At 73.0% G+C, this 40,464-nt stretch carries 37 protein-coding genes and 2 pseudogenes; 24 read left to right on the top strand and 15 right to left on the bottom strand.

Annotation, left to right across the window (positions count from 1 at the left end):
• The 3 genes from ABD54_RS09280 to ABD54_RS09270 form a co-directional block, all read left to right on the top strand.
• On the top strand, nt 1–2,985 hold a 2,985-nt coding region (locus ABD54_RS09280), incomplete at its 5' end, for a DEAD/DEAH box helicase (protein WP_047869029.1).
• On the top strand, nt 2,982–3,716 hold the full coding sequence (locus ABD54_RS09275) for a hypothetical protein (RefSeq protein ID WP_047869028.1): 735 nt from the start codon (nt 2,982–2,984) through the stop codon (nt 3,714–3,716). The genes ABD54_RS09280 and ABD54_RS09275, both read left to right, overlap by 4 nt.
• Before the next feature lie 122 nt (nt 3,717–3,838).
• Nucleotides 3,839–4,675 carry an SAM-dependent methyltransferase gene (locus ABD54_RS09270; protein WP_047869027.1) on the top strand — a complete coding sequence of 279 codons (837 nt, stop codon included), beginning with the start codon at nt 3,839–3,841 and terminating at the stop codon, nt 4,673–4,675.
• 117 nt (nt 4,676–4,792) lie between these two features.
• Here ABD54_RS09270 and ABD54_RS27855 read toward each other — a convergent pair whose 3' ends face one another.
• The 3 genes from ABD54_RS27855 to ABD54_RS09255 all read right to left on the bottom strand — a co-directional run bounded on the left by ABD54_RS27855 (nt 4,793) and on the right by ABD54_RS09255 (nt 6,784).
• Nucleotides 4,793–4,936 (bottom strand): carboxymuconolactone decarboxylase family protein, encoded by a 144-nt coding sequence (locus tag ABD54_RS27855; protein ID WP_152692025.1) that lies wholly within the window; start codon nt 4,934–4,936, stop codon nt 4,793–4,795.
• Nucleotides 4,933–5,718 (bottom strand): 3-oxoadipate enol-lactonase, encoded by a 786-nt coding sequence (gene pcaD / locus ABD54_RS09260; protein WP_047869026.1) that lies wholly within the window; start codon nt 5,716–5,718, stop codon nt 4,933–4,935. The genes ABD54_RS27855 and pcaD overlap by 4 nt, the downstream gene beginning before the upstream one ends.
• A gap of 397 nt (nt 5,719–6,115) precedes the next feature.
• Entirely contained in the window at nt 6,116–6,784 is a 669-nt protein-coding gene (locus tag ABD54_RS09255; protein ID WP_047869025.1) for a sulfotransferase family protein, read from the bottom strand.
• A 223-nt stretch (nt 6,785–7,007) separates the two neighbouring features.
• Between ABD54_RS09255 and ABD54_RS27140 the strand changes: the two are divergent.
• Nucleotides 7,008–7,802: pseudogene (locus ABD54_RS27140) on the top strand (IclR family transcriptional regulator C-terminal domain-containing protein); the annotation flags it as partial.
• A gap of 61 nt (nt 7,803–7,863) precedes the next feature.
• Here ABD54_RS27140 and ABD54_RS09245 read toward each other — a convergent pair.
• Nucleotides 7,864–8,388: a CGNR zinc finger domain-containing protein gene (locus ABD54_RS09245; RefSeq protein WP_047869023.1), complete on the bottom strand. Its 525-nt coding sequence runs from the start codon at nt 8,386–8,388 to the stop codon at nt 7,864–7,866.
• Nucleotides 8,389–8,413: 25 nt separating this feature from the next.
• Here ABD54_RS09245 and ABD54_RS28510 point away from each other — a divergent pair, with 25 nt between their 5' ends.
• Nucleotides 8,414–8,581, top strand: a complete 168-nt coding sequence (locus tag ABD54_RS28510; RefSeq protein WP_200904072.1) for a hypothetical protein — start codon at nt 8,414–8,416, stop codon at nt 8,579–8,581.
• A gap of 20 nt (nt 8,582–8,601) precedes the next feature.
• Here the strand turns inward: ABD54_RS28510 and ABD54_RS09240 are convergent, their stop codons facing one another.
• Nucleotides 8,602–9,003, bottom strand: coding sequence for an ACT domain-containing protein (locus tag ABD54_RS09240; protein WP_047869022.1), 402 nt, complete (start codon nt 9,001–9,003; stop codon nt 8,602–8,604).
• Between the two features lie 171 nt (nt 9,004–9,174).
• On the opposite strand from ABD54_RS09240, the gene ABD54_RS09235 reads away from it, so the two are divergent.
• A complete protein-coding gene (locus ABD54_RS09235) occupies nt 9,175–10,056 on the top strand; it encodes an aldo/keto reductase (RefSeq protein WP_047869021.1) in 882 nt (293 codons plus the stop codon).
• A gap of 263 nt (nt 10,057–10,319) precedes the next feature.
• Nucleotides 10,320–11,201, top strand: a complete 882-nt coding sequence (locus ABD54_RS09230) for an aldo/keto reductase (RefSeq protein WP_047869020.1) — start codon at nt 10,320–10,322, stop codon at nt 11,199–11,201.
• A gap of 100 nt (nt 11,202–11,301) precedes the next feature.
• On the opposite strand, the gene ABD54_RS09225 is transcribed toward ABD54_RS09230, so the two are convergent.
• Nucleotides 11,302–11,823 (bottom strand): GNAT family N-acetyltransferase, encoded by a 522-nt coding sequence (locus ABD54_RS09225; RefSeq protein WP_047869019.1) that lies wholly within the window; start codon nt 11,821–11,823, stop codon nt 11,302–11,304.
• Between the two features lie 439 nt (nt 11,824–12,262).
• On the opposite strand from ABD54_RS09225, the gene ABD54_RS09220 reads away from it, so the two are divergent.
• Nucleotides 12,263–14,098 (top strand): glycoside hydrolase family 13 protein, encoded by a 1,836-nt coding sequence (locus ABD54_RS09220; protein WP_047869018.1) that lies wholly within the window; start codon nt 12,263–12,265, stop codon nt 14,096–14,098.
• 274 nt (nt 14,099–14,372) lie between these two features.
• Here ABD54_RS09220 and ABD54_RS09215 read toward each other — a convergent pair whose 3' ends face one another.
• Nucleotides 14,373–15,125: a thioesterase II family protein gene (locus tag ABD54_RS09215; protein ID WP_047869017.1), complete on the bottom strand. Its 753-nt coding sequence runs from the start codon at nt 15,123–15,125 to the stop codon at nt 14,373–14,375.
• A 265-nt stretch (nt 15,126–15,390) separates the two neighbouring features.
• Here ABD54_RS09215 and ABD54_RS09210 point away from each other — a divergent pair, with 265 nt between their 5' ends.
• The gene (locus ABD54_RS09210) at nt 15,391–16,608 is read left to right on the top strand and encodes an MFS transporter (RefSeq protein WP_047869016.1); all 1,218 of its coding nucleotides are present in this window, start codon (nt 15,391–15,393) and stop codon (nt 16,606–16,608) included.
• An 86-nt stretch (nt 16,609–16,694) separates the two neighbouring features.
• Here ABD54_RS09210 and ABD54_RS09205 read toward each other — a convergent pair whose 3' ends face one another.
• Complete coding sequence (locus ABD54_RS09205; RefSeq protein ID WP_047869015.1) at nt 16,695–16,979, bottom strand: hypothetical protein; 285 nt, start codon at nt 16,977–16,979, stop codon at nt 16,695–16,697.
• A 58-nt stretch (nt 16,980–17,037) separates the two neighbouring features.
• On the opposite strand from ABD54_RS09205, the gene ABD54_RS09200 reads away from it, so the two are divergent.
• Nucleotides 17,038–17,673, top strand: coding sequence for a hypothetical protein (locus ABD54_RS09200; protein WP_047869014.1), 636 nt, complete (start codon nt 17,038–17,040; stop codon nt 17,671–17,673).
• Nucleotides 17,674–17,718: 45 nt separating this feature from the next.
• On the opposite strand, the gene ABD54_RS09195 is transcribed toward ABD54_RS09200, so the two are convergent.
• The 5 genes from ABD54_RS09195 to ABD54_RS09175 form a co-directional block, all read right to left on the bottom strand.
• The gene (locus ABD54_RS09195) at nt 17,719–18,036 is read right to left on the bottom strand and encodes an L-rhamnose mutarotase (RefSeq protein WP_047869013.1); all 318 of its coding nucleotides are present in this window, start codon (nt 18,034–18,036) and stop codon (nt 17,719–17,721) included.
• 190 nt (nt 18,037–18,226) lie between these two features.
• The gene (rhaS, locus tag ABD54_RS09190) at nt 18,227–19,294 is read right to left on the bottom strand and encodes a rhamnose ABC transporter substrate-binding protein (RefSeq protein ID WP_047869012.1); all 1,068 of its coding nucleotides are present in this window, start codon (nt 19,292–19,294) and stop codon (nt 18,227–18,229) included.
• Nucleotides 19,291–20,412, bottom strand: a complete 1,122-nt coding sequence (locus ABD54_RS09185) for an ABC transporter permease (RefSeq protein WP_082166753.1) — start codon at nt 20,410–20,412, stop codon at nt 19,291–19,293. The genes rhaS and ABD54_RS09185 overlap by 4 nt, the downstream gene beginning before the upstream one ends.
• Nucleotides 20,396–21,418, bottom strand: coding sequence for an ABC transporter permease (locus ABD54_RS09180; RefSeq protein ID WP_047869011.1), 1,023 nt, complete (start codon nt 21,416–21,418; stop codon nt 20,396–20,398). Before ABD54_RS09180 ends, ABD54_RS09185 begins: the two co-directional genes overlap by 17 nt.
• Entirely contained in the window at nt 21,415–22,932 is a 1,518-nt protein-coding gene (locus ABD54_RS09175; RefSeq protein WP_047869010.1) for a sugar ABC transporter ATP-binding protein, read from the bottom strand. Before ABD54_RS09175 ends, ABD54_RS09180 begins: the two co-directional genes overlap by 4 nt.
• Nucleotides 22,933–23,205: 273 nt before the next feature.
• Between ABD54_RS09175 and ABD54_RS09170 the strand changes: the two genes are divergently transcribed.
• The 3 genes from ABD54_RS09170 (at nt 23,206) to ABD54_RS09160 (ending at nt 25,377) form a co-directional block, all read left to right on the top strand.
• A complete protein-coding gene (locus ABD54_RS09170; RefSeq protein WP_047869009.1) occupies nt 23,206–24,255 on the top strand; it encodes a LacI family DNA-binding transcriptional regulator in 1,050 nt (349 codons plus the stop codon).
• A gap of 92 nt (nt 24,256–24,347) precedes the next feature.
• Nucleotides 24,348–24,965 (top strand): hypothetical protein, encoded by a 618-nt coding sequence (locus tag ABD54_RS09165; RefSeq protein ID WP_047869008.1) that lies wholly within the window; start codon nt 24,348–24,350, stop codon nt 24,963–24,965.
• 82 nt (nt 24,966–25,047) lie between these two features.
• Nucleotides 25,048–25,377 (top strand): DUF3140 domain-containing protein, encoded by a 330-nt coding sequence (locus ABD54_RS09160; RefSeq protein ID WP_047869007.1) that lies wholly within the window; start codon nt 25,048–25,050, stop codon nt 25,375–25,377.
• 98 nt (nt 25,378–25,475) lie between these two features.
• Here ABD54_RS09160 and ABD54_RS27130 read toward each other — a convergent pair whose 3' ends face one another.
• Nucleotides 25,476–25,652, bottom strand: coding sequence for a DUF397 domain-containing protein (locus ABD54_RS27130; protein WP_082166752.1), 177 nt, complete (start codon nt 25,650–25,652; stop codon nt 25,476–25,478).
• Nucleotides 25,649–26,419 (bottom strand): helix-turn-helix transcriptional regulator, encoded by a 771-nt coding sequence (locus ABD54_RS09155; RefSeq protein ID WP_047869032.1) that lies wholly within the window; start codon nt 26,417–26,419, stop codon nt 25,649–25,651. The genes ABD54_RS27130 and ABD54_RS09155 overlap by 4 nt, the downstream gene beginning before the upstream one ends.
• 98 nt (nt 26,420–26,517) lie before the next feature.
• Here ABD54_RS09155 and ABD54_RS09150 point away from each other — a divergent pair, with 98 nt between their 5' ends.
• From ABD54_RS09150 to ABD54_RS09100, 11 genes and pseudogenes are all read left to right on the top strand, one after another.
• On the top strand, nt 26,518–26,859 hold the full coding sequence (locus tag ABD54_RS09150) for a hypothetical protein (RefSeq protein ID WP_047869006.1): 342 nt from the start codon (nt 26,518–26,520) through the stop codon (nt 26,857–26,859).
• A gap of 437 nt (nt 26,860–27,296) precedes the next feature.
• A pseudogene (locus ABD54_RS29355) lies at nt 27,297–27,368 on the top strand (zinc ribbon domain-containing protein); the annotation flags it as partial.
• A gap of 36 nt (nt 27,369–27,404) precedes the next feature.
• Entirely contained in the window at nt 27,405–28,244 is an 840-nt protein-coding gene (locus ABD54_RS09145) for an AraC family transcriptional regulator (RefSeq protein ID WP_047869005.1), read from the top strand.
• A gap of 371 nt (nt 28,245–28,615) precedes the next feature.
• A complete protein-coding gene (locus ABD54_RS09140; protein ID WP_047869004.1) occupies nt 28,616–29,653 on the top strand; it encodes an iron-siderophore ABC transporter substrate-binding protein in 1,038 nt (345 codons plus the stop codon).
• Nucleotides 29,653–30,696 carry an iron ABC transporter permease gene (locus ABD54_RS09135; protein ID WP_047869003.1) on the top strand — a complete coding sequence of 348 codons (1,044 nt, stop codon included), beginning with the start codon at nt 29,653–29,655 and terminating at the stop codon, nt 30,694–30,696. The genes ABD54_RS09140 and ABD54_RS09135 overlap by 1 nt, the downstream gene beginning before the upstream one ends.
• Nucleotides 30,693–31,727 carry an iron chelate uptake ABC transporter family permease subunit gene (locus ABD54_RS09130; RefSeq protein ID WP_047869002.1) on the top strand — a complete coding sequence of 345 codons (1,035 nt, stop codon included), beginning with the start codon at nt 30,693–30,695 and terminating at the stop codon, nt 31,725–31,727. The genes ABD54_RS09135 and ABD54_RS09130 overlap by 4 nt, the downstream gene beginning before the upstream one ends.
• Nucleotides 31,724–32,557: an ABC transporter ATP-binding protein gene (locus tag ABD54_RS09125; protein WP_047869001.1), complete on the top strand. Its 834-nt coding sequence runs from the start codon at nt 31,724–31,726 to the stop codon at nt 32,555–32,557. Before ABD54_RS09130 ends, ABD54_RS09125 begins: the two co-directional genes overlap by 4 nt.
• Before the next feature lie 833 nt (nt 32,558–33,390).
• The gene (locus ABD54_RS09115; RefSeq protein ID WP_047868999.1) at nt 33,391–37,725 is read left to right on the top strand and encodes a ThuA domain-containing protein; all 4,335 of its coding nucleotides are present in this window, start codon (nt 33,391–33,393) and stop codon (nt 37,723–37,725) included.
• Between the two features lie 180 nt (nt 37,726–37,905).
• Nucleotides 37,906–38,625: a hypothetical protein gene (locus ABD54_RS09110; protein ID WP_082166750.1), complete on the top strand. Its 720-nt coding sequence runs from the start codon at nt 37,906–37,908 to the stop codon at nt 38,623–38,625.
• A gap of 46 nt (nt 38,626–38,671) precedes the next feature.
• Entirely contained in the window at nt 38,672–39,829 is a 1,158-nt protein-coding gene (locus tag ABD54_RS09105; RefSeq protein ID WP_082166749.1) for an inositol-3-phosphate synthase, read from the top strand.
• A partial coding sequence (locus tag ABD54_RS09100; RefSeq protein WP_047869030.1) for an SCO3242 family prenyltransferase occupies nt 39,826–40,464 on the top strand: 639 nt, incomplete at its 3' end. The genes ABD54_RS09105 and ABD54_RS09100, both read left to right, overlap by 4 nt.

The following is a 40,464-nucleotide window of genomic DNA, read 5'->3' as shown; positions in this document are numbered from 1 at the left end:
GACGAGACCGCCGCCTCCGCCCCACCCCCGGCAGAGCGCGCCCACGGCCGTGCGCGCCCGCACCCGTTCGCACTGGAGGCCCACGAACTGCGCGCGCTCCTGTCGGACGCGGGCAACAGGGCGGGCACGGGGACCCGAGCATGCGCGGTCACGCACGAAACCCTGGACCTGTCCCTGCCCGGGGACACCTCCGCCCCCTTCTCCTCCACCCGCGCACCCGGCACCGCCCCGGCCGCCTTCCACGCCTGGCGGGTGCCCGCCCTACGGCTGGACGCCGCCTCCGCCGAGACCCTCCTGGCAGCACCCGCGATCGACTTGCCCGACACCGCTTCCGGCCCCTCGCTGGCCCACCTGCGCGCGGTCCGCGACTTCGCCGAACTCCTGGTCGCGTCCGGGTGCGTGCTGCCCGACCTGGTGGGCGATCCCGCCCGGGCCCGCTGGCGGCCCGCGCCGCTGGACTGGGCGGAGGAGCACCTGTCCGCGCTCACCGGCGCCCTGCCGCCCTCCGCCCGTGCCCATCTTCCCGGGGAGCCGCCCGACGCTGTCGCCCGGGCCTGCGTGCTCGCACCCCTGGAACTGCTCACCGACGCGGCGGCACGCCGCCTGGCGCGTCCCCGCCGCGCGCACCGGGCCCGGACCGGCCCGGAACAGTCCTCCGGCGACGGGGCGGCCCCCGGCCAGCGGCTGGCCGCCGCGCTCACCGGCGACCCGGGCGGGATCGACACCGAGACCGCCGCCCGGCTGCGCGGGCCCCTGCGCGAGTGGCGTTCGCGGGTGCGCGGCGCGGGGCGGGCGGCGCTGCTGTTCCTGCTGCGCGAACCCGACCGCGCAGGGCCTTGGGCGCTGGAGTTCTGGGTGCGCTCGGTCAGCGACCCCGGCCTTCGCCTGCCACTGGAACAGGTGTGGCGGGGCGAGGGCGCCGCCTGGCTGCCCGCCGACGTGGGCGCCACCGCCCTGTCCGACCTGCGCCGGGCCGCGCGCCACCACCCGCCGCTGCGCCGCGCGCTGCGCGACCTGGCCCCGGCCCGGCTGCTGATGGGCACCGGGGACGCCGAGCGGTTCGTGGCCGAGGGCGCCGCCCGGCTGAGCGGTGCCGGGTTCGGAGTGGTCCTGCCCGAGTGGCGCGGCAGGCCCGCGCTGGGTCTGCGGGTGGCGGTCGAGGAGGCGCCCCGCAGACGCAGGGGCGGCGGGCTGGGCCCCTCCGAGCTGGTCAACGTGTCCTTCGAGGCGCTGCTCCAGGGGCGCGACGGCGAGGAGTCCGTACCGCTCGGCGAGGACGAGTTGGCCGAACTCGCCGAACTGGCCCGCCTCAAGCGTTCGCTGGTGCGCGTGCGCGGCCGTTGGCTGGAGGTGGACCCAGAGCGGATCAGCGCCACCCTGGACCTGGTCAAACGGCGCGGCGGCCACTGGATGCGCACCGATGAGGCGCTGCGCACGGCCATCGGGGTGGAGGGCGCCGCCCCCCTGCCGGTGACCGACGCGGTCGCCTCCGGTCCGCTGGGCGCGTTGCTGGACGGGGGCGCCAAGGCCCAGCCGCGCCCGATGGGCACGCCGTCCGGCTTCCAGGGCTCGCTGCGCCCCTACCAGGACCGGGGCGCGTCGTGGCTGCGCTTCCTGGGCGAGCTGGGGCTGGGCGCGGTCCTGGCCGACGACATGGGACTGGGCAAGACCGTGCAGCTGCTGGCCCTGCTCACCGACGAGCGGCTGCGCGGACCCGCGCCGGGGCCGACCCTGCTGGTGTGCCCGGTCTCGCTCGTGGGCAACTGGCGCCGCGAGGCCGAGCGGTTCGCGCCCTCGCTGCGGGTGCACGTCCAGCACGGCCCGGACCGGCCCTCGGGCAACGCCCTGGCCCGTCTGGTGGGCTCGTGCGACCTGGTCGTCACCACCTACGGCGTGGTCACCCGTGACAGCGAGGAGTTGGCGGGCATGCCCTGGCACCGGGTGGTGTGCGACGAGGCGCAGGCGCTGAAGAACCACGGCACCCGGCAGGCCCGGGCGGTGCGGTCGCTGCCCGCCTCCACGCGTATCGCGCTCACCGGGACACCGGTGGAGAACAACCTGGGCGAGCTGTGGTCGGTGATGGAGTTCGCCAACCCGGGGCTGCTGGGCACGGCGGCGGCCTTCGAGCGGGCGGTCGAGTGCGGGGAGGGGCCCGACACCGCGCTGGTGCGCCGCATGACCGGGCCGTTCGTGCTTCGCCGCCTCAAGACCGACCGGTCGATCATCTCCGACCTGCCCGAGAAGCTGGAGATGCGCACCTGGTGCACGCTCACTGCGGAGCAGGCCTCGCTGTACAAGGCGGTGGTGGACGAGATGGGTGAGAGGCTGGCCGAGGCGACCGAGAAGGAGCGCAAGGGGCTGGTGCTGGCGACGATGTCGCGGCTCAAGCAGATCTGCAACCACCCGGCGCAGTTCCTGGGGGACGGTTCGGCGCTGTCGGGGCGCTCGGGCAAGCTGGAGCGGGTGGAGGCGATCCTGGCCTCGGCCGCGGCAGAGGGCGACAAGGCCCTGTGCTTCACCCAGTACGCGCGCTTCGGCGAGCGCCTGGCCCCATACCTGCGCTCGCGTCTGGGGGTGCCGGTGCTGTGGCTGCACGGGGGCACGACGCGGGCGGAGCGGGAGGAGATGACGCAGCGCTTCCAGGAGATGGAGGGCCCCGCGGTGTTCCTGCTCTCGCTCAAGGCCGCCGGGACGGGGCTGAACCTGACAGCGGCCAACCACGTGGTGCACGTGGACCGGTGGTGGAATCCGGCGGTGGAGAACCAGGCCACCGACCGGGCGTTCCGGATCGGCCAGCGGCGGGACGTGCAGGTGCGCAAGATGGTGTGCGTGGGCACGGTCGAGGAGCGGGTTGACGAGATGATCGAGCGCAAGAGCGCGCTGGCCGACGGCGCCGTGGCCACCGGTGAGGCGTGGCTGACCGGGTTGTCGGTGCGGGACCTGCGCGAGGTCGTGCGGCTTTCCCCGGAGGCGGTGGCCGAGTGAGCGCGTGGTCGCCGCTGTTCGCGCGGGCCCTGGGGGAGCCGGGCCCGGCCGCCGCGAGCGCGCGGGTGGAGCGGCTGTCGGTGCGTCCGGGCGAGGTCGCGGGGCGGGTGCGCGGCCCGGGCGCGCACGAGGTGAGCCTGATCCGCACGGTGCCGCCGGAGGCCGAGTGGGAGCGCCTGTGCGCCGCGCTGGCCTCCCAGCCGGTGTTCCGCGCCCGGGTCCTGGCCGGTGAGCTGCCGGTGGCGGCGGCCCGGGTGTTCTCACTGCTGGGGTGGGACCTGGTGCCGAGCGGGTGGGACGCGCTGGTGGCGACCTGCTCCTGTGACCGGTGGGACTCCAGGTGCGCGCACCTGGTGGCGGCGGTGGCGGAACTGGGTGCCGAGTCCGACCGCGACCCGTTCGTGCTCACCCGGTGGCTGGGCCGGGAGCGGCGCGCGCTCGTGGCGCAGGTCAAAGCGTTTTCCACGTCCACCGCAAAAGGATTTTCGGGCGAAGAGACGACAATCGGGGAAAATGACGGAGAAGCGGCATCGGATACCGCCGCCGGACCGACTCCCCCGGCGCCCCCGGTAGACCCCGGCTCGGCCGCCGCGTTCTGGTCCGCGCCCGCGCTTCCCGCCCGGCCGAGCCCTCCGGAGGGCTCCGGCGAGCGCGTCAGGGCCGCGGCCCCCGGGATCGTGGCCGATGATCTGCCCGGTTTCGGACAACCGCGAACAGGGACCGGAACGTGAGCTTATAGGACACCGAATACGTACTTCGAACTTTGTTGCGGAAAACTCCACAAGGTCGTGGGATCACGGTTACCATTCGGCCAGAGAACTCGCCTCGTCACTTCTTCGGATTGGTATCCTTCATGGCCGATCACTTCCCCCCCGACATCGACATGGAAACCCCCAGCATCGCACGCATGTACGACTACCTGCTGGGGGGAAAGGACAACTTCGAGGCCGACCGCAAGGCCTGTGAAGCGCTCGCGGACGGCATCCCCGAACTGGTCGCCTTCGCCAACGACAACCGCGCCTACCTCTCGCGCGCGGTGGAGCACGTGGCGGCCCAGGGGGTGGAGCAGTTCCTCGATCTGGGAGCAGGGCTGCCCACCGCCAACAACACGCACCACGCGGCCCAGCAGGCCAACCCTCGGGCCCGGGTGGTCTACGTCGACCACGACCCCATCGTGCTCGCGCACGGCCGGGCGCTGATCAGCGACAGCGGGCAGACCTCGTTCCTGCTGGCCGACATCCGCGAGACCGACGAGATCCTGAACTCCCCGGAGACCACCAGGCTCATCGACACCGACCTGCCCGTGTGCGTGATGCTGGTCTCGCTGCTGCACTGCATCCCCGACGCCAGCGACCCCTTCGGCATGGTGCGCGCCCTCATGGACCGCCTGGCCCCGGGTTCGTGCCTGATCTCCTCCCACATCGTCTCCGACGACCCGGCCTCCGCCGCGTGGATGACCGACAAGATCCTGTCCTTCGGCACCCCCTGGGGCCGGGTGCGCAGCCCCGAGGAGGCCTCGGCGGTCTTCGGCGGCCTGGAACTGGCCAGCCCCTGGATCGACGGACGGGACGGAGGCCCCCGGGCGGTGGACTGCGCCACCTGGCGCCACCCGGACACCGACCCCGTCCACCGCCCCGCCGACCCCAAGGTCAAGCTGTGGGAACTGGCGGGCGTGGCCTTCAAGCGCTGACCCGGCGGCCGGGCCCGTGCCCGACCGGGTCAGTCCGGGAGGAGGACCCCGGTGGGCGTCGGGCCGGGTGCGCGGGGGCGCTGGTCAGCGCACGACCCTGACCAGCGCTCCTCACCGCTACCCGTCCTGTTCGGCGAAGTCCTCCCGGGCGATACCGAATGCCCGGTCCACGGCGGGCGCTCCGCGGTAGACGGCGGCCTGGAGGAGCGCCTCGCCGATCTCGTCTGGCTTGAGCCCGCTGCGCGGCGCACCCGGGTTCACGCTCCGTGGCGCCCGTCGGACCCGAAGTGCTGGGTGAGCAGGTTGTTGACCTCGGCGCTACGCTGCCAGGACAGCAGGTGCGCGGCCTCCTCCAGTACCACCAGGCGGGCGCCGGGGACGCGTTCGGCGATCAGCTCGGCGTTGCCGACGGGCGGCGTGGAGGGGTCGTCGGCCCCGGCGACGACCAGCGTGGGCGCGCTGATCCGGTGCAGGTCCTCGCGCACGTCGTGGGTCTCGATGGCCTCGCAGCAGCCCGCGTACCCCTCCGGCGCGGTGGCGGCGACCTGCTCCCGCAGCACGGCGACCTCGGCCGGGCGGTCCCCGGCGAAGGCCGGGGTGAACCAGCGCTCCACCACCGAGTCCGCAACGGCCCCGGTGCCCTCGGCGCGCACCAGCGCGGCGCGGTCCCGCCAGTTGCGGGCCGGGCCCATGTGGGGGGAGGTGGCCAGCAGGGCCAGGCGGTCGATGCGTTCGGGGTGGTGGACGGCCAGCCACTGGCCGACCATGCCGCCGATGGACAGCCCCGCGTAGTGGGCGCGTTCGAGGCCGAGCCGGTCCATCAGCGCGATGACGTCGCCGCCCAGGTCGGCCATGCTGTAGGGACCCCGGGGGACGGGTGAGTCACCGTGCCCGCGGTGGTCGAAGCGGATCACCCGGAATACGGTCGAGAGGGCCTCGACCTGCGGGTCCCACATCCGCGTGGTGGTGCCCAGGGAGCCGCCGAGCAGCAGGGGCGGCGCGTCGGCCGGTCCGCTCTCGGTGTGGTGCAGGTCAACGCTCATCGAATCCTCGTGCTCCTTCGTCTTCGTCGGTGGTTCCCGTGCGGCCGGTGCCGACCGCCCCGCAGGACCGCCCGGGGCCCCGGCCAGTTCGGCGATCCGGCCGCCCTCGGTGCGCCGGGGGGCGCACCCTCGGGTCGGCGTCCTCGTCGGGGGCACGATCGTGGAGCACCCCCGTTCGACCAGCGAATGGATGTTCTCAGAGCGAACATCATCGCTACGAGGGTAAAGCCGTTCCCGAACGCGGCCAAGACAAGCATGAGGACCGCAGGGTGCCTGCGGTGGAGGGGTTGCGCGAGAGGTCGACCGCCCGCCGACGCGCCACGAGGGCCCGGGGCCAGGACTGGGTGGAGCGGCGAGGGAACCAGGCGGCGCGGAGCCCGGGCAGAGGTGGGTCCGGTCAGTTCACCGGTTCGCCTCGCCGCCAGCTCTCGTGCTTCGCGCGCATCTCCTCGGTGTCGTTGAGGCGGGGGAAGGGCTCGTCGGGGACGTCGGCGCCCAGGAAGGCGCACAAGGGCTCCCACCCCTCCCCGGCCCGGTACACCAGCAGCCGGTCGGCCGGTACCTCCGCGACCACGCGGGCCGTGTGCCGCTCGAAGGCCTCCACCGCGGTCGCCTCATCGGGGATCTCACCGGGCGGCACACCGAAGTGCGCGAGCCACATGCGCTGGAGCAGGAGCCCGATCTTGTCCATCTGGGGCGGTACCCCCGCCACGCGGGGGTCGGTCCCGATTTCGCGCACCATCTCGAAGATGGTCGCGCGCATGCTCTCGTACCACCGGTGCGGGTCGCGGACGGTGAGCAGAACCCTCGCGTGCGGAAAGACCTCGACGAGCTCGCGCCAGAAGAAGGACAGCGGCCAGTCCACGCCCGAGCGCCAGCCCTCCAGCAGTCGGGGCCAGTCCACCTCCCCGGCCGGTGTGTCCGTGATCGCGGCCCAGCGGCCCGCGAGTTCGGTGGAGGACATCACCTCGGACATGTGGTGGCAGGGGCCGAAGCCGAGTCGTTCCAGCGACGCCTTCACCGACGTCGTTCCAGTGCGCGGGAAGCCCGCTCCGATCACGTCCACCTTCGTCCCCCTCGGTCTTCCCAGGGTTCGGCGCCCAGAGCAGGACCGCCCCTGATCACTCTCCGTTCTAGCACGAACACACTGGACATGAGGGGCCGTCTCCGGCATCCGGACGGCGGCGGCCCGGCGATGCCCGTGAACGGGCCCCGCGGCTCCGCCCGACGGGTGTGAGAACCTTCGGGGCCGCGGCCAGCCGCCCCCGCAACCGGACCGGGAAGAGCAGATGCCGACCGAAGAAGAGGTCCGCGGAGCCCACTTCGCGCAGTCCCTGGAGCGCGGCCTGGCGGTCATCCGCGCCTTCTCCGCCGAGCGGCGCTCCATGACGCTCAGCGAGGTCGTGCGCGAGACCGGCCTGACCCGCGCCGCCGCACGCCGTTTCCTGCTCACGCTGGTGGACCCGGGATACGTGCGCACCGACGACAGGCTGTTCTCGCTCACACCCAGCGTGCTGGAGCTGGGTTACGCCTACGCGGCCTCCGCCGGGCTGCCCGACGTGCCCCGACCCCACCTGGAGGACCCGTCCGGCCGGGTGCGCGGGTCCGCCTCGGTCTCGGTGCTGGAGGGAGACGACGTGCTCTACGCGGCGCGTGCGGCGACCTCGCGGATCATGGCGGTGGCCATCCGGGCGGGCACCCGCTTCCCGGCCTCGGCCACCTCGATGGGCCGGGTGCTGCTGGCCGGGCACGACGACCGGAACCTGGACGCCTGCCTCGCGAGGCTGGAGCCGGCCCCGCTGACCCGGTTCACCATCACCGACCCGGCCGGGCTGCGCGCCGAGCTTGAGCGGGTGCGCGGGCAGGGGTACCCCATCGTCGACCAGGAACTCGAGGAGGGCCTGCGCTCGCTGTCCGCACCCGTCCGCGACGGGTCGGGCCGGGTGATCGCGGCCGCCAACGTGTCCGTCCACGCCGACCGGGCCTCGGTCGAGGACGTGCGCCGCGACCTCCTGCCCGCGCTGCTGGAGACCACCGCGCGCATCGGGGCCGACCTGGCCTCGGTGGCGCGCCGCGACGCGGGCTCCGGCTTCGCCGGGGCAGGGGCGGCGGGCCGGTCCGCCTCCCCCTGCCCCGGGCCGCGTGTCAGGGCCGGGCCGCTCGGGCGCGGTGGCGCCGGACGGCGTCGCGGTTGCCGCAGGCGGACGAGCAGTAGCGCTGGCGTCCGCCGCGCGAGAAGTCGGCGTAGACGCGGTCGCAGCCGTGCGCCGCGCACCGGCCGAGCCGGTCCATGCCCCGGCCGGTCAGGTGCAGGGCGGTGCCGACGGAGACCAGCGCGGCCACCTGACGGTGGGCGGGCAGCAGGTCGGGGCGGTAGTGCAGGTGCCATCCGGTACCCGCGTGGTCGGTCAGGCGCGGTGCGGCGGAGAACTCGATGAGCAGCGGATTGAGCCGTTCCGCGCGGGCGGGCGCGTCGGTGGCGTCGACCACTCGCGTCCAGCGCTTCAGGAACTCGCCGACGGCGGCCACGTCGTCCTCCCCCACGGGGCGTTCGAGGAGGAAGCCCACCTCCGCGCAGCGGCGCTCCAGGTCCACCACGCCGATCAGCGGCCGGTTGACCAGGTCCACTGCCAGGGTCACCGGATCCCGGCCGTAAGGGTTGAGATGCATAATGCCATTACACCAGACTGGCCCGATGCACACACGGCACGAACACCGCTGGACCACCGAATCGGACCACACCACCAGCGAGGGCGTCGTCGCCTACCAGCGCTGCGCGTGCGGGGGGCGCAGGGTGGTCCTGACCCGGGCCTTCGGGCTGCTCCAGGACGACCTGGCCTCGATCGGCCCCGGGCGGGGATGAGTCGGCGCGGTGGTGTGGGCTCAGTCCTCCTCGGAGCCGAGCAGGGCCCGCAGCACCGCCACCGCCCGTTCCTCGGCCTCCTCGGGGACGAACACGTGGTCGTGGTGGAAGCCGGAGACCACGTCGCACGGCAGACCGGCTCCGGTCAGCGCGGCGGCCACCGCCGCCACCAGCGCCGCCTCGCGCGCTCCGGCGGGGGCCTCCAGCGTGATCCAGGCGGCCGCGCCGTCGTAGGGCAGCCCGGCCGCGTCGGCCTCCTGGCGCGGGCACACCACGGTCAGGGCCTCGTCCTCGACCACCGTGGCCACAGGACGCACCCCCTCCGGCAGGGAAGCGCGGTCCGGCACGGTGGTGAAGACGTAAACGCCCGACCGCGTTCGGACCCGCGTTCCCGCCAGCAACCGCTCCAGCTCCCCGGCCACCCGCTTCCCCCTCCCTCCGCGCGCCCGCGGCGCCTTGCGGGCGTGTACCGCCTCCTGAGATCCTGCCCGCAACACCGCCGGGGACGCCAACCCGCGCACACGGGGACCCTGCGGCGGCCCCCAGCCTGGAATTCTGAGCACACGGCCCGAGCGCCGTCCGGAAGGGACAACGTGACCGACCTACACGCCACACCACACATCGCCAGGGAGTCGGGAACCTTCGCCATCGGCGACGACCTGCCGGTGCACCGCCTGGGCTTCGGAGCGATGCGCATCGTCGGCGAGGGGGTGTGGGGGCCGCCGCGCGACCGCGACGAGGCGCTGTCGGTGCTGCGGCGCGCGGTCGAACTGGGCGTGAACTTCATCGACACCGCGGACTCCTACGGTCCCCAGATCAGCGAGCAGCTGATCCGCGAGGCGCTCTACCCCTACAGCGACGACCTGGTCATCGGCACCAAGGCGGGTTTCGCGCGCACCGGCCCTGCGCAGTGGCACAGACTGGGCCGCCCCGAGTACCTCAAGCAGCAGGTGGAGCTGAGCCTGCGCAACCTGGGGCTGGAACGGATCGACCTGCTCCAGTTGCACCGGATCGACCCGGAGGTACCGCTGGCCGACCAACTGGGAGCCCTGGTGGAGCTGCGCGAACAGGGCAAGGTCCGCCACATCGGATTGAGCGAGGTGACCGTGGACGAGCTGTCGGCCGCCCGCGCGATCACCCCGGTGGCGTCGGTGCAGAACCAGTACGCGCCGTCCTTCCGCCAGTCCGAGGACGTACTGGAACAGTGCGAGAAGGACGGAACGGCCTTCCTTCCCTGGGCACCGGTAGGGCGCGGCGAGCTGGCGGGGCCGGGTTCCCCGCTGGGCGCGATGGCGGCGGAACACGGGGTGACCCCGGTACAGCTGTCCCTGGCCTGGCTACTGCACCGCTCGCCGGTCATGCTGCCGATCCCGGGCACGTCGCGGGTGGCTCACCTGGAGGAGAACACGGCCGCCGCCGCGGTGCGGCTGACCGATGCCGAGACCGAGCGCATCAGCCAGTACCTGGGCACCTGATCCGGGCGGCGCCGGGGCCGTGCCGCGGACCCCGGGTGCGCGGCGGCGGGCACCGGACGAAAGCACCGTTGACGGACTTCCTCCCCCACGGGTGCGGCGCGGAGTCGGGATCGGGCTCCGACGCGCCCCGTGGTTGCTTGCAACGGTCCCCACCCGCTGAGATCGTTCCCGGGACATCGCCGGTGGCCCGGTCTCGCTCGTCGCCGTATCGGTCCCGCCCCGGCTCCGCATGTTCGGCCCAGCGCCGTCCGGAAGGAACCCTCGTGACCGACGTAGACACCACACCGCACAACGCCCGGGAGTCGGGAACCCTCGTGATCGGCGGCGACCTGCCGGTGCACCGCCTGGGCTACGGCGCGATGCAGCTCGTCGGCCCGGGGGCGTGGGGCCCGCCCCGCGACCGCGACGAGGCCCTGGCCGTGCTGCGGCGCGCGGTCGAACTGGGCGTGAACTTCATCGACACCGCCGACTGCTACGGCCCCCAGATCAGCGAGCAGCTGATCCGCGAGGCGCTGCACCCCTACACCGACGACCTGGTCATCACCACCAAGGTGGGCTTCGCCCTCACCGGGCCGGGTGAGTGGCACCCGCTGGGCCGCCCCGAGTACCTCAAGCAGCAGGCGGAGCTGAGCCTGCGCAACCTCGGCGTGGAGAGGATCGACCTGCTCCAGCTGCACCGGATCGACACCCGGGTACCGCTGGCCGACCAGCTCGGCGCCCTGGTGGAGCTGCGCGAACAGGGCAAGGTCCGCCACATCGGGATGACGGGGGTGACCCTGGAGCAGCTCTCGGCGGCCCGCGCGATCACGCCTGTGGCGTCGGTGCAGAACTGGTACGGCCCGATCGCGCGCAAGTGCGAGGACGTGCTGGAACAGTGCGAGAGGGACGGAACGGCCTTCCTGCCCTGGGCGCCGCTGGGGCGCGGCGAGCTGGCGGGGCCGGACTCGCCGCTGGCCCCGCTGGCCGCGGAGCACGGGGTAGCCCCGGCGCAACTGGCGCTGGCCTGGCTGCTGCACCACTCGCCGGTCATGCTGCCGATCCCGGGCACGTCGCGGGTGGCTCACCTGGAGGAGAACACGGCCGCCGCCGCGATCAGGCTGTCGGAGTCCGAGACCGAGCGCATCGCCAAGTTCCTGGACGGCTGAGCCCGTGGACGCGCGCGGCCCCGCCGGTCTCCCGGCGGGGCCGCGCGTGTCCGGGGCGTCCGCTGCCGCACGGGGGCCGACGGCGGACCGTTCGTCCCGTTCAGCTCGGACGCATGCGGAACACCTGGAGGCGCATGCCGTAGTACTTCTCGGTCTCGCCGACCCACTCCATGCCCAGTCTGCGCGCCACGGCGATCGCCCGCTCGTTGTTGGGGCGCGCGACCGCGAAGACCTCCTCGATGCCCTGTTTGAACGCCCACGAGATGATGGCCTGGCTGGCCTCGGTGGCGTACCCCTGGCCCCACACGTCGGGGCGCAGCGCCCAGGACAGTTCGAAGTCCTCCTCGAAGGGAGGCAGGAGCCTGAGTGAGAGCCCTCCCACGAGCTGGCCGTCCTCCTCGCGGACGATGGCCCAGCGTCCCGCGGGCGGAATCAGGTTGGGCCCCGCCTCGACCCAGGCGTGCAGCACCAGGCGCATCGCGTCGGTGTCGTGCACCGGATGCCATTCCGGCGTCAGCCAGTGCGCGACCTCGTCGGCCCCGTAGATGCGCAGGGCCTCCTCGGCGTCGTCAAGCTGCCACTCCCGGATGAGGAGTCGTTCGGTCGACAACTCAAGGCTCATGCCACCACCGTAACCCGCGACAAACCACCACGACAGGGGGGAAGGGCAACAGACTCGGCATCCGGCCGGAGGGGTGGGCCCGCCACCCCGGCCGCGGGCCCCGGACACCGGTCCCCGCGAACAGGACGTGAACCGGTCCGTCACGAACCCTTTACACCCCGTATCGCGGCCGTTAGGGTGTCCAGCACGCCTGGGAGCGCTCCCAGACATGCGGTCCCCTCAAGAGCCCGTCGGCCCGCCCGCGGAGCCGCCCCGCCCCCTCGGACCGAAAGCGCGGCACACCGCCGGCGAACAAGGCGCTACAAAAGACCCGGACTGGCGCAGAAGGATTCGCGACGCCCGACTCCCGTTGCGATACTGACCAGTCCGGACCGGACCCCGCCGCCCGCGCGGCGGGGTCCGCTCACGTGTCAGCACCCCGCAGCCCAGGAGCCGCCCCATGAAGTTCGTCCGCGACCCCCACCACGACGGATCTCCCGACCACGTCAGCGTCGGGGAGGGCCGGGCGAGGCTGCGCGTGCGCGTGCCCGGGGACGCGGACGCGGTCTACGCCCGCGTGGTGGAGGACGGAGAGGCCGTCACCTTCCGTGCCGAGAGGACGCACGCGTCTGACGGAGCCGTCTGGTTCGAGGCGGACGTACCGCTGCGTCCGGTGGTGACCAACTACCGGTTCGCGATCGTGCGCGGCACCGAGTACACCTGGCTCAACCAGGAGGGCGTCCACGGGCACGAGGTGACCGACGCGGCGGACTTCCGGCTGATCGACGGTCCCCCGCCGCCCGCGTGGGTTCCGGGCACGAGCGTCTACCAGATCTTCCCCGACCGCTTCGCCCGCGACGACGACTCCGTCGAACCCCCGGCCGAGCACCCCGACTGGGCGCTGCCCCGCTCCTGGGACGACGAGCCCTCCGCCTTCGGGCTGACCGCGACCCGCGAGTACTTCGGCGGCACGCTCGACGGGGTCCGCCGCCGCCTGGACCACCTGGCCGCGCTGGGCGTGGAGGTGGTCTACCTGACCCCCGTCTTCCCTGCGCGCTCCACGCACCGCTACGACGCGGCCGCCTTCTCCGAGGTGGATCCGCTGCTGGGCGGCGACCGGGCCCTGCGGGAGCTGGCACGTGCCGCGCACGAACGCGGCATGCGGGTGATGGGCGACCTGACCACCAACCACACCGGGGACGCCCACGAGTGGTTCCTGGCGGCGCGGGCCGACGCGGACTCCGCCGAGGCGGGGTTCTACCACTTCACCGACCACCCGGACGGCTACGTGGGCTGGCTGGGTGTGCCCAGCCTGCCCAAGCTGGACTACTCCTCGGCCGAACTGCGGCGCCGGGTCTACGGCGCCGACGACTCGGTGCTCGTGGGCTGGCTGACCGGGCCGGACGCGCTGGACGGATGGCGCGTCGACGTGGCCAACATGACCGGGCGCAACGGCGCGCAGGACCTCAACCGCGAGGTCTCCGGGGAGATCGCGGCACGGATGCGCGAGGTGGACGAGCGGCGGGGCGGCGACGGTTCGTGGCTGCTGGCCGAGCACTTCCACGACGCGGGCCCCGACACCCACCACGACGGGTGGCACGGGGTGATGAACTACGCCGGGTTCACCCGGCCGGTGTGGACCTGGCTGAACACCGCGCCCGAGCACGTGCGCTACCTGCGCACGGACTCGCCGCTGCCGCGCGGCGGCGCCGAACAGGCGGTGCGGGCGATGCGCGCGACCAACGCCGGGCTGCCGTGGCGGGTGCTGACGCACAGCGTGAACGCGCTGAGCACGCACGACTCGACGCGCTTTCGGACCGTGGTGGGCGGCGACGCCGATCGGCACGAGGTCGGGGTGGCGGCGCAGGTGACCCTGCCCGGCGTGCCGTTCGTGTTCGCGGGCGACGAGATCGGCATGGAGGGCGTGGACGGGGAGAACGCCCGCAGGCCCATGCCCTGGCACCGGCCCGAGACGTGGGATACGGGGACGATGGAGGCGCACACCCGGCTGCTGGCCCTGCGCCGGGAGCTGCCCGCGCTCCAGACCGGCGGCCTGCGCTGGTTGGACGCGGGGCCGCACCACATGACGTTCCTGCGCTCGCTCGAAGGCCGGACGGTACTGGTGCACCTGGCCGACGGACCGCACGGGGGGCTGTCCGCGGCCCTGGCCGACCTGGAAGTCTCGGGCCTGGAGGTGCTCGCCCGGGGCGGCGGGGCCCGGGCGGTCCTGGAGGGTTCGGAGCGGGTGGAGTTGGCGGCGGACGGGCCCGGCTACGTCATCGCGGCCGGGAGCTGACGCACCGGACCGGGGCTGCGTGACGGGTTCCGCGCCGCCCCGGCAGGAGCCGGGGAGAGGGGTGGAACGGGTGGCGGGGCGGCCGGGCTCGGGAACGGGCGGCGATGACGGCCGTGCGTGGGAGGCGCGGTCGGATGAGGCTGACGACGAACGGTCCGGTAGCACGTCTCGCGGCCCCGCTTCGCCTTGTCCGGGCACGGAGGGACACCGGGAGAGCCAGTGCCCGCCGCGCCTTCCGACTCCCCGACCGCCACAGGGCGGGTAACCCCCGGGCTCACTGGGGCAGGGCGGCCTGGACGTCCTTGACGATCCTGGCGACCACGTCGCCGGTCCGGCCGACGAAGTAGAAGTGCTCGCCGGGCAGGATGTGGCGCTCCACCGGCCCCGAGGCGCGGCCCTCCCAGGCGGCGAGGCGCTCGGGCGTGACGCCGTGGTCGTCCCGGCCGCCGAAGACCGACAGCGGCGTCCGCAGCGGCGGGGCGTCCGGATCCGGGCGCCAGGTGTCGACGAGTTCGAGGTCGGCGCGGATCAGCGGCTCCACGAGCTTCCACTGCTCGGGGTCGTCCAGGGAACCGACGGCGGTCCCGCCCATGCGGGCGATGCTCCGACGCAGCCGCTCGGAGGACAGCAGGTGCCGGGGATCGTCGTGCTCGGGCCCCGGAGCCGGGCTCCAGGCCGACACCCCGAGCCAAGCGGGGTCGGCGGGGCCGTCGGCGGCCAGCAGGGCGGTCAGTTCGTGCGCCAGGAGCGCGCCCATGCTGTGGCCGAAGAACCCGAAGGGGCGGTCCAGTTCGGGGGCCAGGTGCGCGCGCAGGTGGCGGGCGAGTTCTCCGGCGTCGCGGAAGGGTTCCTCCGCCGCCGTCCGGCCGCGCCCGGGCGCCTCCACCAGGCACACCTCCCAGTCGGCCGGGAAGTGGCGCACCCAGGGCCGGTAGCCCAGGGAGGATCCGCCCGCGTGGTGCAGCAGGAAGATCCGGAAGCCTGCCCGGGGAACGGGTCGGGGCCGGATGAGGACGCCCTCGTGCACTGCCTGTTTCCTCGCTGTCCGTGTCCGGGTGCGGCCGTACGGCCACCGCAACAGAGCAAAACTACCAGTCGGTAGTACCAGCCGGTAACAACAGTCGCATTGCAGGTGAACGCGCCCCGCGCTGGAACACGACCCGCTACCCGTGGAACGCACCGGAACACCTGGCCCCGCCGGGGAACCGCTTCCGCCCCGCGGAGGCCGGAAAAACCACTCGCCGGGCCTCGGGGGCCACCGGCACACTGGGGGCTTTCCCGAGGAGGCCCCGATGAGTGCGCGTGCGCTGCCCCCGACCCTGCGCCACCGGGGGTTCCGCCTCCTCCTCGCGGGCAGGGGCGCCGACGAACTCGGCTCGGCGATGCTGCCCGTGGCCGTGGTCGGCCTGGTGCTGGCCGGACACGGACCGCTGCTCCTGGGCCTGGTCCTGGGCGCGCGCGGTGTGGCGGGATCCCTGTGCACCCTGTTGTCGGGCGCCCTGGTGAGCCGGGTCCGCAAGTCCACAGCCCTGGCCGCGGGCGACCTGGCCCAGTGCGCGGTCATGCTCGGCTTCGCCCTGGGCCCCGACTCCGCCGCCTGGTTCGTGTGCCTGGCCGCGGCCAGCGGCGCGGCCGGTTCGGTGAGCAAACCCGCCGCCGGGTCGATCGTGCCGCTGCTGGTCCCCGGCGACCGGCTGCGGGAGGCCAACGCCCTGCGCAACGTCGTGGGACGCGGCATGGGCGTGACCGGCCCCGCCGTGGCCGGAGTGCTGCTCGCCGCCCTGGAGGCGCGGGCGGTGTTCGCGCTGGTCGCCGCCGCCTTCGCGGTGGGCGGCGCCGTCCTGCTGCTGGTGCGCGAGGCGGCGCCGTCCGCCGAGCGCTCCGGGGCCACGATGGGCGCGAACTTCCGGGCGGGGCTGCGCGAGGTGGTGCGGCGGCCCTGGGTGGTGGCTATCATCGCGGTCGCCACCGTGCAGGCGCCGACCACCCTCGCACCCGGGTTCGCCCTGCTGCCGATCGTGGTCGCCGACTCCTACGCCGAGCCCGTCTACGGGCTGGCGCTGTCGTGCCTGTCGGCGGGCCAGCTCCTGGGCGGGGCCGTCGCCGCACGCTGGAACCCGGCGCGCCCCGGCCTGGTCTCCCTGGCGGGCGTACTCGTCTACCCGCTGGTTCTGCTGTGCCTGGCCGCGACCGTGCCCGCCTGGCTGCTGCTGACCGGCTACGCCGCCACCGGCACGGGCTTCATGCTCCTGGGCGTGTACTGGTACACCGCCCTGCAACGGGCGATCCCCCAGGACCTGCTCAGCGTGGTGATCAGCATCGACGAGGTGGGCAGCTTCGCGCTGGAACCGGTCGGGTACGCGCTGGCCGGGGCCCTGGCCGAAACCGTGGGGCCGCGCCCCGTGCTGGTCGGCGCGGCCGTGGCCGGGCTGGTGACCACGCTCGTACCGCTGGCCGTTCCCGGCGTCTCCCTCCTGGCCGACCCGGACCGACCGGCCGCCGCGCTCTGACGGCACACGGGACACACCGGCCGCACGCTTTTCCAGCCCGCCGCGGGGGGGGGAGGCTTGACGCCGGTCCTCCCCGCCGGGCCGCCTCAGACCGAACGGTCGACGCGGCCCCTCACCAGCCCCAGGGCCGCCGCCGCGGAACGCCGCACCCCGGCGGCCAGCCCGGACAGCCGACGGCGCCACACGGGCACCCCGAGGTCCTCCCCCGGTTCCACGGCCGTTCCGACCGCCTCGTCCGTCCCGGCGGACTCGGCTTGGGCGGCGCGCTCGCGCAACCGGTCCCTGACCTGTTCGGGGGTGTAGGCACGGCGCTGCCGCTGGTCCCGCGCGATCACCGCGCCGGTCGCCGCGACGCCCACGAAAGCGGCCACTCCAAGGGCCTTCCACCAACGCATGTTCCCTAGGCTAGTGGGTGTGGCAGACACGAGCATGTCCCTGAACGAGGCGCTGGAGCTCACCCGGACCGGTGACGTCTGGGTCTTCCGCGGCACGAGCGCGGCCGACCGCGCCATCCAGATCACCACCAACAGCCCGGTCAACCACGTCGGCATGTCCATCGTCGTCGAGGACCTGCCGCCGCTGATGTGGCACGCCGAACTCGGCCGGTCCCTGCCCGACGCGTGGACCGGCAGGCACCAGCGCGGCGTACAACTGCACGACCTGCGCGACGCCGTCCTGGTGTGGGGCCGAAAGTACGGCCAGCGCGGCTGGCTGCGCCAGCTCGACCCCCTGGCGGACGACGCGATGGAGGACGCCGCCCTGCGCACGGTCGCCCGGCTCAACGGCACCCCCTTCCCCTCCACCACCCAGATGGCCGCCCGCTGGGCGCGCGGACGCCTGCCGCTGCGCAAGCTTCCCTTCGGGCGGGGCGCGCGCGAGCGCGCGCTGGAGACGGCCTACTGCGCCGAGGTGATCGCCCTGACCTACGAGGCCATGGGCCTGCTGCCCTCTGGGAGACTGCCCGGGTACTACGACCCGGGGCGGTTCTGGAGCGGCGACGACCTGGAACTGCAGGGCGGCGCGGCGCTCGGCGGGGAGATCCGCGTGGACCTGCCCGCCGAGTGACCCCGAACGCCCGGCTGGGCGGACCGGCGCCGGTCCGCCCACCCGTCAGGGGAGGTGGAAGACCTCGGTCAGCGGCACCATGCCCTCGTCGGGACGGCCGGGCAGCCCTTCGAAGAACGGCGCCATCTCGGCCTGCCAGCGGGCGTTGACCTCGGTCCGTGCCATGGCGGCGCGGGCGGCCTCGAAGTCCTCGGTCTCCAGGTAGCCGACGACCGTGCCCTCCTCGGTACAGAACAACGAGTAGTTGTGCCAGCCGGCGGCGCTGAGGGCCTCGCGCATCTGCGGCCACACCTCGGCGTGCCGTTCCCGGTACTCGGCGAGGCGGTCCCTGCGGACCTTGAGGATGAAGCAGACGCGCTGCACGGACGTCCTTCCTGTGGGACGGATACGGATGAGGCGCGACAGAACGTGACTGGCCCGCCCGAAGCTGTACGTATTGCGGCACGTCGGGCCGGGCGGAGTCGCCCGGGCCCGGTTTCCGTGCGCCGGGCGCCCCCGAAGCGGCTCCGCCGCCGCGGGAACGTCTCCGGGGGCCCGGCCCCCGGAGACGGGCTCAGAAGTCGAAGTCGTCCACGTTCTCGGCGTCGAAGACCTGCGGCGGGCCGAGCACGATCTCCCCCTCGGTCTCGAACGTGAACTCGCCCAGGCGTCCGGCCGTGAAGGTCTCGCCCTCGGCGCCGGTGATCTGCCCGGCCTTGAGGGCGGCGCCGGTGTACCCGGCCAGGTAGCCCAGGTCTAGCGGGTTCCACAGGGCGAACTGGCTCACCGTTCCGTCGTCCACGAACTCGCGCATCTGGTTGGGCGTGCCCAGGCCGGTGACGGCCACCTCCCCGCGGTACTCGGAGTCGCTGACGTAGCGGGCCGCCGCGGCGATGCCCACCGTGGTCGGCGAGACCACGCCGCCCAGGTCGGGGTGGGACTGCATGAGGCCCTGCATCTCCTGGAAGGAGTCCAGGTCGTCGTCGTTGCCGTAGACGGTCGCGACCAGCTCCAGGTCGGCGTACTCCTCCTCGGTGAGCACCTCCTCCATCTCCGCGATCCAGGCGTTCTGGTTGGTGGCGTTGGGGGTGGCCGAGAGGACGGCGAAGGTGCCCTCTCCGCCCAGGTCCTCGGCGATCATCTCGACCAGGGTGCGGCCGATGAGCTCGGTGGAGGACTGGTTGACGAACACGTCGGTGCAGTTGGCGTTCGAGTCGTAGCCCACGATGGCCGCGCCGTTGTCGCGGGCCTCGTTGAGCGCGGGGCAGACCGCGTCGGGGTCGTTGGCGGCGATCACGATGACGTCGCTGCCCGCCTGGCTGGCCGCGTTGACGTACTCCACCTGGGAGTCGGCCGTGGCCTCGGTGCCCCCGCGCTCGGTGGCCGTTCCGCCGACCTCCTCGACGGCCTCGGTGCCGCCCTGGTCGACGATCTCGAAGAAGGGGTTGTTGAGCTGCTTGGGCAGGAAGTCGATCTTCAGGCCCTCGGGTATCTGCGCGTCGGGGTCGGCGGTGCCGGTCGGCCCGGCCCGGTTCTCCTCCTGGGCGTCCTCGATGGTGGTGCCCCCGCCGCAGGCGGCGGTCGTCAGCACCGCGAACGCGGACGCGGCCAGGATCAGGTGGCGTGGGCGGCCCTGGGTCATGAGTGTTCTCCCTTGGTGGGGGCGGACGCGGCGGACGGTGCCGCGGCCGGGGGTGAGGAGGGTCTGGGGCCGGGCACGCGTCTGGCGCGCAGCCGGGCCACGAGGTTGGGGGTGACGACGGAGGCGATGAGGATGAGGCCGGTGACGACCTGGAGGACCTCGCTGCTGATACCGAAGAGCTGGAGGGCGTTGCGGATGGCGCCCAGCAGCACGACGCCGCTCAGCACGCCCAGGATCGAGCCGACCCCGCCGAAGATGGACACCCCGCCGAGCAGGACCGCGGCCACGACCTGGAGTTCGAGGCCGAGGGCGGTGTCGGCGCGGGATGTGCCGTACTGCAGGGTCCAGAAGATCCCGGCCCCGGAGGCCACCGCGCCGCTGAGCGTGAACAGCCAGAACTTGGTCCAGCGCACCGGCACCCCGGTGAAGCGGGCGGCCTCGTCGTTGTTGCCGATGTCGAACAGCGAGCGGCCGACGGCGGTGGCGTGCAGCAGCACCCCGAACAGCACGGCCAGGACCAGGACCGCCACGGCGATCCACGGCAGGCCCTCCACGCCCAGGAAGGGCGCCCGGACGCCGCCGACCCAGCTCTGGGGGTAGCTGGCCACGGCGCGGTCGCCGAGCAGCACGTACGCCAGCCCCCGGTACAGGGCCATGGTGCCGATGGTCACGGCCAGGGACGGCAGCCCGCACACCGTGACCAGGAACCCGTTGAGGGCGCCCAGCAGCGCGCCCGCGGCCAGACAGATCCACAGGGCCGTCTCGATGGCGATCCCGGCCTCCCACAGCACGCCCAGGGTGGCGCTGGTCAGCGCCAGGGTGCTGGCCACCGACAGGTCGATCTCGCCGGTGATGACGATGAGCGTCATCGGCAGGGCCATCAGGGCGATGGCGGCCACGCTCAGCACCAGGAAGTCGATGTTGCGCGCGGTGGCGAACATGTCCACGAACAGCCCGGCGGCCAGCAGGGTGACCACGAGCGCGCCCACCACGGGCGCCTCGCGGGACGAGAGCAGCGACCGGATCCGGCCGGGGCCGCCGGGGCCGCGGCCCGGGGCGCCCTCGGGCACACGGTCGGGGGCGGGGGCGGTGACGGTGCGTTCAGGCGCCACGGGCACCTCCTCCTCGAAGCCTGCGCGCGGTACGCACCGCGAGCAGCCGGTCCAGGCCGATGGCGGCCAGGATGAGCGCGCCCACCACCGCCTGGTGCCAGAACTGGTCGACCTGCCAGATGGGCAGGGCGGCGGTGATGGTGGTGAGCAGGACGGCGCCGAGCGCGGCCCCGTAGACGGTGCCCACGCCGCCCGCGATGGCCACGCCGCCGACCACGGCCGCGGCGACGACCTGGAGTTCCATGCCGGTGCCGACGGTGGAGTCGACGGTGCCGTAGCGGGCGGCGAAGAGTACCCCGGCCAGCCCGGCCAGGGCCCCGTTGGCGGCGAAGGCCCAGGTGACGCGGCGCGAGGCGGGGATGCCGGAGAGCCGGGCGGCGTCGGCGTCGGAGCCGATGGCGTACAGCTCGCGGCCCGAGCGGTAGCTGGCGAGGTAGAAGCCCACGACGGCGACGACGACGATGGCGACCGCGGCCGGCAGGGGCACGCCCAGGACGCTGAAGCGGCCCAGGAGCAGGAAGGAGTCGGGCATGTCGTGGGCGTTGACCTGCTCGCCCCCTGCCCACCAGTGGTTGAGGCCGCGGTAGGCGTACAAAGTGCCCAGGGTGACGACCAGGGCGGGCACCCGCACAGTGGTGACCAGCAGGCCGTTGAGCAGACCCGCGACCAGGCCGACGCCGACCCCGGCGAGCATCGCGACGGGCACGGGCAGGCCGGGGAAGGTCACGAACAGCAGGCCGGTGCCGAAGGCCGACAGGCCCATGACCGAGCCGACCGACAGGTCGACGTTCCTGGTGATCAGGACCAGGGCCTGGCCGACGGCGAGGACGGACAGGACGGTGGCGCCCAGGAACAGGTCGCGCACGCCCTGGCTGGACAGGAAACCGGGGTTGTACAGCCAGGTGGCGGCCACGAGGATCACCACGGCCAGGAGCACGCCGAGTTCGCGGAACTGGAGCCCGCGGCGCGCGGCGGGAGCGGGGGTGGGGGCGGTGCTGACCGTGTTCGTCATGCGGCCTCGCCCGGTCGCTGTCCGGTGGCCGCGTACATGACCGACTCCTCGTCGGCCTGCGCGCGGTCCAGGTGGGCGGTGATCCGGCCCTCGTGCATGACCAGGACCCGGTCGGCCATGCCCAGGACCTCGGGGAGTTCGCTGGAGACCATGACGATGGCCAGCCCCCGGCCCGCGAGGGCGGACAGCAAACGGTGGACCTCGGCCTTGGTGCCCACGTCGATGCCGCGTGTGGGCTCGTCCACGAACAGCACGCGGGGATCGGTGGACAGCCACTTGGCCAGGACGACTTTTTGCTGGTTGCCGCCGGAGAGGGTGGAGACGGGGTCGGTGAGGCGGCCGAACCTCAGGTTCAGGCGCTCGCCCCACTCGCGGGCGGAGTCGCGTTCGGCTCGGGGGCGCAGCAGGCCCAGGCGGCTGAGCGCTCGGCGGCGGGTGGCGGTGGCGTTGCGCTCGATGGAGGACTCCATGACCAGGCCCTGCTGGCGGCGGTCCTCGGGGACCAGGGCCAGCCCGGCGGCCATGGCGGCCCGGGGCCGCCCCGGCGCCAGCGGACCGCCCTCCACCCGCACGGTGCCCGCGTCGTAGCGGTCCACTCCGAACACGGCGCGGACGACCTCGCTGCGTCCGGCGCCGACCAGTCCGGCCAGGGCGACGATCTCCCCGGCGCGCACCGAGAAGGAGACGTCGGCGAACACGCCGTGGCGGGTCAGGCCGTCGACCTCCAGCAGGACCTCTCCGCGCTCGGCCTCCTCCTTGGGGTAGAGGCTGCTGACCTCGCGGCCGACCATGCGGCGCACGACGGTGTCCACGTCCAGGTCGCCGGTGGGGTCGCAGGAGACGAACGCGCCGTCGCGGACCACGGTGACGCGGTCGCACAGGGCGAAGACCTCGTCGAAGCGGTGGGAGATGAACAGCAGTGCCGCGCCGGAGTCGCGCAGGTTGCGGGCGACGGTGAACAGGCGTTCGGCCTCCACGCCGGACAGGGCGGCGGTGGGCTCGTCCATGACCAGGACCCGTGCCCGGCGGGTGAGGGCCTTGGCGATCTCCACGAGCTGCTGGTCGGCGATGGACAGCCCCCGGGCGGGGCGGTCGGGGCCCATGTCCACGCCCAGGCGCGTGAAGACCTCCCGGGTGTCGCGGCGCATGCGGCCGCGGTCGATGGTGCCCAGGCGGGTGCGGGGCTGGCGGCCGACGAAGATGTTCTCGGCCACCGACAGGTCGGGGAACAGCGTGGGTTCCTGGTAGATGACCGCGACCCCGGCGCGCTGGGCGTCCACGGGCGCGGCGAACTCCGCGGGGCGGCCGTCCACGAGCACCTGTCCGCCGTCCGGCCGGTGCACCCCCGCGATGGTCTTGACCAGGGTGGACTTGCCCGCCCCGTTCTCGCCCACCAGTGCGTGGATCTCTCCGGAGCGCAGTTCCAGGGACAGCCCCCGCAGGGCCCGGACGCTTCCGAAGGACTTGGTGACGTCGACCAGGGCGAGGGGTGGGGGGACCTCTGCTGGGTCCACGTGCGCCCTCCTTCTCTTTGCCATACCTCTTTGCCGTGACTGGCAAAAACGTTTTAATATGAAGTGGATGCTAAGTGCCGCACGTCACACCGTCAAGAGGATCGTCCGAGAATTCGCAGGTCTCACAGCGATAACGGCCTTCCTGCTGGTAAGCCCTTTCCAGCAGACGCGAGGCCGGAGACACTTGACCGCGGGCGGTGGATTGACACGTTTCAATCGGGGTGTGAGTACGATGCATCGCATCGCCCTCCGCACACGCACGGGAGAAGCCCCTTGTCCACCAGGTCCCCCAACGCACGCCGCGGCGTGGGTATCACCGAGGTCGCCCGGCGCGCCGGGGTCTCTCCCGGAACCGTGTCCAACGTGCTCAACCGCCCCGAGCGGGTCGCCGAGGCCACCCGCCTGCGGGTCGAGGCGGCCATCACCGAACTCGACTACGTGCGCAACTCCTCCGGCAGCAGCCTGCGCTCGGGCCGCAGCGAGTCAGTGGGGCTGCTCGTGCTGGACGTGACCAACCCGTTCTTCACCGAGGTCGCCCGGGGCGTGGAGGACGAGGCGGCCGGGTCCGGGCTCGCCGTGGTGCTGCTCAACTCCGCCGAGAAGCGCGAGCGCCAGCAGCGCAACGTGCGCCTGCTGGCCGAGCAGCGCGCGGCCGGGGCCGTGGTGATGCCGGTGGACGACGACCTGTCGGACCTGCTGTGGCTGAGCCGCCAGGGGACCTCCTGGGTGGCCCTGGACCGGGGCGACGTCGCCGAGGACGTGGGGTGCAGCGTCAGCGTGGACAACCACGCGGGCGGGATGGCGGCCGGGAGGCACCTCATCGGGCTGGGGCACGAGACGGTGACCTTCCTGACCGGGCCGTTCGCCATCGAGCAGGTGCGCAGGCGGCACGAGGGGCTACGCGACGCCTTCACCGAGGCCGGACTGGACCCGGACGCCAGCGTGCGGGTGGTCGAGCAGCCGCTGCTCAACCCCGAACAGGGCGAGCGGGCGGTGGACGCGATCCTGGGCGGGGGGCCGCGACAGCGACCGCGGGCGGTGTTCTGCGCCAACGACCAGCTCGCGCTCGGCGTGATGAAGGGCCTGGGCCAGCGGGGCCTGCGGGTGCCCGAGGACATGTCGGTGGTGGGCTACGACAACGTGGACTTCGCCGACCTGGTGCATCCGGGGCTGACCACGGTGGCCCAGCCCAAGTACGAGCTGGGCCGTGCGGCGATGCGCCTGCTGGAGTCGGAGCTGAACCACGGCGAGCACGTCCACGAGCGGGTGCTGTTCACGCCGGAGCTGGTGGTGCGGGGCTCGACGGCGGCGTACCGCCCCTGATCCGTGTTCCCCTGCTTTCCAACCGAAGGAAAGCCCGTGCAAAAGCCCTGCTCAGGGTAGTACTGGCCCGGTGGGAAGGGTATTCGGCCCACATGGGCGAGGACACGGAGAAGGGCCCCGGGAAGGGCAAGGGCAAGGACGCACGGGACTACCGCAGGGACTACACCGACCCCGAGTTGCGGGAACGGCTCAAGGAGCGGATCAAGGCCTCGGACAAGGGCGGGGCCGCCGGGAAGTGGTCGGCGCGCAAGAGCCAACTGCTCACGCAAGAGTACGAACGCGAGGGCGGCGGCTACCGGCACCCGGACCACCTGAGCGGCGACCAGCGCGACCTTCGGCGGTGGACCGAGGAGGAGTGGCAGACGGCCTCCGGCGACGCGCGGGCGCGCGACAGCGGTTCCAAGGAGCCCGGGGGCACCGAGCGCTACCTCCCCCGCCACGCCTGGGAGCAGCTCAGCCCTCAGGAGCGGCGGCACGCACAGCGCACCAAGCGACGCGACGACGGGCGGGGCAGGGGACGTTCGCCGAACCCTCCGGCCGCGAAGTCGGCCCGCAGGTCCGTCGAACTGGATCGGCTCCCCGCCGCCGAGGCCGCCGAGAAGGCGCGGGGGATGTCCTCGGAGCAGGCCCGCCGCGCCGCCGAGCACGAACGCGGGCACAAGGCCCGCAAGACCGTGCTGCGCGTGCTCGACAGGCGTGCCGAGGGCTGACCGCGCAGGGGCGGACACAGGCGGAGGCACAGCCGCGCCGAGGGCTGGCCGGGGAACGGACAACGAGGGGACGGGGGCGGACATGGACGACGAGCAGCGGCGGCAGGTACGGCAGGAGTTCGGCGAGGCGGTCAACATGACGCCCAGGGAGCTGGAGCGGTGGCTGGAGACCGACGAGTCGAAGTCCGTGGGCGAGGGCGACGGGGAGTCCGAGGGCCACCGCTCGGGGCGGCGGATCGTGGACGTCCTGCGCGCTTCGCGGGGTGATCTGAAGGAGCGGGACTACGAGCACATGCGCAAGGTCACCGGTTACGTGCACCGGCACCTGGCGCAGAAGCCGTCCGGGGACCCGAGCGGGACCCCGTGGCGGTACTCGCTGATGAACTGGGGGCACGACCCGCTCAAGGGCTGACGCGCCGCGCTGAGTGGCCTTTAGGTGCGAGGCCCCCGTTCCAGGAGGCGGAACGGGGGTCTTGCTGTCTCGGGGGGAGAGCGCCGGGAACGCTGTCGCTAGCGACGGGAGGACGCCAGCAGGGAGAGCAGGGAGGTCCACTCGCGGCGGTCGAAGCTGAGGTGGCCCAGTTCCCGGTTCTGGGTGTCTCTCACATCAGCGCCTGACACGCACTCACGGGCCTCCACGCAAGACTCAGCACCTGATGAATACGAGCTCTTGTGCCAGACGTTCACAGCAGCTTCTCCAGAACCTCTCGTGACTGCGCAGCGGGAAGAGCGCTGCCCAGCGCGCGCTTGACCAGGCCATGGAGTCGGTCATACCCGGTCGTTTCCTCGTAGAAGACGTTACCGCGAACATGATCCGCACTCGCAGCCTTCCCTCCGCCCCGAAGATGGAACATCAGGAGCATGCTGGTCACTCCGACGAGGATGGAACCTTCAGGGATCAGGTGAACCATCACCTTCCCACTACTGGAGACGGACAGAAGGCGTGCAACCTGTTCCTTGCGGACATCCTCCGGGACGCACGTCAAAGCCGAAGTCGGGAACACAGCAATCACGTTCGGATCGTTCTTACTACTCAGGTACTGATAGCGCGCGGAACGGAGCGCGATGAGGCGATCGATCTCCTTGGGGGAACCAGGGTGGAGCCCTTCGCGCATGACGAGCCGAAGGTACTGAGGAGACTGGAGCAACCCAGGTACCACATGCGGAGATATCAGCTCTATCGTCTCCGCTGCTTCCTCAAGGCGGCTCATGTCGCGCATCCAAGGGGGAAGTCCTCCGGCCGTCGCGAACTCCCATTCCCTGACCAGGCGGCCGTTCACACCTAGCGCCTTGTCTACTTTCTCCACATCATCCCGAGCTGGGCTGACATGGCCGTTCTCCCAGCGTGACAGCGTTGACGCAGAGCAGTTCGCAAGCGAAGCGAGCCTTCGGAGGGTATAGCCAACCTGTTTGCGCTCATGCGCGAGGATTTGCCCGAAATTCTGTTCCACCATATCCCCCAGGCTAGCCACAAGGTTGCATGCCCGACCATTCGTTTTGGGCTAGGCCGCACTTACTCTGAAACACGGAGCCGCCGGGCCAGCCTGAGGGTATGCAGAACCGAACGCAGCAGAACCCGGACATGTTCGCCACTGCCCTCGCAGCCTTCCAGAGCCAGCGGGGCCTGGCCTTCACCGTCGAGTGGCGGCGCTTCCCCTGGACCCACGGCCCCGACGTCGAACGCGCCCTCGTCGGCCCCTCCTACCTGGGCAACGTCGCCATCGGCCTCAAGGACGACTTCTCCTGGAGCTACCAGGACCGGTGCGGCACCTGGAAGTACGTGCAGCGCGACCGAATCAGCCTCCTCGTGGACTCCGTGGTCGAGGACAGGGCCGGGTTCCATCCGCCGCTGCCGAACCGTTCCGCCTACCGTCAGGTTCGCGGAACGCAGTGATCGCGGGAAGAAAAAACCACGAGACCTACACCAATCTCGGAGACATCTCAATTCTCCACGTTACATCCGAGAAACGACATTTGCATTACAGGCTAGGAACACCTCTACTGGGAAGAGGATCGGTCGGTTTCGGTTTCGGAGAAGGGCCCGCCCTTCAGGCCCGGGCGAGCCGCCCCCACCACAACGCCGTAGGGCCCGACTACGGTGTGCGCTGGTTCGAGGGGAGGCGTGCACACTGTGTTGACGGGATGCCGCTATCGGCTCGCACTCACCGGCGGGCAGGCCGAGTCGTGCCGGGCTCATGGCGGTAGCGGCGGGCACCGCCGGGGCGTGGCGGTGGCCTTCGCCAGCTCTGACGGCGACCTGCTCGACCAGGTGTTCCAGCCCCCGAAGGAGACCGAGCGCGAAACGCGGCCCGGCGCACCCGCACTCGGATCGTGGAGGTCGATCCCGCGTACACGTCCCAGACCTGTCACTCGTGCGGACACGTCGCGGTGGAGAGCCACAGCGCGCGTCGGCGCCCACCGGCGCCTAACCTGGACGACGTGGTCAAACGAGACACCCGACCGGGCCCGGCGACTCGACTCCGTACCGCCGGGCCCCCGCGGCGCGAGGCGATCGACAGCCGCAGGCTCCCCTCCTACGCCGCCGGTGAGATCGAGGTGCCCTTCGTCGTCATGGGCAGCGCCGAGGTCATCCCCCGGGACACGTTCTGGGAGGAGCACTCGCACCCCACGCACGAACTGCTCTGGAACCAGCGGGGCGCCTCCTCCGCCATCGTCGGCACGCGGGTCTGGACGATCACCCCCACGGTCGGCCTGTGGCTCCCGGCCGGGACGCGCCACTCCGGGTGGACCCCCGCGGGGACCTGGCACCGCGCCGCGCAGTTCGGCGTCCACGCGGTGCCCTCGATCTCCGAAGAACCCGTGGCCGTGGAGGTCACCCCGCTCCTGCGGCTCCTGCTCGACCGGCTCGACGCCGAGGGGCTCACCGCGGACGGGCGCTCGCGGACCGAGGCGATGGTGCTGGACGTCATCGCCCCGGCCCGGCGCGAGCTGATCCTGCACATCCCCGAGTCGCCGCTGCTGGCCCCGATCGTCGCCGCCGTGCGCGAGGACCCCGCCGACACCACCACTCTGGCCGTGTGGGCGGCGCGGCTGGGTGTGAGCACCCGCACCGTCACCCGGGCGTTCCGCGCCGAGACGGGTCTGGGGTTCAGCCAGTGGCTGGCCACAGCCCGCGCCCAGCACGCGGTGACGATGCTCGCGCGGGGGGACGAGATCGACGAGGTGGCGGTGTGTGTCGGCTACCACTCGGCGAGCGCGTTCGGCGCGGCCTTCCGACGGGTCACGGGTCTGAGTCCGGGCCGCTTCCGCGCCCTGTGAGGCCCGCGGGGACAGCGCTTCAGGTCCTACGACAGCACCGGCAGCACAGGCCCCGCCCAGCTCTCCAGGCTCCCCCGCCACACCCCGCTTGTCCGAATCGCTACAAAAGATGTCACATCTACGCGATTGCGAACCCACCAAGGACACCCTAAATTCGGTTAGGCAAACCTAATCTCTCGGCATCGCCGCGGTCGGGTCGGCGACGCGCACCCCTGGGCTCCTGTCCCCACGCGACCCGCCCCCGACCGGTCCCCTCCCGGACGCACGCCCCCGCGTGCGCGCCGGGGCGGTGCGGGAGCCGGACCATGGCGCCGCCATGGCTGAGGCCCAGGGGCCGCAAGAGGCCCCACGGCCGCAATGGGAAGGAAACCATGCCCCGCGTTTCAAGGCTGGCCGCGCTCTCCGGCGCCGCGCTGCTCACCGTCGCGCTCGCCGCCTGCTCCTCCGACAGCTCCTCCGACTCCTCCGGCGGGGAGGACGGCGGTTCCGGGGACTGGACCCCCGTCACCATCGAGCACGCGCTCGGCACGACGACCATCGAGTCCGAGCCCGAGCGGGTCGCGACGGTGAACTGGGCCAACCACGAGGTCCCGCTGGCCCTGGGGGTCGTGCCGGTCGGCATGGCCTCCGCCGACTTCGGCGACGACAACGGCGACGGCGTGCTGCCATGGGTCGAGGAGAAGCTCACCGAGCTGGGCGCGGAGACCCCGGTCCTGTTCGACGAGACGGACGGCATCGACTTCGAGGCCGTCGCCGACACCGCGCCGGACGTGATCCTGGCCGCCTACTCCGGGCTGACCCAGGAGGACTACGACACGCTCAGCGAGATCGCCCCCGTCGTCGCCTACCCCGAGACCGCCTGGGGAACGCCGTGGCGGGAGATGATCGAGCTCAACAGCCAGGCCCTGGGCATGGCGGCCGAGGGCGAGGAGCTGATCGCCGGACTGGAGCAGGAGATCGAGGACTCGGCCGCGGAGTACCCGCAGTTCGAGGGCCGGTCCGCGATGTTCCTGACCCACGTGGACACCACGGACCTGAGCGAGGTCAGCTTCTACACCACGCACGACACCCGCGCCATGTTCTTCGAGGACCTGGGCCTGGGGACCCCGGAGAGCGTCGCGACCGCCTCGGCCGAGACCGACCAGTTCTCCCTGAGCCGGAGCGCCGAGCAGGCGGACGCGTTCAACGACGTGGACATCATCGTCACCTACGGCGGCGAGGACCTGGTGCGGACCCTGGAGGGCGACCCGCTGCTGTCGCAGATGCCCGCCGTGGAGAACGGCTCCGTCGTCAACCTCCCCGGCGACGACCCGCTGGGTACGGCCGCGAACCCGACCCCGCTGTCGATCTCATGGGTCCTGGACGACTACCTGTCGCTCCTCGCCGGGGCCGCTGACGAGGCCCAGTAGTGGCGACGGACACCTCCAACGCCGTCTCGGGCGCCGCCGTCGTGCGGCGCCCGAGGCGCGGCAAGGCCCTGTGGCTGCTGGTGGTGCTGGGCGCCTTGACCGCGCTCATGTTCGCCTCGGTGGTCGTCGGCTCGCGCGACGTACCCTGGACCGCCGTGGTGGCGGCCTTCGGCGGCGCGGCCGAGAACTTCGACCAGGCCGCGGTGGCCAAGCGCATCCCCCGCACGCTGCTGGCCGTGCTAGCCGGAGCCGCCCTGGGCGCGGCCGGGGCGGTCATGCAGGGCGTGACCCGCAACCCGCTGGCCGACCCGGGCATCCTGGGCGTGACCATGGGCGCCTCGCTCGCCGTCGTCGCGGGCATCGCCTACTTCGGCCTGGCCTCGGCGACCAGCTTCGTGTGGGTGGCGATCGTCGGCGCGGGGCTGACCACGGTGTTCGTCTACACCATCGGCTCCCTGGGCCGGGGCGGGGCCACACCGCTCAAACTCGCCCTGGCCGGGGCGGCGACCACCGCGGCGCTGGCCTCCTTCATCAGGGCCGTCATGCTCCCGCGCGCCGACATCGCAGAGGGGGCGCGGTCCTGGCAGATCGGCGGCGTTGGCGGCGGGACCTTCGACAGCGTCACGCAGGTGCTGCCCTTCCTCCTGGCCGGGTTCGCCGTGTGCCTGCTGTCGGCGCGCGCGCTCAACCTCCTCGCCCTGGGCGACGAGCTGGCCGCGGGCCTGGGCGAGCGCGTCGCCCTCGCGCGGGGCGCGGCCTTCGTCGGCGCGGTCGTGCTGTGCGGTGCGAGCACCGCCGTGACCGGACCGATCAGCTTCGTCGGCCTCGTCGTCCCGCACGTGTGCCGCCTGCTCGTGGGCGTGGACCACCGGTGGCTGATCCCCTTCTCGGCGCTCACCGGCGCCGCCCTGCTGACCGCGGCGGACGTGGTCGGCCGCATCGTGGCGCGCCCCGCGGAGATCGACGTGGGGATCGTGACCGCGCTGATCGGCGCCCCCTTCTTCATCTACATCGTCCGCCGTCAGAAGGTGCGTGCGTTGTGAGCGCCTCCACAGTCGAGACCGTCGCCCGCGGCCGGGTGCGCCGCGCCCACCGGCGGCGCTTCGTGATCGCCGCCCTGGCCGCGGCGATCGTCCTCGTGTTCGCCCTGTCGCTGATGGTCGGGCAGACCTTCTACCCGCCCGGCGACGTCGTGCGGGTGGTCCTGGGCCAGGACGTGCCGGGCGCCTCGTTCACCGTGGGGCGGCTCCGGCTGCCGCGGGCCGTGCTCGCGGTGGCGGCGGGGCTGTGCTTCGGGCTCGCGGGCGTGACGTTCCAGACCATGCTGCGCAACCCCCTGGCCAGCCCGGACATCATCGGTATCAGCGCGGGGGCCAGCGCGGCGGCCGTGTTCGCGATCGTGGTGCTCTCGCTCGGCGAGGCCGGGGTGTCGGCCTTCGCGATCGCGGCGGGCCTGCTCGTGGCGCTGGCCGTGTACGCGCTGTCCTTCAAGGACGGGGTCGCCGGAACGCGCTTGATCCTGGTCGGCATCGGCATCGCCGCCATGCTGAGCAGCGTCACCGACTACATCCTCGACCAGGCAGCCCAGTGGGACCTGCAGGAGGCGATGCGGTGGCTGACCGGCAGCCTCAACGGCGCGAGCTGGGACCAGACCGTCCCGGTGGTGGTCGCGCTGGTCGTCCTCTCCCCCGTGCTCCTGTCCCAGTCGGGCAACCTGTCCGCGCTCCAGCTCGGCGACGACACCGCCTCGGCCCTGGGCGTGCGCGTGGACCTGACCCGGCTCGTCGCGATCGTCGGGGCCGTGGGGCTCATCGCCTTCGCGACCGCGGCGGCGGGGCCGGTGGCCTTCGTGTCCTTCCTGTCGGGGCCGATCGCGGCACGCCTGGTGGGGCCGAACGGCTCGCTGCTGGTGCCCTCGGCGCTGGTCGGGGCGCTGCTGATCCTGGTCGCCGACCTGTGCGCGCAGTACGCCTTCGGGACCCGCTACCCGGTCGGGGTCGTCACCGGCGTGCTCGGCGCCCCCTACCTCGTCTACCTGATCGTCCGCACCAACCGCGTGGGAGGCTCGCTTTGACCACGGCCCATTCGCTGCTCGTCGAGGATTTGACGCTCGGCTACAAGGACCGCGTCGTCATCGAGTCGCTGGACCTGACCGTCCCGCCCGGCAGGATCACCGCGATCGTGGGCGCGAACGCGTGCGGCAAGTCCACCCTGCTGCGCTCGATGTCGCGGCTGCTAGCGCCCCGGGTCGGGCACGTGCTCCTGGACGGCAAGGAGGTGCACCGCCTGCCGTCCAAGGAGCTGGCGCGCACGCTCGGTCTGCTTCCGCAGTCGCCGATCGCCCCGGAGGGCATCACCGTGAGCGACCTCGTCGGGCGGGGCCGCCACCCCCACCAGAGGATGCTCTCTCGGTGGAGCCGGGAGGACGACGAGGCCGTGGCCGAGGCGCTGGAGGCGACGCGGACGGTGGACCTGGCCGACAGGCCCGTGGACGAGCTCTCCGGCGGGCAGCGCCAGCGCGTGTGGATCGCGATGGCCCTGGCCCAGCGCACGGACCTGCTGCTGCTGGACGAGCCGACCACGTTCCTGGACGTCAGCCACCAGGTCGAGGTGCTGGACCTGCTGACCGACCTCAACCGCTCGCTGGGGACGACGATCGTGCTGGTCCTGCACGACCTCAACCTGGCCGCGCGCTACGCCGACCACCTCATCGCGCTCGCCTCCGGTCGGCTGCACGCGGCGGGCGCGCCCGAGGAGGTGCTCACCCCCGAGACGGTGCACGCCGTGTTCGGCCTGCGCAGCGAGGTGATCACCGACCCCACGTCGGGCAGGCCCCTCATGCTGCCCCTGGGCCGCTACCACAGCGCCCGGGCCGAACGCGGGGAGCAGCGGCTGGCGGAGTGAACCCTGCGCCGCCGCGCGACCGGTGCCGCCCGCCGGGGCCGCCCCGGTCCCGGGCCCCGGAGCCCCGCGCGGTCACGCCGAGCGCCGCCGCGCCCCGGGTGGGGCGCGGCGGCGTACTCGTGCCCCGGGCCGCCTCCCGGCGTGGCCTGGTCAGCCCCCGGACGCCGACCGCCCTCGGGGCCGACGGTGGGTGCCGGGACCGGCGGGGGGGTGCGTCGACGCCTGAGCGCGTCACCGCTTGTGCGCCCCGAGCCACGAATCGGCCCCGGAGAGCGACGGGAATCCCCGGGACCACCGGAAGCACCCGCCGGGGCCGCCTTCGAACCCGAATCTATTGGATGTCCGGACTCCACCTATTGCGACCTGCACCGACAACTTCTGCTTGACGATCGGCATAAGCCCGACGTACGGTTCGAGGCAGCAGGTGAGGCAGATCACAAGGGTTGGGCGGTGTGGCGTCCTCGGACCGTCGGCATGGCCTCTCCCGGTTACGAAGAGCTGCCCCTCCCGCACCAAGTGAAGTCCGGCGGCGGCGACCCGCCGGGCCTCCCCCTCCGAGACGTGGACGGAGCGCTGACGGGCCGGGCGGCCCCGATCCCCGGCCACCGCGTCGTCCGCCTCCGGCCGGGCCATCGAGGAAGGAGCCGGTATGGGCTGAGACCGATGAGGCGGCACCCCCGCTTCCCGCACCTGATAGCAGGACCCCCTCAGCCAAGCGGTCGCAGCCACTCGGCCCCCACCGGACCGCACGACCGCCGGGCCGCCCCTGCCGTCGGCGCCGGCACGCCGCACGGACTCATCGATTCGCTCCCACCCCCCAGGTGAGGTTCCGTATGAAGAAGAGACCCCTGCTGACACTCGGCGCGCTGGCGTCGGGTGTCGCCATGGCGCTCACGCTGACCGCACCGGTCGCGTACGCCGACGAGACCGGCGAGGACGCGTTCAACACGCTGATCTTCTCCAAGACCACCGGCTTCCGGCACGACTCGATCCCCCACGGCGTCGCGCTCATCGAGGCGCTGGGAGAGGAACACGGCTTCCAGACCTCGCACACCGAGGACTCCTCGGTGTTCAACGACGAGGAGCTGGCCGCCTACGACGCGGTGATCTGGCTTTCCACCACCGGCGACGTGCTCGACGAGGAGGAGCAGGGCGCCTTCGAGCGCTACGTCCAGGGCGGCGGCGGCTTCGTCGGCGTCCACTCCGCCTCCGACACCCACTACGACTGGGAGTGGTACGGCGACCTCGTCGGCGGCTACTTCGCCAGCCACCCGCCGGGCACGCAGGACGCCCGGGTGGTGGTCAACGACAGGGTCCACCCCTCCACCGAGCACCTGCCTGCCAGCTGGGAGCGCCGCGACGAGTGGTACGACTTCGACCTGTCCCCGCGCGGAGACGTGCACGTCCTGGCCGGACTCGACGAGGACTCCTACGCCGACCAGGTCGAACCCGGGGGCCAGATGGGGTGGGACCACCCGATCGCCTGGTGTCAGGCCTACGACGGCGGCCGGTCCTGGTACACCGGCGGCGGCCACACCGTGGAGTCCTACTCCGAACCGGAGTTCACCCGGCACCTGCTCGGCGGGCTGCGGTGGGCGGCCGGGACCGCAGAGGGCGACTGCGGGGCCACGCAGTGGGACAACTTCGAGAAGGTCACCCTCGCGCAGGGCGAGGACTCCGTGGGCGAGCCCATGGGCCTGGCGGTCCTGCCCGACGGCCGCGTGATGCACATCACCCGCGGCGGCGACGTGCGGCTGTGGTCCCCCGACACCCGCACCACCGAGCTGATCGCCCGGGTCCCGGTGTACAACCACGACGAGGACGGGCTGCAGGGCGTCGCCCTGGACCCGGACTTCGAGGAGAACGGGTGGGTGTACCTGTACTACGCGCCCGTGATCGAGGGCGTCCCGGCGGGTGAGGCGCCCGCGGACGGCTCCCCGGAGGACTTCGAGCCCTACGAGGGCCACAACAACCTCTCCCGCTTCCAGTTCACGGACGGGGAGACGCCCGCCCTGGACCTGGACAGCGAGCGGGTCCTGCTGGAGGTCGGGACCGACCGGGGCATGTGCTGCCACGTCGGCGGCCACATCGACTTCGACGCCGAGGGCGACCTCTACCTGGCCACGGGCGACGACACCAGCGCGTTCGGGTCGGACGGCTACACGCCCATCGACGAGCGCGAGTCGCGCAACCCCGCCTTCGACGCCCAGCGCAGCTCGGCCAACACCAACGACCTGCGCGGCAAGCTCCTGCGGATCACGCCCACCGACGACGGCGGCTACGAGATCCCCGAGGGCAACCTCTTCCCGCCGGAGGAGTACAGCGGCGAGCAGACCCGGCCCGAGATCTACGCCATGGGCCTGCGCAACCCGTTCCGGTTCACGGTGGACGAGGAGGACGGCACCGTCTACCTGGGCGACTACGGGCCCGACGCCAACGAGCCCGACCCCGAACGGGGACCGCGGAACACGGTCTCCTGGCACGCCATCGCCGAGCCCGCCAACATCGGCTGGCCCTACTGCATCGGCGACAACAGCGCGTTCGTCGACTACGACTTCGAGACCGGGGCCTCCGGAGAGGCGTTCGACTGCGCCGCGCCGGTGAACGACTCCCCGCGCAACACCGGCCTGGCGGAACTGCCCCCCGTCACCCCCGCCTCGATCTGGTACAGCTACGAGGAGTCGGAGGAGTTCCCGCAGCTGGGCACGGGCGGCGGCGCCCCGATGGGCGGCCCGGCCTACCGGTTCGACCCCGAGCTGGAGTCGGACACCAAGTGGCCCGAGTACTACGACGGCGTCCCGCTGTTCTACGAGTGGGACCGCGACTGGATCAAGCAGGTGCACCTGGGCGACGACGGCCGGGTACTGGACATCACCGAGACCGTCCCGAACATCAGCCTGGCCAACCCCATGGACATGGAGTTCGGCCCGGACGGCTCCCTGTACGTGCTGGAGTACGGGTCCGGCTACTTCGGCGGGGCCGACGACTCGGCGCTGTCGCGCATCGACTACACCGGCGGCGGGACCACCCCGGTCGCCGACATCAGCGCCTCCACGACCTCGGGGCCGGCCCCGCTGGAGGTGGAGTTCTCCGCCGAGGGCTCCAGCCACCCCGGCGGCCTGCCCCTGGAGTACGCGTGGTCGTTCGGCGACGGCCGGACCTCGACCGAGGTCTCGCCCGCCCACACCTTCGAGGAGGCGGGCCAGTACACGGTCGTGCTGACCGTCACCGACTCCGAGGGGCGCACGGGCACGGCCACCACGACGGTCACCGCGGGCAACACCGCGCCCGAGGTCTCCTTCCAGACCCCCCGGGACGGCCAGTTCTTCCACTGGGGTGACCGGATCCCCTTCAGCGTGGACGTGGCGGACGCCGAGGACGGCTCCGTGGGCGAGGGCGTCGACTGCGGCGACGTCGCGGTCACGGCCTCGCTCGGCCACGACCGGCACGCCCACCCGTGGACCCAGTACGACAGCTGCGAGGACGTCAGCGTCACCGAGGTCGACGGCGGCCACGGGCACGACATGAACATCTTCTGGGTGCTGGAGGCCGAGTACACCGACTCCGGCGGGGAGGGGGCGCCCGGCCTCACCGGAAGCGACGGGGTCACCCTCAAGCCCGCTCGGACGCAGGCCCAGTACTTCACCGACAGCGAGGGGGTCCGGACCGAACCCACCGCGGACGCCGAGGGCGGCCTGGTCAACGTCAGCCACATCGGCCACGGCGACTGGACGGCCTACGACACGACCAACCTGGTGGGCGTCGAGCAGATGGAGTTCCGGGTCGCCTCCGCCGGGGCGGGCGGAACCATCGAGGCCCGCGTGAACGCCCCCGACGGCGAACTGCTCGGCAGCGTAGACGTGCCCTCCACCGGCGGCTGGCAGGAGTGGACCGACGTGACCATGGACGTCACCGACCCCGGGGAGACCTTCACGCTGTACCTGGTCTACGACGGTGAGGGCCCCGCGGTCGAGGACGGCCTGTTCAACGTCAACTACTTCGAGGCGGTCCTGGACGGCCACGGCGAGCACGGCCCCCAGACCGAGCTGACCAGCCCGCAGGACGGCGCGGTCTTCGAGGAGGGCGAGGACGTCCCCCTCTCCGCCGAGGTCACCGACCACGCCGAGGCCGGTGTGGAGAAGGTGGAGTTCCTCGTGGGCGAGGAGGTCGTCGCCACGGTGACCGAGGGCCCCTACACGGCCGCGTGGCAGGGGGCACCGGCGGGCGAGTACGAGGTCAGCGCCGTGGCCACGGACGGCGACGGCGACACCGGTGCCTCCGAAACCGCCACCGTCACGGTCGAGGCGGGCGGCACCGAGCCGCCCGAGTGCGCCTCGGCCGGGGCCGAGGACGGCTACACACCCCTGTGGGACGGCCGGACGCTCGACGGATGGACCATGGCGGGCCCGGGCGGGTTCGGCGTCGTCGACGACGGCGGGGGCTGCGCCCTGGAGACCCGGGGCGGCATGGGGCTGCTCTGGCACGGGACGGAGCTGGAGTCCTACCGGCTGAAGCTGGACTTCCTCGCCTCCGAGGAGACGGACAACTCCGGCGTCTTCGTCGGCTTCCCCGACCCCGGGGACGACCCCTGGGTCGCCGTCGACGAGGGCTACGAGATCCAGATCGACGGCTACGGGGCGCCCGACGGCGACCCGATCCACCGGACCGGCGCCGTCTACGGCTTCCAGGCGGCCGACTCCCACCCCGCGCGGGTCGGCGAGTGGAACGAGATGGAGATCGAGGTGGCCGACCCGGTGATCCGCGTGTGGATCAACGGGGAGCTGGTGAACGAGTTCGAGAGCACCGACCCCGCGCGTGACCTGTCCTCGGGCCACATCGGGTTGCAGAACCACGGCGACGCCGACCGTGTGCTCTTCCGCGACGTCCGGGTCCAGGAGCTGGACGCGGTCGAACCGGTCACGTTCGCCGAGGTCCGGGAGCGCGTCGACGCCCTGGAGGCCGACGGCGCGCTGACCGTGTCCGAGGCGCGCCGTCTGACCCCGCAACTGGAGCTGGCCGAACACCACCTCAACGTCGGCCGGACCGGGCAGGCCACGCTGGCCCTGGACCGGTTCGTCGGGGTGGCCGAGGCGGTGGCCGACGAGGCCGCCGGGGAGGAGCTGCTGGAGCTGGCCGACAGGCTGCGTCCGCTCATCGACGACGAGTGACGGGACGCCTCCGGCGCGCGCCCTCCCCCTGGTGGGGGCGGCGTCCGCCGGGGGTCCCGTGACCACGGCGGGGCCGGTTCCGGCCGGCCCCGCCCCCCGCGGTGGCGCCCCGCCGGAAGGGAGAAGGAGCGCGACGTCGCGGCGTCCGGCCCCCAGGTACGACGAGAAGAAGGTGTCACGGTGTCCGCCAAGAAGACCCCCTCCTCCCCCGACCCGTCCCGCGGGACGCAGGCTCCCCCGCCCAGGCTCACCTGGTGGCTGACCGCCGGATCCCTCCTGGTGGTCGCCGCCCTCGTCGGCGTCCTCGTCCTCACCTTCACCGGTGACGACCACACCGCCCCCGACCCGGCGCGCGTCGCCGAACTCCAGGCCTCCGCGCAGCAGCGCGACCGCGCGCAGGTCGACCAGCTCGTCGAGCGCGCCACCGCCGCGCACGGGCGGCTTATGCCCGTGGTGGAGAGCCTGGACGCGGCCGTGCCGCCCGACGGCTCCACTCCCGCCGGGGAGGCACCCGACGCAGGGGAGGTCGACTCCTGGTTGGAGGCCGTCCAGGGGGCGGCGGTCCACTTCGAGGACGCCCCCTCCGGCAGCAGCGGCCACAACGTCGCGCACGCGGGGCTGTCCAACGCCGTGGACCTGCTGGGGTCGGCGGTGGTCGCCTACTCCAACGCCGAGCGCGCCCGGGACGGACAGCGGGCGGAACTGCTGGAGCTGGCCGGCGACCTGCGCACCCAGGCGGTGCACGGCTGGTCGGTGGCGGCCACCCAACTGGACATGGTCAGCGTCGAGTCCGGCCACGGCCACGTCCACCTGTACCTGCCCGCGGCGCCCGGCAGCGGCGCCCTGGGACCCGACGGGGCCGAGCCCGGCGAGGGCGGCGGCGACAGCGGTGACCAGTGACCAACCGGTTCCGGAACACCCGGAGGCACGCAGAGGGGAGCATGCGTTGACGCGAGTCGGAGTATGGCTGATCGGGGCGCGGGGGTCGGTGGCGACCACCGCCGTCCTGGGAGCCCTGGCGGTGCGGTCCGGAGCGTCGGGGCGGACGGGGTGCGTGACCGAGCGCCCCGAGTTCGCCCCGGCTCGCCTGCCCGGGATCGGCGACCTGGTCTTCGGCGGCCACGACGTCTCCGGGATCCGCCTGCGCGAGAACGCCGAGCGGCTGGCCCGGGCGGGGGTGCTGCCCGCGCACCTGCCGTCGGCCTTCACCGACGAACTGGACCGGACCGAGCACCGTCTGCGCCGGGGCCTGCACGCCGCCACCGCCGGGGTGGGGCGCCGCGACGTGGACCGCCTGGAGGCGGACCTGCGCGAGTTCGCCGGACGGGAGTCGCTCGAACGCGTCGTGGTGGTGGACCTGTCCAGCACCGAGCCCCGGCCCGAACCGTACGCCGAGCACACCGGCGCCGACGCCCTGGAGACGGCCCTGGACGCCGGGACCGCGCGGATCCCGGCCAGCTCCGCGTACGCCTACGCGGCCCTGCGGGCGGGCTGCGCGTTCGTGGAGTTCACGCCCAACACCGGTCCCCGGCTGCCCGCCCTGGCGCGGCTCGCCGAGCGCTCGGGCGTGCCGTGGGCCGGGTGCGACGGCAAGACCGGGGAGACCCTGGTCAAGAGCGCGCTCGCGCCGATGTTCGCCGCCCGGGCGCTGCACGTGCGCTCGTGGTCCTCGCTCAACCTGCTCGGCGGCGGCGACGGCGCCACCCTGGCCGACCCGGCCAACGCCGAGAGCAAGCTCGCGTCCAAGTCGCGGGGTCTGGAGCACATGCTGGGCCACGGCCCGGACGGGCCCCTGCACATCGACTACGTCCCGGACCTGGGCGACGCCAAGGTCGCCTGGGACCACGTCTCGTTCGAGGGGTTCCTGGGGGCGCGGATGACCCTGCAGTTCACCTGGTCGGGCTACGACTCCGCGCTGGCCGCGCCCCTGGTGCTGGACCTGGCGCGGCTGACCGCCCACGCCCACCGGCGGGGCCGGGTGGGCCCCGTGCCGGAGCTGGCGTTCTTCTTCAAGGACCCCGTGGGCACCCGCGAACACGGCCTGGCCGAACAGTGGCGGGCCCTGACGTCCTGGTGCGCGGCACCGGAGGAGGAGGCCGAGTGAGAGCGCGAGACCTGGCGAGGCTGGTGCGCCTGCCCGCGGCGCTGAGCGTTCCCGGCGACACGCTGGCCGGAGCCGCGGCGGCGGGGGGCCTGCGCGGGCCCGGGGCCTGGGCGCTGCCCGCAGCCTCGGTGTGCCTGTACTGGGCGGGCATGGCCCTCAACGACTACGCCGACCGGGAGGTGGACGCGGTCGAGCGGCCCGAACGCCCCGTCCCCTCGGGGGCGGTGCGCCCCGGCGAGGCCCTGGCGGTCGCCGCGGGGCTGACCGCGACGGGCGTGGGCCTGGCCGCGGCGGCGGGCGGACGCCGGGCGGCGGGGGTGGGCACGGCCCTGGCCGCCACCGTGTGGGGCTACGACCTCGTCCTCAAGAGGACCCCGCTGGCCCCGCTGGGCATGGCGGCGGCCCGGGGGCTGGACGTGCTGCTGGGTGCGGGCGCGCGCCCCGCCGACGCGGCCAGGCCCGCTCTGGCGCTGGCCGTCCACACGCTCGGGGTGACCGCCCTGAGCCGGGGCGAGGTGCACGGGACGCGGCCCCGCGTGGCGGCGGGGGCGCTGCTGTGCACCCTGGCAAGTGCCGCGCTCGCCGCCGCGCCCGCCCGGCCCCTGCCCGGGCGGGCGGCGGGCGGGGCCTCGGCC

Source organism: Nocardiopsis sp. RV163 (genome assembly GCF_001029525.1).
Taxonomy (GTDB): Bacteria; Actinomycetota; Actinomycetes; order Streptosporangiales; family Streptosporangiaceae; genus Nocardiopsis; species Nocardiopsis dassonvillei.
The sequence above is the reverse complement of the archived record's forward strand: the minus strand, read 5'-3'. Positions and strand labels throughout refer to the sequence as shown.

Bases quoted from the DNA above. Each gene is read 5' to 3' on its own strand.
- ABD54_RS09220 (WP_047869018.1), top strand. From the start codon at position 12,263: ATGAAGTTCGTCCGCGACCCCCACCACGACGGATCTCCCGACCACGTC.
- ABD54_RS09115 (WP_047868999.1), top strand. From the start codon at position 33,391: ATGAAGAAGAGACCCCTGCTGACACTCGGCGCGCTGGCGTCGGGTGTC.
- ABD54_RS09225 (WP_047869019.1), bottom strand. From the start codon at position 11,823: ATGAGCCTTGAGTTGTCGACCGAACGACTCCTCATCCGGGAGTGGCAG.
- ABD54_RS09200 (WP_047869014.1), top strand. From the start codon at position 17,038: ATGTCCCTGAACGAGGCGCTGGAGCTCACCCGGACCGGTGACGTCTGG.
- ABD54_RS09140 (WP_047869004.1), top strand. From the start codon at position 28,616: ATGCCCCGCGTTTCAAGGCTGGCCGCGCTCTCCGGCGCCGCGCTGCTC.
- ABD54_RS28510 (WP_200904072.1), top strand. From the start codon at position 8,414: ATGCACACACGGCACGAACACCGCTGGACCACCGAATCGGACCACACC.
- rhaS (WP_047869012.1), bottom strand. From the start codon at position 19,294: ATGACCCAGGGCCGCCCACGCCACCTGATCCTGGCCGCGTCCGCGTTC.
- ABD54_RS09160 (WP_047869007.1), top strand. From the start codon at position 25,048: ATGGACGACGAGCAGCGGCGGCAGGTACGGCAGGAGTTCGGCGAGGCG.
- ABD54_RS09155 (WP_047869032.1), bottom strand. From the start codon at position 26,419: ATGGTGGAACAGAATTTCGGGCAAATCCTCGCGCATGAGCGCAAACAG.
- ABD54_RS09180 (WP_047869011.1), bottom strand. From the start codon at position 21,418: ATGACGAACACGGTCAGCACCGCCCCCACCCCCGCTCCCGCCGCGCGC.
- ABD54_RS09270 (WP_047869027.1), top strand. From the start codon at position 3,839: ATGGCCGATCACTTCCCCCCCGACATCGACATGGAAACCCCCAGCATC.
- ABD54_RS09150 (WP_047869006.1), top strand. From the start codon at position 26,518: ATGCAGAACCGAACGCAGCAGAACCCGGACATGTTCGCCACTGCCCTC.
- ABD54_RS09165 (WP_047869008.1), top strand. From the start codon at position 24,348: ATGGGCGAGGACACGGAGAAGGGCCCCGGGAAGGGCAAGGGCAAGGAC.
- ABD54_RS09245 (WP_047869023.1), bottom strand. From the start codon at position 8,388: ATGCATCTCAACCCTTACGGCCGGGATCCGGTGACCCTGGCAGTGGAC.
- pcaD (WP_047869026.1), bottom strand. From the start codon at position 5,718: ATGAGCGTTGACCTGCACCACACCGAGAGCGGACCGGCCGACGCGCCG.
- ABD54_RS09210 (WP_047869016.1), top strand. From the start codon at position 15,391: ATGAGTGCGCGTGCGCTGCCCCCGACCCTGCGCCACCGGGGGTTCCGC.